Below are 55,266 nucleotides of genomic sequence, written 5' to 3'. Positions count from 1 at the left end.
TTGAATTTTCTTCAAAGAAATGAAATATGTGAATAACTTTTGATTTTGAGAAAAACAAAAGAGATTTCCCTATCTTTGTAGTTAAATCTCCTTCTCTATCTTATGCATCTTCTTGGAATTGAGCATTATATAATTGTTCATAGAAGCCTTTTTTCATAATAAGTTCTTCATGTTTACCTTGTTCAACAATACGCCCATCTTTCACTACGAGTATCAAGTCAGCACTCTTAATTGTTGAAAGACGATGTGCAATGACAAAACTTGTACGCCCTTTCATAACATTATGCATAGCCTCTTGTAACATTTTTTCTAAACGAGTATCTACTGAAGATGTAGCTTCATCTAATATTAAAATCTGAGGATTTTTTAAAATAGCACGTGCAATTGTTAATAGCTGTTTTTCACCCTGAGAAATATTGTTTGCTTCCTCATTAATAATCATGTTATAGCCTTCAGGTTGTGTACGAATGAAATGATGAACATTTGCTTGTTTTGCAGCTTCTATAATTTCATCCTTTCGTGCATTTTGACGACCATAACGCAAGTTATCATAAACTGTTCCATGAAATAACCAGGTATCTTGTAAAACCATTCCAAATAAGGCATGCAAATCTTCACGACGCATATCTTTGATATCAATGCCATCAATGCGGATACTGCCAGATGTTACATCATAAAAACGCATCAATAAACTAATCAAAGTTGTTTTTCCAGAGCCAGTTGGTCCCACAATAGCAACCATCTGTCCACTTTCAATTTCAACATTAAAATCATGAATAACTTCTTTATCACCATATCCAAAATGAACATGGTCAAAACTGACTTGACCTTTTGTCTGTTCAATCACTTGTGGTACTTGTGTTTCTATTTCCTCTTTTTCATTTAAAACTTCAAAGATTCTTTCAATTGCAGCAAACGCAGACTGAATTTGTGAAGATAAGTTACTTACCTGAGAAATAGGATCATTGACCTGCCAAATATAACGAACAAATGCTTGAATCTGTCCAATTTGCATCCCTCCGCCAATAGCATATAAGCATCCCATTAATCCAACTGTCCCAATAATAATATATGTGACAAGAGAAATAGAAGGTGAAATAAGTGATGACATAAACTGAGCCTTAAATGCATTTTGACATAACTCTTCATTAATATCTTTAAATTGTTCAATTGATTTTTGTTGTTTATTAAACAACAAAATTTCATTATATCCTGTATACATTTCAGTAATAGCACCATTCAAATTTCCTAATGCTTTTTGTTGAGCAGTAAAACGTTTTTGTGATCTCTTGACAATAAATCTCGTAATCAATAATGCTAATGGAATAATCATAAGAACAACAAATGTCATTGCCACATTAATACGTGACATCATGAAAATTGCTAGTCCTAGTGATAAAACACCACCAATAATCTGTCTTAATGTCTGTTGTAACGCATTTGAAACAGTATCAACATCATTAGTAATACGACTTAATACATCACCATACTGATGAGTATCAAAATAACTAATTGGTAAATGTCTAATCTTTTCTTGTAATGCATTACGTAAATCATGCATAGCATTTTGAATAGAATTTGTAATTGTAAAAGTAAATATCAATTGTGAAATTGTTTTAATCATATAGAAAATAAACAATGTTACAATAATTTTAATAACAATATCAAATTGAATATGAGCTCCTGGTACTTTATCAGCAATTGCTAAAGCATTTTCCATTAATAAAGAGGTGATTTGTCCTTCTATTGTTGGTGTAATGGCCAAAACAATATTTGTAATAATAATCATTCCTATGGCAATAAAGAAACTCCATTTGTATGGTGAGATAAATGGACCAATCTGAGCAACTGATTTTTTAAAACTTTGCCATTTCTTATTCATAGGCTAACTCCTCCTCACTCAGCTGAGAAGCTGCAATTTCATGATAGATAGGACATGTTTTTAATAAATCATGATGTTTCCCTTTACCAACAACTTGTCCTTCGTGTAAGACAATAATTTGATCAGCATCCATAATCGTAGAAATTCGTTGCGCAACAACCAATACAATAGATTCTTTAGTTTCATCTTTTAATGCCTTTCTTAAACTTGCATCTGTTTTAAAATCCAATGCACTAAAAGAATCATCAAAAATATAAATTTGTGGCTTTTTAATAATCGCTCTGGCTATACTTAAACGTTGACGCTGACCACCAGACACGTTCGTTGCACTTTCTGTAATCACTTCATGAAAGCCTAATGGCTTTTCCATAATAAAATCATACCCTTGTGCAATGCGTGCTGCATGAGCAACCTCTTCATCAGTTGCATCTTCTTTTCCATAACGAATGTTATCAGCAATTGTTCCAGTAAAAAGCATTGCTTTTTGAGGAATAAAGCCTATTTTATCACGCAGTTCTTTCATCGAATAATCTTGTATATTGATTCCATCAACTGTAATCTTTCCACAACTCACATCATAAAAACGTGGAATTAAATTAATTAATGTTGATTTACCTGAACCTGTACTACCAATGAAAGCAATTGTCTCACCCTGCTTTGCTGAAAAAGAAACGTCTTTTAAAACAGCTTCTTCACCATCTGGATATACAAAAGTAACATTATCAAATGACAGCGTATGTTCCTTAGAAATTGGCTGTTTAGTCACCTTTTGATGATCTTGAATGATAATATCAGAATTTAAAACTTCTTGAATACGTTTGGCTGAAACAGCTGCACGTGGATACATAACAAAAACACTACAGAACAATAACATTGAAAACATAGCATGGAATAAATAGTCCTGAAATGCAACTAACTTTCCAACTTGTAAAGTTCCTGCCCCAATCATAGTTGCTGCAATATAAAAGATAAATAAGATTGCTATATTCATAACTAAGAAAAATATCGGATCAGCAGAATTCATTAATTTAAAGATTCTTTTTGTATGACCAGTAAACTCACTGTTTGTATCATTAAATCTTGCTTGTTCATAATGATCATTATTAAAAGCACGTATTACCTTAATTCCAGTTAAATTTTCTCTAGAAATACGATTTAAATGGTCAAGTGAAGATTGCTGTTTTTGCGACATTGGTTCAGACACTTTTGCAACAATAATGACGCCAATAATAATTAATGGTAAAGTTGCAACAATAACCAAAGACAAGTCTAAAGATGTTTTTAATGTCATGAAGAATGACACCGCAATCATAACTGGTGTCAATAAAGCAGTTCTCAAAATCACATTAACAAATAACTGAATTTGGAATGCATCATTATTTGTACGTGTGATTAATGAAGAAATTCCAAATTTATTAAATTCACTTGGTGAAAAATCTTGGACTTTTGTAAAAATATCATTTCGAATATCACGTGTAATTGATGTTGAAATTTTCGCACAACAATACCCGAGTAAGATTGTTCCTAGAACTCCAGCAATTGATATTGCAATGGCAACACCCCACATCATATAAAGATATCCTTTATCTTCAGTGGCAACTCCAATATCAATCATATTAGCTATGATTGTTGGAAGTCCTAATTCAACAAGTGCAAACCCAAAGACAGAAATGACATTGAGAACAAGTAACTTTTTATACTTCAATAAGTATTTTAATATTAATTTCATATTTTCCCTCCTTGCCGTTTTGACTTGATTACTCTATAATAAACTATAAGGTTACCTTATAGTCAATAGGAGAATGAAAAAATGTCAGAAAATCGTGAGAAATACTTTACTACAGGAGAGTTTGCACGTATATGCAATGTTCCTAAACATGTCTTATTTCATTATGATGAAATTGGATTATTTAAACCATCTATTGTAAAAGAGAATCAATATCGTTATTATTCTCATCATCAGTATGATACTTTTACTATTATTACTATTCTTAAAAGTATTGGTATGTCTTTAAATGATATTAAGATTTATCTTGAAACAAGAACACCTCAATTATTGATTGACTTATTAAACGATCAAGAAAAAGTTTTAGATCAAAAAATGAAAGAATTAAAACGAGCTAAAGATTTTATTAAAACAATTCGTTCAACAACTTCACATGCTCTCCAGATTCAAGTCAATGATATTTATCTTCAATACTTTGATGAAGAATATATTCTTTGTAGTGATGATATTCACCACAAAAACAACAAAAGTTTTGAAGCTTATAATGATGAATATGTCCGTTTTTATAATAATCATCTGGATACAATGGACAAAGTAGGAACAATTCTATCAATTGATGAATTGTGTAAACAGAATTATAATACATTTCAGTGTTTATATACCCGTGTGAGAAAAAATAATCATAGAAATATTCGCATTATGAAAGCTGGTTATTACATAGTTGCATATCATCAAGGTGATTATCAAACAATTAGTGAAGCCTATCAAAGAGCACTTTCTTATGCAAGAAAGCATCATATTATTTTAGGAGAAAATGCTTATGAAGAATATGTTTTATCAGATATTGCTGTTCAAGATGAAAATAAATTTATTACCACAATCTATCTAGAAACAAATGAAAAGCATATCGAGTGATATGCTTTTATAATGCTTTGTCTTCAATTTGTTTTAAAATCATGCAAATAAATTCATCTAATGAGACAGTTGTTTGTTTTTGCTCACCATATTGACGATAAGTGACTGTTCTTTCATCTCTTTCCTTATCACCTAATACCAATTGATATGGAATTTTTTTCATTTGTGCCTCTCTAATACGATAACCTAGTTTTTCTTCTCTGTCATCTATTTCAACACGAATACCTTTAGCTTCTAACAATTTAAAAATTTCTTGAGAATAGTCTAAATGATATTCATTTTTCACTGGAATGACTTTGACTTGAGCAGGTGCTAACCATAATGGGAACGCTCCTGCAAAATGTTCTATTAAAATACCAATAAATCTTTCAATAGATCCAAAGATAACTCTATGAACCATAACTGGTCTTACCTTTTCACCATTTTGATCCACATAAGTCAAATCAAATCTTTCAGGTAAATTCATATCTAATTGAATAGTTCCACATTGCCAAACTCTTCCTAAAGAATCCTTAACATGGAAATCCAATTTAGGACCATAGAAAGCTCCATCTCCTGGATTGATCTTATAATCTTTTCCAGCCGCCTGACAGGCTGCTGCTAAAGCTGCTTCACTTTTCTCCCAAATTTCTAATTCTCCAATATATTTTTCTTCTGGTCTCGTAGATAATTCAATATCATATGATAATCCAAGCATTGAATAAACACGATCAATGAAAGCAATCAAACGAACAACTTCACTTTCAATCTGATCAGGAGTCATAAAGATATGTGCATCATCTTGAGTAAAAGTACGAACTCTGAATAAACCATTTAAAGCCCCACTTGCTTCATGTCTATGCACTTGTCCAAGTTCACCCATACGTATTGGTAAATCTTTATATGAATGTAAACCATTTTTATAGACAAGTAAGCTGCCAGGACAGTTCATAGGTTTAATAGCAAATTCACGCTCATCAACTAGTGAAGTATACATATTTTCCTTATAATTATACCAATGTCCTGAAACTTCCCATAATTCCTTAGACATCATAATAGGTGTTTTAATGAATTCATATCCTTCTTTTGTATGTTCATCATACCAGAATTTTTCTAATTCATTTCTAAGCAGCATACCATGTGGTAAGAAAAAAGGCATTCCTGGTGCATACTCACTCATCATAAATAAATCTAATTCTCTACCTAATTTCTTATGATCTCTTTTCTTAGCTTCTTCTAAAAAATCTAAATAAGCTTGTAATTCTTCTGGAGTTGGAAAACAAACACCATAAATTCTTTGCAGAACTTTATTGTCTTTATCACCTTTCCAATAAGCACCTGAATGTTTAAGCAATTTAAAATTTTTACACATTTTAACAGTTTCAACATGTGGCCCTCTACATAAGTCTACAAAATCACCTTGACGATAACATGTAATATGTCCGTCTTCTAAACCAGAAATTAAATCTAATTTGTATGGGTCATCTTTAAACATCTCCATTGCTTCTGCTTTAGAATGCTCCTCACGAATAATACGTTTACCATCTTTACAGATCTTCTTCATTTCTTTTTCAATAGCTGGAATATCTTCATCCTTAATGACTTTGTCTCCTAAATCAATATCATAATAGAATCCTTCACTCACTACTGGACCAACCCAAAATTTAGCATTTGGATATAAATGCTGAATTGCTTGTGCCAAAACATGAGCACACGAATGGTTTAACATATTTAATTGTTCATCATTTTTAAAATCAAAGTTTGCCATTTTCATTTCCTCCTTTTTATTATTAAAAAAGAGATCTCATCGCAAAGGACGAAATCTCGTGGTACCACCTTAATTTATTATCTTTCGATAACCTCTATTGTCTTAACGCGACCCAACGACATTCTCTTTCGAGTGTAGCTCATTAGGGAGTATCTTTATAAAGATTGAGAAACTTTCAGCAACCGTTTCCTCTCTAAACAATACTTATATAAAAACATATCCTAAATCATAGCTTGTAGCATTATTTTACATCAAACTATTATTTTGTCAAGTCATCTGATATTTTTGAGTTTGCTTTTTCATAATATTCTATAATTTCTCCTGCCCCATATATTAATGAAGAAATCAAAAAAGAAATAAAACAAGACCAAAGCATCAATATCATAGATTCAACACCCATCAATTGCCCAGTATTCAAGTAGGACGTATTAATCGCAATACTATATCCCTGACTTATAATATTCCCAAATAGGAAAAGATAAGCACAGACTTTTATAATTTTCGATACTTTATGAAACATATATCTCCTCCTACTTTCACAATATCATAAAAAATATGATATTATTGCTTATTTTCTCATAGTGAAAATCAATAACGATCATTTAACATTTCAAAATATTCCACAATTTTACCAAATCCATAGATAATAAGTGAAAGAACAAAATACAAAATAAGTCCATTCAATAATCCTAAAAGAGTACTCACAATAAATTGTGAACTACATTCTAATTGTATGAATTGATAAATATCTCTATACCCTTGATTAATTAGGTTTCCAAAAAAATAGATATAAGCAAATAACTTTATTTTTTGAGATGTATTATTAAACATATTCTCTCACCTCTATGCTTACAATACCACAAAGATATGAAAAAGTTATGAAGAAATCTCACAAAATAACGTTATTATTTTCACAATAAAATGCATATTTTGTCGAATGTAGTCGATAAACAAAAAAAGGACCAATTGGTCCTTACATTCATTATTTTACTGTAATTAATTGTAAATAACTTGTTGTTCCTTCGATACCTGGAGTTCCACCAGTCACTAAAATTGTTTGACCAGCATCAATTCCATTTTCTTTAGCAATAACTTCTGCTAAATTTAATAAACCTTCAGTTGTATCCATTTGTTTACATGTTACTGGTTTTACACCCCAGTTTAATGCTAATTTTCTTGTTGTTTCTCCATATGGAGTTGCAGCAATAATTGGACATTCTGGTCTATATCTTGACATTTTCTTAGCAGTAAATCCTGATTCAGTAAATGCAATAATAGCAGCAACTTCAAATTTAGTCGCAATTTCAGCTACTGACATACAGATAGCTTCAGATGCATCATCAGTTGCAGTTCTTACAGCTTTTCTATGTAAAGAAGCATAATCTAAAGTAGATTCAGTTTTTAAAGCGATTTTGTTCATAACCATAACAGCTTCTTCTGGATATTTTCCTTGAGCAGATTCTCCAGATAACATAATTGCATCAGTACCATCATAAATAGCATTAGCAACATCGCTAACTTCAGCACGAGTTGGTCTAGGATTTTCTTGCATAGATTCTAACATTTGAGTTGCAGTAATAACAACTTTACCAGCTGCTTTACATTTTGTAATCAATTCTTTTTGGATTAATGGTACGTCTTCAGCAGGAACTTCTACCCCTAAATCTCCACGTGCAACCATGATTCCATCAGCAACCTTCAAAATTTCATCCATATTTTCAACACCTTCGCTATTTTCAATTTTAGCGATGATTTGAATTTCAGGTTTACCATTTTCAACTAATACTTTTTTCACATCTAAAACGTCTTGAGCACGACGTACAAATGATGCAGCAATGAAGTTTACATCTTGTTCACAACCAAATGCAATATCTGCTCTATCTTTTTCAGATAAGTATTCAAAACCTAATTTAATTCCAGGAACATTAATTCCACGTTTGTTTTTCACTTTTCCATCATTTGCACATACACAAACAATGTCAGTACCTTCAACATGGTCAACTAATAATTCAACTTGACCATCATTAACCAAGATAAATCCACCTGGTTTAACATCTTTATATAAATCTTTATAAGTAATAGTAAAACGATCTGCAGTCCCTTCAATATCTTCTACACAGATAGTAGAAACTTGTCCTTTTTTGAAATTTGCAGCACCACCTTCAAAATCACCAGTACGAATTTCAGGTCCTTTTGTATCTAACAAAATAGCACAGTTAGTTCCAAGTTCTGCGTTCACATCACGCATAGTTTGCATTTTTGCTCCATGCTCAGCAAAATCACCATGTGAGAAATTACAACGCATAACATTCATACCAGCTAAAACTAATTTCTTTAACATCTTTGGACTTTCAGATGCAGGCCCAATTGTACAAACAATTTTCGTCTTTTTCATTTTTTCTTTCATACTTTACTTTATCTCCTATACCCTCTTATTTATATTAACGAAGTTTCAATACATCTTCGTAAATACCTTGATTTACAGTTCTCTTATGTCCCAAGACTTCTTCAATTGGCAATCCAACGATTTCGCCTCTCACATCACTCACACAAAGACCACCTTTTCCTTCTTCAAGAAGTTCAACAGCCTTAATACCCATACGACTTGCTAAAACACGATCTCTTGCAGTCGGGCTTCCACCTCTTTGCATATGCCCTAAAACATTTGCACGTGTCTCAAAACCAGTTTCTTCTTCAACACGTTTTGCTAATTCATGAACATCAGTAATGTGTTCAGTAATCACAATTAATGCATGTTTTTTATCAGAAGCTTTTGATCTTTTTAAAGTTTCAATAATTTCTTTTTCATCAAAACCACTTTCACTTGTCACAATCATTTCTGCACCACAAGCAAGACCAGCATGAACAGCCAAATCTCCACATCTTCTTCCCATAACTTCTAGAATTGTACATCTTTGATGAGAACTTGATGTATCTCTTAATTTATCTAATGCATCTACAATTGTATTTAAAGCTGTATCAAATCCAATTGTAAAATCAGTATCAGGAATATCATTATCAATTGTTCCAGGAATTCCAATACAATTAATTCCCATTTCTGTTAATTTCAAAGCGCCATTATAACTACCATCTCCACCAATAACAACCAAAGCTTCCATTCCAACTTTTTTCATTTGCTTAATCGCTTCTTCTCTCACTGCTGGATCTTTAAACTCTGGAAAACGTGCTGACTTTAAGAACGTCCCACCAACATTAATAATATTACGTGTACTATGTCTATCAAATTCAATAAAGTCCCCATCATGTAACCCTTTATATCCTAAACGGACTCCATAAATCTTGATTCCTCTATTTAAGCAAGTTCTTGTCACAGCACGAATGGCTGCGTTCATTCCAGGAGCATCTCCACCTGAAGTTAACACCCCAATACATTTTACCATAATTCTTCTCCTCTCACTTTATAGCATTTTGATTCTATCATAAAATATTGATATATTCTACACTTTTGTTTCCATTCTATATCTTCATTTTGCCCTCGTCAAGCATTATTTCAATGCTTAGCGCTTTCAATTTTGAAATTATCGTATTTGCTCGAATTTCATCACCTTTTTTAATAGTATAGACCTTTTTTAGATCTTTATAACCATACATACTCGTAAAGAATGTTGGTAAGTGATTTAATAAACGATATGATAAAATTGTCAGTAAAATTTCGTCCCTAGACCAAACTGTCACATTCTCTTCACCAATTCCATCCAATAATAAATAATCAACTTTCATTAAACGCTCCATTGCGTATTCAGTATCCCCAGTCGAAAAACTAGCTTTAAGATCAATAAGATAAGTAGGGAAATGAATAAAACCAATCTCTTTTCCTTTCTTGGCTAAAGAATTCATCAAGCCAGCTAATAAAGTTGTTTTACCTGTTCCCATTTCACCATGTAAAAATAAACCTTTATCATTGGGTTCTTGTAAATATTTTAAAATATGACCTAATGTATTTTGACCATTAGGTGATAAGCTATTGGCTTTTTTAACAATCTCTAATGATGTAAGATCTGTTAAAAGAATATCATCATTCACATTTGTTATAACAAACTTTTCTAACAATAATCTTCTTCTTTCTAATGCTTTCCCATATAAACAACTTTCTAATTCTAAAATAACTTCACCGTCTCTATAGACAAGATTTTTTTTCATTCCTTGATTATCTTTACGACAATTTTGTAAAGATTGACACCCTTGGCATAATTGATAATCATCATTATAATCTAAGAATTCAACCCAATAATCATCCATTATAGATGTATTTAAATGATAAGTCTTTAAAAATTCTTGAATATTTTTTTCTTTTGATAAAGCATAAATACTCTCTCTTTTCATTTTTTGAATTTCAGGTTGTTCAAGCATGTCTCCAATCTTTATCATAATTGTCCCTCCTCTAATTTATCTAACAATTCAAATAATTTCTGTGAATTGACTTCTGTGTTCTCTTCAATCACATGTTCAATTTTTAATTCTTCTTCACTTTGACGCTTATCATTCATCAGTTCCTGATATGCCTGCATTGCAGTTTCAATATGATTTCTTGCTAGTGATCCCCCAATTGTTTCACAATAACTTTTTGATAAACGATTATTATTTTTGCCAAGAACATATTCAATAAGCACATTGACAACAGCTGGTTTCAATCCTAACTGAACCATTAAGGTTTCGACAATCTTTAAATCATGAAAAACAGGTTCTTTTCCCCCTTGTTTTTCTTTTAATAATTCATATGGTGTTAAATTATCCAAATACTTCATATGTAAAACTAATGGTGATTGTTGTCCCTCTTGTGTTTGATATTGCAATGGCTGCTTATGGTAGACTTCCTGCAATTTAGAGACACTATCCATTTCAAAATATTTCTTAATATTTAATTTTAAACGGTCATAATCAAGCCCTTGAGAATGCATTGAATCTTTAACCAAACCAGCTAAAGTTAAAGCATCAATAGAATAAACTGTAGCAAGTTGAATCATATATTGAAAATCCTCATCAGTAAGTTTTGATTTATTGATTTGATAATCAGCTAAACTCTTCAATAAAAGTTCCTTATCATAAGCGACTTCTATATTTTGATGAACTGGCTCTTTGAATTCATCTTTTATTTTTAAGATTCTGCCATGTTTTCTATGATGATAGATTTGAAAAACATCTTGAAAACGAACTGTTACTTCTTCATAATCTGATAAATCTTCTACAGATATTCTAAAATACTGAACTGTCTTTTGAAAATCTTCAGGAGAAAGCGATTCTTGTAATAAAGATGATAGAATTTGATTCTTAAAAAATGCTTTTAATGTGAGTGGTGATTGGAGTTGATAGATATATTGTGTTATTTGATTTTCATGCTTAACAAATGTTTTTAATAATCCAATGGCTTCTAATGATTGAAAATGCTTTTCTAAATCTGTAAAACTCATTGAAAGAAAAGATGTTAAACGAGATAAAGAAGATGGCTTTAAAAAACGATTCATGCGTTTACCCTCTATAACTAACATCATATATAATTGTAAAGCATCAGAGCCAATAAGTGGCTGATACAAATAATACAATATATCTGTTTGAACTTCATCTAATGGATAGTGAAGTTCAACTCTGTACAAATCACTCATATATAGTTTCATCTTTTAATACCTTTAAAACCCTTTCTATTTCCTGATACAGTTCCTCATAATAACTTCTATTATCAATCACAAAATCTGCCATATCTTTCTTTTTCTCTATAGATATTTGTTGTCCTATTAAGTGCATTGCTTCTTCTTGCGTTATATGATTTCGCTGCATTAAACGTTTCATCTGTGTTGTTTCATCAACGTATACAACAATAATTTTATCACATAATGCCTCTAAATGAACTTCATATAACAAAGGAATATCTAAGAAAATAAGTTCATCCTGACAAGTACGTATGCCTATCTTCAATTGTTCAATGACATAAGGATGAATAATATTTTCTAATTGTCGTTTCTTATAAGCATTATGAAAAACAATATTGCCTAACTTCTTTCTATCTATAGAGCCCTTTTCATCTAAACAATCAAATAAATTTATAACCTGCTTAAAACACTCTGTACCTTGATCTAATGCATGTCGAGAAATTTCATCAGCATCTAAGACACAATAACCATGTGTCAATAAATAATTTGAAACAGTACTCTTTCCAACTGCAATAGAACCAGTCAACCCAATAACCTTAGTCATAGAAAGACTCCCTTATCTTTTCCATAACATACATACAATCTAAAGAATCCTGCAATGACATCCTTGGACTCTCAATGATTTTTTCTTTGAGACAACGATGCACCTCTTCAATCTCAGTAAAGAAATCATCATAAATATATGACTTTTCAATAACTCTTTGCTGATTATTAATAGTTATAATAGCTTGTTCAGGGCGATAAAAAGGCACAGCTGTCATTGTTCCTTGTGAACCATAAATAATCATGTTTTTTTCCTTGCTTCTATCTATTGCCATTTCTAGTTTTGCTGTCTGTCCACTTTCAAAAACCAATTCAACGACATCGTAAGCATCTACACCATTTTTGTAAATAACCTGAGTTGAGACTTTTTGTAATGGCGATGTTATGTAATCAAGAGTCGTTGCAATATTGTAAGTTCCAACATCGTACAAAACACCTCCTTGTTCTTTATCAAAAAGATAATGTCCTTCTTGATAGTCTACATCAGAACAAAATGATGTTTCAATACGTTGAACTTCACCTATCTCACCAGATGCAACAACTTTCTTCATGTCAGCCACAAGTGGAATAAATCTTGTTTTCATAGCTTCCATAAAAAATGTTTGGTTGGACTTAGCCAATTGACACAAGTCTTCAGTTTGAGTATACGTTAATGTTGCAGGCTTTTCACAAAGAACAGCTTTTTTCTTTAATAAAGCTGCCTTTGCCCATTGATAATGATCATTATGACGAGTTGCTATATAAACAGCATCAATATTTGGGTCTTCTAACAAATCTTCATATGTTGGATATATTAGAATATGAGGATGATTCAAAGAAAACTGTTCTCTTTTTACTGCTGTTAAAGATGCCCCAGCATAAAGATATCCTTCTTGGCTTTTATTTAAACTTTGCATAAATCTTGTAGCAATTTTTCCCATTCCTAATATTCCCCAGCGAATCATGTTAGTACCTCCTTTTTTGACAATGTGGACAATAATATGTTCCTCTTTGATTTAACATTATTTTCTTGATTTCACCTTGGCAACATGGACATATTTTTTGTCCATGTGCCTTGAGTTGAACCTGAAACAATCCATGAATACCATTAGCATCAAAAGAATGAATTGTTGTTCCTCCCTGAGCAATAGCACGGTTTAAAACATCCACAGAAATCTGTTTTAATTCATGAACTCTTTTCTTGGATAAACGAGAAGCTCTTGTGCGTGGATCAATTTTCATTAAAAAGCATATTTCGTTTGCATAAATATTGCCAATTCCACACATAATCGATTGGTCTAAAAGAGCTGTTTTAATTGGTAATGATGTCTTATGCAACAAAGCATAAAGTTCTTCACCACTGATATCAAATGGTTCTTTTCCTAATTTCATTAATGGTAATTGTTCACGATACAAATGACGATCAACAAGTTCTAGTCTTCCAAATTTACGGGTATCTATATAACGCAAATCCTGCCCATCATGAAGATGAAAAACAACGTGTGTATGTTTATCGACAGGCGTTTCTCTTTTGACAATATGATACTTTCCTTCCATTCGCAAATGAGAAACAAAAGCATCTTCATCTAATAAGAAAATCAAATATTTTCCCACACGATCAATGTCTCTAATTGTTTGATGTGTTAAACGCTCTATAAACTCCTGAGTATCTCCATTAATAATCTTATCATAATAAACATCAATGCCTTCTATATTTTCATCTAAAATAAATTGTCTTAATGTTTGTCTTACTGTTTCTACTTCTGGTAATTCTGGCATTTTCTCACCTACTTCAAATCATACCAATTAGAAGCATAAGCCCCATCAACTTTCAATGGAACATCCATTTGGAATGCTTCAACCATTGCTGATTTAATTAATTTCATCATTTCATCTAATTCATCTTTATAAACATCAAAAATCAATTCATCATGGACTTGTAAAATCATTTCTGATTTTAAATGTTTATCTTTCATTAATTGATTCACTTTCATCATAGCAAGTTTTAAGATATCAGCACCACTTCCTTGAATTGGTGAATTCATCGCAAAACGTCTAGCTTGTTCACGAACCATAAAATTCTTATCATTGATTGTTGGAATATATCTTTTACGATTTAAAACTGTTGACACATAACCTGTGTTTTTACAATCTTCAACAATTTGATCCATATAGACTTTGATTTCTGGATATTCTTCAAAATATCTACGAATAAATTCTTTGGCTTCTTTTAAAGAGACACCAATTTGCTGAGATAACTTAAATTCTCCCATCCCATAAATAATTCCAAAATTTACTGCCTTAGCTTGTCTACGCATATTGGCTGTTACTTCTTCATCCTTGACTTTAAAGACCAAAGCTGCTGTATGTGTATGAATATCCTTATCTTGATTAAAAGCTTCTATGAGTGATTGAACTCCTGCCAAATGAGCCAAAATACGCAATTCAATTTGTGAATAATCAAATGTGACTAGATAATCATGGCTTGGTATAAAAGCTTTACGAATCAATTTTCCTTCTTCTTGACGAACTGGAATATTTTGAAGATTTGGTTCTATAGAAGATAATCTTCCTGTTTGAGTTAGAGCTTGATTATAAATTGTATGTATTTTCCCATCTGCAAAAACTTGTTCTTGCAAACCTTTTACATATGTTGAAGATAATTTTGTTAACATACGATATTTTTGAATTAATGGAATAATAGGATGTAATCCTTCAATCTTCTCTAAAATATCTTGAGAAGTTGAATAACCCGTTTTGGTCTTTTTACCATTAGGTAAGCCTAATCGTTCAAATAAAACTTCTCCTAACTGCTTAGGTGATGAAATATTAAATTCTTTGTCTGCTAACATATATATATCTTCTTCAATTTGTTTAATCTGCTGCTCAAAATCCATTTCCATTTCTTTTAAGACATGAATATCGATTTTTGCACCAACATACTCCATATCTGCAAGAATGTAAGTCACTGGCAATTCTAGATTTTGATAAAGATCAAATTGTTCTTCATCTTTCAATCTTTGAATAGCTTCATCTTTTAAATCATATATAGCTTTGGCCTTTGAAACTGTATGCCTTGCTAATAAATCAATTTCAGGAATATGTTTTTTTGCTAATTTCCCAAATACTTCTTCTTCATATTGAACAGAATCATAATCATAATAATCACAAATAGACTTCATTTCATCTTTTAGACTTGGATTTAATATATAAGAAGCTAATTGCAAATCAAAATTCATGCCTTTTATATCAATTCCATTCCATCTCGCAGAAAGAATTTGAGCTTTGATGTTATAACTATATTTGCTATATTTTTCATCTTTTAAATAGTTCAGGAAATCTTGATCATTTAATGCATCTTCAAAAGAGATATAAAATGCTTGCTCTTTATTATACAAAGCATAACCTAATACAATAGATTTATGATAATTTTGATCATAGATTGCACCTAAGATACAACTAGCTTGAGTAATAGAAGGCATCTTCGTTACAACTTCATAATGAAGTTCAGTTTGCTTTGGTGCTTTTGATTCCATAGAAATCTTTTTTAATAATGAATTCATATCATATTTCTGATAAAAATCTTTTAACTTATCAAAATCATAACCAACATAGTGACAATCATCAAGTGTGACATCAAGAGGTATATCTTTTAAGATCGTTGCAATCTGCTTAGACTGAATACCAAGTTCAATATTCTCTCTAATCTTTTCACCCATTTTTCCTTTGATTTCTGAACAATGATCTTTTAAGTTTTCAATAGTTTGATATTCATGTAATAATTTAAGAGCTGTCTTTTCACCAACACCTGGTATTCCTGGAATATTATCAGCACTATCTCCCATTAAACCTAATAAATCTCTCATTTGATCAGGCTGCAATTCATATTTTTCATAAAATGTTTTAGGTGTAATAACGTCATCAGTCTTTGTTTTTGTATTTCTTTTATAAACATGAATATGTTCATCTACCAATTGCATCATATCCTTATCACCAGTCATGATATTCACCTGATAGCCTTGCTTTGATCCCTGAGTCGCAAGTGTACCAATAATATCATCACCTTCATATCCCTCAAGTTCACAATAAGGAATCTGATGAGCATCTAAAAATTCTCTAACAATTTCAAATTGACATTTTAATTCTTCTGGTGTTTCTTTCCTTGTTCCTTTGTATTCTTCTAAAAGATCACTTCTAAAAGTTTTCCCTTTTGCATCAAACGCAACCATAATCCCTTTTGGATTTTTTTTAATAACATTTTCTAAACGATTAGCAAACCCAAAAACTGCATTGGTTGGAATACCATCTTTGTTAACCATCAAATTTCCCATAGCTGCTGTCGCATAATACGAACTAAACAACCAATAATTTCCATCAATCAATACTAATTCTTCCATTTTATTCTATCACTCTTGCCTTATCAACAATAAAAGATAACTTATCTTTCATATCAACTTTTCCATTCATAAGACAAATGTTTCCTTTCTTTAACATCATACCTATACTCTTATATCTCGATGCAAACACAACACCATCGACACTACCTGTTTCATCAAATCCTTCAATAAAACACATTTCATCACCTTTACGATCGGTAATATTTTTAACTCTTTGTAATTGAACAACAATATTCACTGTTTGATTCACATATTCATATAATGAAGAAACATTAATATATGGTGTGTTTAACTTTTCCTTCATCAATTCAATTGGATGCATAGTTAAATAAATACCCAATACTTCTTTTTCTTTTCTCAGTTTTTCATCTTGAAAATCTTTATAAATTGTGAGTACAGGTTTTTCATCAATACCTAACATATTCTTTAAATTCCCATAATCTCTGATTGTATCTAAATTCTTTTTCATTGTATTTCGACTCAACTGAAATTCGTCTAATGCTCCTGCATCAATTAAAGATTCAATCATTTTCTTAGACAATTTCGATTCATCCATACGCATCATAAAATCATAAACATCTTCAAACAGACCATTTTTTCTTTCTTCAACAATAGCTTTATATCCAGCATATCCAACATTTTTAATCGCAAGTAATGAATAACGTATATGACCATTCTCAACCATAAAACGTGCATGTGAATAATTCACTGAAGGTGGCAAGATATCCACATGATATGTTTTACACTCTTGAATACAATGTAACTTTGTTGTCTCACTTGATAATTCATTAGAAAGAATAGAAGCAAAAAAGTATAATGGATAATTTGCTTTTAAATAAGCCAATTGATAAGCAACATAACCATAAGCAACACTATGTGCTTTTCCAAATCCATAATTGGCAAATTTTTCAATTAATTCAAATATTTCTATTGCTTTTTCTTCTCTATAACCTTTATCTATGCACCCAGCAATAAATTCCTCTTTCATTGATTGCATGAGACCAGTTTCTTTTTTTGAAACTGCCTTTCTTAGTATATCAGCTTTTCCTAGTGAAAAACCTGCCATTTTTTGGGCAACTTGCATAATTTGCTCCTGATAAATCATAACTCCATATGTAGATTTCAATATTGGTTCTAATTCCGGTAATGGATAAACAACTTTTTCCTGTAATCCTCTTCGTTTCAGATAGAGAGGTATGTTTTCCATAGGACCAGGACGAAATAATGCAATGGCTGCAACAATATCATCAAAACAATAAGGTTTCATTTTTCTTAGGAGATTTCTCATTCCTTGAGACTCTAATTGAAAAACACCAAAAGTATCAGCACGTGCAATGAGTTCATATGTTTTCTGATCATTCAAAGGCAGCTGATTTAAGAAAACTGTTTCATTTATATCTCGTTTAATATCTTTACAAATATAATCTATCATTGTTAAGTTCTTAAGACCTAAAAAATCCATTTTCAATAATCCAACTTCTTCAATATAATCTTTTGAATATTGTGACATTAAAGTCGCTGTTGGCCCTAATACTAAGGGAATAACCTCTCTTAGGGGTTGTTTGGATAAAATGACACCAGCCGCATGCGTTGAAATATTACGAGGCAAATGCTCAATAACACTTGTTGCTCCTATAATTTTTTTCAACAAAGGGTCTTGATTAATCATAGATTGAAATTGTGCTGAAGTCTTATACATAGTTGTAATTGTCTTCTTATTTTTGGGACCCGTAGGAATCATTTTCGCAATAATTTCTAGTCGAGCTAGAGGAATGCCCATGACCTTTCCCATATCTTTTATAGCAACACGTGGCCCATATGTATTAAACGTAACAATTTGAGCAACATGATCTTGACCATATTTTTCAACAACATAATGTACAACTTCGTCACGACGATCATCTTGAAAATCAATATCTATATCTGGCATGGATACACGTTCAGGATTAAGAAATCGTTCAAAAAGTAAGTCATACTTAATTGGATCAACATTAGTAATTCCTAATACATAGGCAACTAAACTCCCAGCAGCACTTCCTCTCCCAGCACCAACCTGTATCTTATTCACTTTTGCAAAACGCACATAATCCCATACAATTAAAAAGTAATCATCAAATCCCATTTGATGGATTATTTTTAATTCATACTGCAATCTTTTGACATATTGAGATGGAATCTTTTGATTTTGGAATCTTTTCTTCAATCCCATTTGACAAAGCCCTTTTAAATATTCTGATGCTTCTCCATGATGTGGAACTGGAAAAGATGGTAGATGTTTATCTTGTAAAGGGATTGTTGCCTTACAGTTTTGAACAACCTCTCTCGTTTCTGCTAATATTTCAGCATCAAAAAGCATTTTCATTTCATCTTCAGTTTTTAAATATTTCTCCTCTGTTATAGGAACATATTTACTTTCTAAAGTTAATCCTTGATTCGCAGCCTGCATTAAGTCAACTGCTAAAGCATCAGCTTTTTTTAAATATATAACCTCATTGGAACAAAGAATCTTCACACGACAATATTTTGCAAGTGAAATTATTCTTTCGTTTAATGCTTGTTGTAATTTAATATGATGATTTTGAATCATAACATAGTAGTTATCTTGAAAAATGTCTTTAAATGATTTTAAATATTTCACAGCCTCCTCTTCCATTTCCTTTGCAACCAATCTTTCAACGATTCCTTGTGCTGAACCAGAAATAATATACATATGTCCCTTATAAAGAGCCAAAGATTTTAAATCAATACATTTATCTTCATGCAAGTTAATATCACAACAAACCTTCACTAAATCAAAATAACCAATATCATCTTTAGCCAGTAAAATAAATGGATAAATCTCTCCTTCAATCATCACACTTGCTTCCATTCCAAAAATAGGTTTAATCCCATATTTTAAACATTCCTGACTAAATTCTAACGCTCCAAACATATTATTTTTATCTGTTAAAGCCAAGGCTTCTATATGCTTAGCATTTGCATCTTGGATTAAATCTTTAATTAAAATCGTACTATTTTGAAAACTATAAGCACTTAAAACCTGTAAATGTCCAAACATATATGTCGCCTCCTTTATTTCAATATTATAACAAAATTCGCCCTCATAAGATACAGTGAAACGCAAAAAGTATTAACATAATTGCAATATATAAACAAAATATCACATAGATTAACTGCAATAAATAAACAGCTTCAATACTCAAAATCCATAATCTGTAAAAATATAAACCAATCAAATAGAAATGATATTGTAATTGAATAACTCGAAACCATTTTTGATTAACAATAATTACAATACTAAGTAAAACCGCAAACAAATGAAAAGGTATATACCACTTATAACATATCAATTGTAATATCATACACGCAGCACACAACAATTGCATTTTCTTAATTCTTTGTATCATCATAAAAATCACCTATACTATGATATGAAAAAAGATAAGGAAAAATACGATTTTTTATCAAAAGAAAAAGTGAGTAACAATTACTCACATTCTTTTAAAGCTTTTGCCAATTGATCTGGACAAGATGTTGGTTTTGCACCACAACGAATTCCTTCAATACGTTGAATCGCTTCCTCCTTATCCATTCCCTCAATAAGTTTTGCAATCCCCTGTAAATTTCCTGAACACCCACCAACAAATTTAACTCCTGTGACTTTTCCATTCACAACATCAAAATCAATACGTGTTGAACATGTTCCCTTTGTTTTATAAGTATGCATTAAAATTTCCTCCTACTTCAATCGATCTTTTTCAATAACATATAGATGGTCATTATCCTTCAATCCACTAGACATTTTTATTTTTCCATCATCTAATAACCAGATAGCTTCAACACCATCCAATGAATCAATAAGTTTTAGCCCTTCATCATAACTCATTAAGAAAACTGCTGAACTCAAGAAATCAGCCAAACCACTATCAGCAGTAATAATACTTACACTTCTGAAATGAACTGCTGGATATAGTGTATCTGGATCAATCAAATGATGATATCGGACACCATTAACATCTTTATAAAATCTTTGATAATCACCACTCGTAACTATTGACTCACCTTGAACAACCAATACAGCTTCATTATCAGACTCACTATTGCTGTAATTCCCATCTTGAGGTGATTCAATGCCTACACAAAATTTTTCTTGGCAATCATTAAGATAGAAGTCTCCCTCTTTCTTTATTTTTCTTTCTCCATGACTAGCAACATTTCCACCACCACTTAAAAGGAAATTATCAACTCCCATTTTAATAAGAGCTTGTTTAACCAATTCAACCGCATAACCTTTCGCAGTTGCACCAACATCAATAGAAACATTTGCATCATCAATATACACTGTTTGTGCCTGTTTATCAATCTTTATACTGTCAAGACCAGTATGCTGATTAGCCTTCTTTAATTCTGCCTCACTTGGAACAGTACCAACGCCATTATTGCTTTCTGCTTTTTCACGATAATCATGCCAAATATTAATAACGCTTCCAAAAGCGATATTCACTTTCTTAGATATTTTTTCATATCTCTCAATACTTAACTCTAATAAATCTATTAGCGGTTTATCAACTTTTATTGCTTTTTTTCCAGCATTATCATTAATTGTTTTTACATTATTTACACCATCATAAGAATTATATTTATCAAATAATTGATTATAATAATTTAAATCTTTATCAATTAATTCACACTGTTTATCAAAGTCATCCTGATTTGTCGCATATGTAATATAGGTTGTTATTGTATCAAAAGCACCAATAAAGTTTTTTGTATAATACTCATAATTGTCTTTTTGATTCTTACATCCTGTTAATATAAATAAAGAGAACGCAAGAATTACACATATTTTTTTCTTCAATTTCATCACCGTTTCTTATTATACCAATAAATAAAAAAAACTGCGATATATTTTCGCAGTTTTTATATTTTTTATTGTAAAGCAGTTCCAGCTTCAGCAATTGCTTCTAAGAAAGCATCAATTGTAATAGTACATTTAGAAGCTAAATCAGTTCCAGTTTTTGGAGCTTTACCACCATGATAATCTTCAGTTTCAATTTTAGCAACTTCATCTAAAGTTTTACCTTTAATTGCAGCTTCAAATGCTTCAGCTTGTTCAAACCATTCTCCACCATCTTTGATTTTTCCAGCTTTTGCTGAAGTTTCTTTCATATTGTACTTACCTTTTAATTCAGATTTAGTATCAGTAACACCTTTATAAATTTGTGCAACATCAATTTTTGAATAAACAATTTTTCCATCAGCATCAGTAGCAACTAATGCAACAGTTGTATTTAATTGTTTCTTTTCAGCATCATTTGACATAACTTCACCAATACCAATTTTTGCAGCATTAGCTTCTTGAGCGTTAGTTCCAGCCTTAGCAACAGCAGCTAAGAAATCATCAATAGTAATAGTACATTTAGAAGCTAAATCAGTTCCAGTTTTTGGAGCTTTACCACCATGGTAATCTTCAGTTTCAACTTTAGCAACTTCATCCAAAGTTTTACCTTTACAGAATTCTTCGAATGCTTTTGCTTGTTCATCCCATTCTCCACCATCTTTAATTTTTCCAGCTTTAGCAGAAGTTTCTTTCATACCATAATCTGTACCACGTTCTTTTTTTGTTTTTGTAAGTGCTGATTTTTCATCTCCACCTGGTGTAGATTGTGCAACATCAATATCAATATATTGAATTTTACCATCAGCATCTAAACCAATAGCAGCCATAGTTGAATTAACTTGTCCTTCATCATTTATATTACTTACAATTCCTAAACCAACTTTCGCATATTTTGCAGCAGTATTACCTCCAGTAGGTTCATCTTTTTTTCCACATCCAACAAGTGCAGTTGCAACTAATGCTGATGCAGCTAATACTTTTACTAATTTGTTCATAAAATTCTCCTTCCCATATATCTTTTGAACTACATATATTATATATTGAAAGCGTTTATATGGCAAGAGATTTCGTTGATAAAATGCTGTCTTTTCCCCATAAATGTTACATATTTAAAAGATGTTGTGAAATTTTTCACCATTTTATCAATACTTTTCTTATTATGATAATAAAGTAAAATTTTTTTCATAATTAGAAAATAAATATCTGATATTCCCTCACTTAAGAATTCTTTATAGAAACACTCTAATAAGTTTAACTTTATTGTTTTGAAACTGTATAATGTTATTATACAATCAGTTAAACAAAGGAGGGATTTTATGAATCTCATAGATGCTATAAAAACAGTAAGACTTTTCCCTAAAGAAGAAGCTCTCATTCCATTAGAGACAAGATGGGGGAAGAATTTAGATGATCAACACGTTCTTGAAGAATATCCAAGACCACAAATGATAAGAAACAATTACATCAATCTTAATGGATATTGGGATTATGCTATAACGCCTGATAAGAGTATTCCCCCTCAATATCAAGGCAAGATATTGGTTCCATTTTCACCAGAAGCAAGTTTATCCAAAGTTAATAAACAACTTCAGCCAAACGAATATCTTTGGTACCAAAGAACACTGCCTATTTGCAAACATCGTCATAAATGCTGCTTATTACATTTTGGTGCTGTAGATCAAACAGCCTCTATCTATATTAATCAAAAAAAGGTTTTCCATCATGTTGGTGGATATCTTCCTTTCACTATTGATATTACACGATTTTTAAATGAGAATTCAAACATCTTAACAGTGCGTGTTCAAGATGTTTCCGAGACATCATATCAATCTATTGGTAAACAAAGACTCAAAAGAGGTGGAATGTATTATACAGCACAAAGTGGTATCTGGCAAACTGTATGGTTAGAGTGGGTAAGCGAGACATATATTCAAGATGTCAAAATAACACCAGATTATGACCATAATCAAATTGAAGTGAAAGTATTCCTCAATCAACCAACTCAAGAACTTATTCATTTTCAGATTAATGATGAAAATATAGTATCTATATCATCTGACCAAAACATTATTACTCAATATTTAAAAATTGATCACAAAATATCCTGGACACCTGATTCTCCTTACCTCTATAATCTTCACGTTTCCATAGTCAATGACCATGTGAAATGTTATTTTGCAATGCGTTTATATACCATCGAAAAAGACAAAGAAAATATACCTAGAATTTGTCTCAATCACCAGCCAATATTTATGAATGGTGTTCTTGACCAAGGTTATTGGCCTGATGGTCTCTATACTGCCCCTAGTGATGAAGCTCTTATTTATGATATTCAAACAATGAAAGATCTTGGTTTTAATACGATTCGCAAACATATCAAAATAGAACCTTCCCGTTGGTATTATCATTGTGATCGTCTTGGAATGATTGTTTGGCAAGATATGGTTAATGGTGGAGAGAAATATCATACTTGGTTTATCACTTGGATGCCATCTTTAATCAGCTGGACAAAAAAACATATCTCAGACAAACACAATTATCTTCTTGGTAGAAAGAATGCCATTGGAAAAGAAGAATGGATTCAAGAATGTGAACGAACCATTCAGCATCTTTCTCATTTTCCTTGCATCAGTACATGGGTGATTTTTAATGAAGGATGGGGACAATTTGAAACTGTCAAATTAACCAAATACATACATAAATTAGATCCATCAAGATTCATTGATTCAGCAAGTGGTTGGTTTGATCAAAAATGTGGTGATTTTAGAAGTGAACATCATTATTTTGATGAACCAAAAATAATTCCAGATTCCCGAGCATTTATATTATCTGAATACGGAGGATATGTTTATCAAGTCCCTCATCACATAAGTATTAAAAAGAGTTATGGTTATAAAACTTTTCTCAATCAAGAAGAATTGACTCTTGGGTATCAAAAACTATTTAAAGAAACTGTTGAACCACTTATTCAAAAAGGACTCTGTGGAGCAATTTATACACAAGTCAGTGATATTGAGGAAGAAGTCAATGGCTTACTCACCTATGATCGTGAAGTCTGTAAACTTATAAAACAAAAGTAAAAGAGAATCTCACGATTCTCTTTCATGTTTATCAACATCTTCAACACTTACAAACATACAAATAGTTCCCAATACTGAGATAATAGCTCCAATCATGAGAACTTTAGAAACACCTAAAGCATCCAATAGAACGCCACCTGCCAAACTTGCAAAGACTCCAGCGAGTGTCATTGCTCCTGTAACAAGTGCTTGTCCTTTATTCATATCATGCTTTTCAACAAGTTGACTGACATAATACACAGAGGCTGGAATGAAAACAGCATATGCTAACATTTGCATAACTTGAGCAACATAAATCATGAACATGTTCATAGCAAAATACGTAACAATATGTTTAACACTGAAGAAAATAGCAGAAATCAACATCATTTGACGACAACCTAATTTCTTTTGAAACTTTGTAAATAAAGCCATTGTAGGAAGTTCTAAAACTGCTGCCAAAAAAATAGCATTTCCCATATCAGCACTATTTCCACCAATATGATTAACCACTTGAATAAAGAAGTTATTAATCACTGAATGATCAAAAAATAATAAGACTGTAGCAACCAATAATAACATAAATGTTTTATATTTCTTCATAAATTGTCCCATAGACAATTGATCATGAACTTCTTCTTTTTCTTCATGAATAACTTCATCTTTATGTCCTGGTAGATAAAATGTATATACAAACAGTAATGCACAAAGAGATAATCCAACATAAAAGAATGGTAATAATTCAGGACTAAAAATAGCTACTATATTTCCTAAAATCAATGACATGACTGCATACGCAACAGAACCAATTCCTCTTGCTAATCCAAAATTAATATGGATTCCATTTTTCTCAAAAGCAAATGTCAATGAATTAATAAATGGCTGCATTGTTAACATTAATGTAAAAACCGTAATTGTTAAAACAACCATGACAATTGATGCTCCTGATAAAAAACTTAAAATAAGTGATAACCCAATAATAACAACCAAAATACAAGAAATAAGCATCCTTAATGATAAACGGCTTGTTTTGTCCATATATGATGCAACTGCTGGCTGTCCAAATACCGCTAATATATTGGAAATAGACAAAACAATACCAATTGTAGTATTATCAAATCCTTTATCCAATAAAAATACAGATGCATAACCAATCATGGCGCAACAAATCATCCAATAGAAGCCATGAATACATGCATAACGAATATCTAAAGATTTACTTTCCATTCTTTTCCCTCCCACAAAGTATCAATCATTTATATAAATGAAGATATATTTTTAAATGCTCTTTCATCAACATTTGACGAATGTTTACATAAACAGTATATCACTGTTTATGATTTTAAACATATAAAATTTCATAAATTGAAAAAGAAAGAGATCATATAATGACCTCTTAAAATCTATTTTCATTTTCAGCAATACACTTTTCAATACATTCTTGTACATAATGAGCAATCTCAGTGCTATTCATATCTTTATATTCATCATAGAAGATAGGTTTCAAATAATGTATTTGTGCATCTACTGGCGCAATTGTATTATTGTCAAAAACCTTATAACAATCAATTAAAGCAACTGGAACAATTGGTTTTTTAGCATCAATAACTGTTTTAAACGTTCCACCTTTAAACTCTAGCATCTGATTTTGTTGACGACATCTTGTCCCTTCAGGAAAAATAACATAATTTCGTCCTTCGCTCATTTCTTGCGTTGCCTTTTTTATAACTTTCATAGAAGCTCTTAAGTTTTCTCTATCCATAGCTTCAAACTGTAACATCTTTAAAACATTCCCTAAAACAAACACGCTCATTAATTCCTTTTTCACAATGGCTTTAAATGGCTTATCATGTGTTTCAAAAAGAATTAATGCATCAAACAACCCTTGATGATTAGGAGCAATTAAGTATCCTTGTTCAGCTGGTAAATTTTCTTGACCAAAACTATGAATTCTTACTCTTGATTTAGAGTTGATTTTACGAATCATTTTTTGTCCAAAATCAAAACGCTCTTCAAAAGTTGTCTCATCAATATGTTTATTATAAGAACGAATCTTTAATAACCATCCTGGAATACGATATAATAATCTTATAATTAAAAATAGTATTCTTTTCATTTGTGACCTCTTCGATAAACTTGAAGATTAAATGTTTCATAAGGAATCGTTTCCTGTAATTCAAAACCGTATTCATCAAAATCAGGGAAATAGGTTTCTCCAACATGTGCTCCAGGAATTCTTGAAATCAACAATTGATCTGCAAGGGGTAAAGATTGCTTATAAATAGATGCTCCTCCAGAGATAAATAAATCTTCATTCTTATCTTTATACTCTTGAATAACATCTGTTAAAGATGTTCTCACTTCTACTCGTTCATCATCAAATGGTTCAAAAGAAACAACAATTGTTTTTCTATTTGGAAGTGGTCTTCCAATAGCCATATATGTTGTATATCCCATTAAAATGGTTTTATTGATTGTTGTTGCTTTAAAATGCTTTAAATCCTCACTGTTATTCCAAGGCATACCATTAGATGATTCTTTTTTCCCAATTAATTGATTATCATCCATTGCTACAATAATACTAATCATTATACACTCACCTTCCCTACAAGTTTTCCATAACTCTGATAATTTTCAATCTTAATATCATCAATTGTAAAATCAAAAATTGATTTGACATCTTTATTTAATACCAACTGACATAATGAAAGTGGCTCTCTTGACATCTGTTCTTTAACAACATCAAAGTGATCTTTATAAATATGAGCATCACCAATCGTATGTATAAATTCCTTAGCTTCATAACCACAGACTTGTGCTAACATTGCAGTAAACAATGCATAAGAAGCAATATTAAATGGAACACCCAAAAATGTATCAGCACTTCTTTGATACAATTGACATGAAAGATATTTTTGATCATTTGATACATAGAACTGTAAGAAAGAATGACAAGGCGGTAAAGCCATCTCATCAACCTCTGCAGGATTCCATGCACAAATAATATGTCTTCTTGAATAAGGATTATTCTTTAATGAATCAACTAATTTTGAAACTTGATCAATTCCTTCATTATTAAAATTACGCCATTGTCTTCCATAAACTGGACCTAATTCACCATATTTGATAACAAACGGATCATCTGCTGATAATTCTTTTATCTTTTCTACAAATTCTTCTAATGTCTCACCATGAAAATCTTCTGATTTTTTAAATATTTCATATGGCCATTCATTCCAAATACGTACATTTCTATCTACCAAATACTTAATATTGGTATCCCCTTTAATAAACCATAATAATTCTTCAGCGATAGGTCTTAAAAACATTTTCTTTGTTGTTAAAAGAGGAAATCCTTCTCTTAAATCATATCTTGTCTGATATCCAAAAACACTTCGAGTTCCTGTTCCTGTACGATCATCTCTATCTTCACCATTTTCAAGTATATGTTTACACAATTCTAAATATTGTTTCATCATTTTCACCTCTAAAGGCTATTATATAGGATAATCTTACAAAAGTCATTATATTGAAAAGAAAAAAGAGTATTTCTACTCTTCATGATGACTACATTGAATTCTGTATCTTTCCATCATTTCCTTAAAAATCTCGCCATTTGTTGGTGGTGTATAAGTAATTGCATTAGCCCCAGCTTGAATGACTTCTTTAATTGTCTCGACGCTTGGACCTCCAGTTGCTATGATTGGAAAGTCTTTATCAATAGCTCTTAAGGCCTTAATAATTGCAACCGTATTTTTACCACCTGATACATTGATAATACTTGCTCCAGAATTCAGCATCCTTTCTTCCAACGCTTCGTCTAAAGAAACAATCGTTAAAACAATAGGAATATCGATAATCTGAGCCAACTCTTGTACAAACCTCGTCTTTGTTGGAGCATTCAAAACAACTGCTGAAGCACCATTTAATTCAGCATCCAACGCAATATTATTCACCCGTGGACCAGCAGTTGTCCCACCACCAACTCCAGCGAACACTGGCTTTTGAGCAACTTCAATAATTGATTTAGTAATTTGTAATGTTGGAGTGAAAGGATAAACCGCAATAACAGCATCTGCATTACAATTGGCAATAACTGCAACATCAGTTGAAAAGACTAATGATTTAATTCTTTTGCCATTAACATTAATTCCAGAAACATCATAAATGCATTCTGGCACTTTGACAATATGTCTTAGTTTTGATTGAATAACTGGCATTTGTTTTGCCACACACACCACCTCTTTCTTTGTTTGATATTATAATTCATTTTTATGAATGAATTGTTAAGAAATGATAAAGAGCACCTAATAAATTTGCATCATTGTGGTATTGACAAGTCAATACAACGGGTCTAATTTTTGCATGTTTAAAACGATGGAAAATAACATCTAATCTTTGATTCACTTCATCTAACAAATCATCTCTAACACTGATTCCTCCACCAATAATAATCTTTTGAGGATCATATGCATACTGTAAGTTATAAATGCCATTTGCCAAGACATAATAATACTTATCTACAGCTTTCTCATAATCACTATCTTCATGATAATGATCAAAAATGTCTCTACCATCAAGTGAAGCCACATCTACTCCTTTGGCTTTTGCAACTGCTCGAACAACTGCAACCGTTGACCCTACATCAGACCACGTTTTCATTTCTTTTGTTTCAAAATTGAAATCTGCAATCATATATCCAAATTCTCCACCATGTAAATGCTGTCCTTTATGAATACGTTTATTTTTAACAACTGCTCCACCAATACCTGTTCCACTAACAATAAAGCAGCAATCATTAACATCACTGGCAGCACCTTTCCAGACCTCAGCCAAAGCAGCACAATTGGCATCATTTTCCATTTCCACACGTACTTGTAAACGTTTTTCTAACTCTTCTTTTATATTTGGACCATGAATATAATCTAATGCACTTGATCCTCCAATAATACCTGTTTCACTATCAACTGCACCAGGCAAACTGAGAGCCAATCCTTTTACACCCTCATATTCATGAAATGTATCTTCTATGATTTGATAAAAAGCGTCTAATGTTTTTGGCGTCTTCTTTGAATCTGATTCCAAAATTTCTCCTTCTTCAGTTAATAAACCAATCTTTAATGCTGTACCACCTACATCTATTGCCAAATAATTCTCCATGTTTTTCACCTCACATTCATTATAAAGAAAAACTTCGCAGAAAAAAAGAGAATATGAACATTTTTTATTTCTCTTCTCTATGAATCCAATATCTTTGTTTTATTTGCCCATTTCATGTGACTTGATTTTCTAGAATTCCATCATTATTTATAATCGTTTTAGTAGAACCATTGTTGTCTTAATCACATTAACCAATACATCATGTAGATTCACAATTCAACACATTTTCTACAATCCTCTAATGAATTGTTTCTTTTTTGCCGTTATTCCGATTATTTTTTAACTATTTATCAAAAAAATCAGTAAACTGTAGGCTAGCAGTTCCATCCATACTATCTCCCGCCTCCATAAACTCCTGTTTATATGCAAGAAATTATTGTTGATAACTTTTTTTATTGTTACTCATTTGAGTCTCATAAAATTTTTTTCCTTTTCAATAAGATTACAAAATCCGACACAAAAAGTCCATAACTTTATGGTATGATATAAGCAGATGGTAAAGACCTCATATTTATCATCTACAATTCAATCCTTTTCCTCTATATCAAAGGAACATAGGTGCAAGAACCTCATCTTGCACCTATTTGTTTTCTTTGATTATTTTTATGATCTTTTCAACAACATCTTCCAACGAAGATGTATTTTGAATATGACAGTTACAGACATCAAGATATCTTTGATGTCTTTCTTTATATAACTGATAAAGTTTATCAGGTCCATCTTTTAGTAAAGGTCGTGCTGCTATTTCAACATCACTTAAAATCAACTCTACTGGACGATCAATATAAATAATAATCCCATTTCTTTGTAAAGCTTCTATATTCTTTGGATTCTTAATAACGCCACCACCAGTAGATATAATATAATTTTCTAATAATCCTACTTCTTGACAACAGATTGTTTCTCTTTCTCTAAAATAATCTTCAGAAATATCAAACATTTCAGGAATTGTCATATCATATTTATCAACCAAATATTCATCAATATCAATAAGAGGTCTTGAAAGTTCTTTTGAAAGAAGATTTGAGATTGTCGTTTTTCCACAACCCATCATTCCAATTAAAACAATATTTTCCATATATTCTCCTACTTTTTAGCATAGTTGCCAAGCACTCTTAAAGTAATTGTATGAGTTTTCATATCTTCCAATGCTAAAATAATATTTTGATTTTCTAAATTTCCTTCAAAATCCACATAGAAATAATATTCCCAAGGTGTTGCCTTTAAAGGTCTTGATTCAATTCTTAACATATTAATATGATGGTCATTAATCACTTTCATAACTTGATAAAGCGATCCCACTTCATGTTTTAAAGTAAAAACAATACTCACATGCGATACATCTTTTGATGTTTCTAAATGCTTTCCAAAGATAATAAAACGTGTTGAATTCGTTTTGAGATTCTGAATATTCTCTTGTAATATTTCTAAACCATAGAGTTGGGCAGCTTTGTCAGAAGCAATTGCAGCTTTGGTTGGATCTTTTTCATTAGCAACATATTGAGCAGCTAAAGATGTATTTGCATACTCTCTTTGTTTCATCCAAGCGTGCTCAGATAAAAACTGGCGACTTTGTAGTAATCCTTGAGGATGTGAATAGACTTCTCTTAAATCTTCAAGAGAACTTCCTGGTAAACCTAATAAATGTTGGGATATAGAAAGACTCTGTTCTCCAACAATAAAGAAACCATAATCTCTAATTGCATCATAATTATCATTAATTGCACCGGTTGATGAATTTTCTAATGGGACAACCCCATAATCAATTTCATCATTTTTAAGCGCTTCAAATACTTCATCAAAATGCTCATAGTTTTTTCTTTTTGTTTCACTACCAAAATAAGCATCAAGTGCACTTTCAGAAAAAGAGCCTGTCACTCCTGGATACCCAACAACAATATTTTCATAACGTGCAGGAATCAGTTGATAGATATTTTGAGGTGGAATAAATGAAGCTTGATAAGATTTTGAAATATTCATCATATCCTGAATAAATGTTTTTGCATAATCCTTTAAGTCATCATTATGAATACGCTTCGTATTTTTTTCAATCACTTGTAATTCTCGATGTGATTGAAAGATTTCCATATTATGTGCTAATTTATACGTAATCACATCTTTAGCAACATTCATTCTTTTTTCAAATAAAGCAATCATCTGCTGATCAATTTCATCAATTTCCTTGCGACATGTTTCTAAATCTTTCATATATCTTTCATCATATCCAAAATCCCTAATGCTGCCATTGATTCAACGACAACAACCGCTCTAGGAACAATACATGGATCATGCCTTCCTATAATTTCTAATTCTGTATTTTCTTTTGTTTTAATATTCACTGTTTGTTGAACTTGAGAAATTGATGGTGTTGGCTTTATCCCAACTCTAAAGATAATTGGCATCCCATTACTGATTCCGCCTGTAATACCTCCATTATGATTGGTTTTTGTTTTCACTTTCTCATCATCATAATAATAACAATCATTCGCTTCATGTCCATACAACTCTGTGATTTTTTCACCTAATCCAAAACTTACACTTTTTACTGCTGGTATACTAAATAGCAAAGGTGATAAATGTGACTCAATTGAATCAAAGAACGGATTACCAATTCCTGCAGGGACATTTAAAATAGCACATTCTATCATTCCCCCAACTGAATCACAATTTATTCTAGCCTCTTCTATCGTTGCCTGCATTTTTTCAAAAACATGAGAATTTAAGGTTGGATATTGTTGTTGTAACATATTCTCAATATCCTGTGAAGAAATATCAACACCAAAAGAATCATCATAAACATCTTTAATACTTTGAATATGTGCCCCAATCACAATTCCTTTTTGTTTTAATATTTGTTTTGCAACACTACCTGCAAAAACAATCGGTGCTGTTATTCTTCCTGAAAAATGTCCACCACCTCTGACATCATTAAATCCTTTATACTTAATATAAGCTGGATAATCACTATGTCCTGGACGCATACATTCTTGCAGTAAGGAATAATCTTTTGAATGCTGGTCACTATTATAAATCATTGCACATAGAGGTGCTCCTGTTGTGACGTCCCCCATGAGTCCACTCATAATTTGGACTTCATCTTTTTCTTTTCTTGGTGTAGACATGATATTTAGACCTGGTGCACGACGTTTCATCTGACGTCGAATATCAACCATATCTAATTGAATACCCGCAGGTAAATTTCCTATCACAATTCCTATAGCCTGCCCATGGCTTTCACCAAAAATAGATAATTCTATATTAGTCCCCCATGAAGAACTCATCATACACACCTCCTAACATTTCAAAATGTTCCCAAAAACTAGGATAAGATTTTTCAACACAATCTTTATTATCAATAACAACTTGATGATGACAAACTGTTGAAGCTATCGCTTCCATCATTGCCATACGATGGTCATTATATGAAGAAACTTTCCCACCTTGAAGTGTTTTCACACCTTCAATAATCATCGCATTTTCTTCTTCCTTTGCTATACCACCTAACTGATTAATAACTTCTACAGTTGCTGATAAACGGTCACATTCTTTAATGCGTAAACGTCCAATATTTTCAATATGTGTCACACCTTCACTCAGTGCACATGCTAAGGCAATAACAGGAATAATGTCAGGACATTGTGAACCATCAATTGTTGTTGCAGTCAAAATACCAGGATATATTTGATATCCATCATTTTTAGCTATTAATTGGCATCCCATTCTTTCTAAGATATCAATAGCCTCTTTATCTCCCTGATGTGTTGATAAATTCAACCCTTCTAATACAACATCATTACCTAAAGCTCCCGCCACAAGATAAAATGCTGCCTGAGAAAAATCAGCTTCTACATAATAATCACATGGTTGATATATTTGTCCTCCATGAATGATAAATTCTTGATAATTTTTATTTTCAATATGCACTCCATATTGTTCTAACATCTGCAATGTTAAATCAATATAACCTTTAGATTCTAAAGGTGATGTTATCATTATTTTTGAATTACCATCCAACAATGGTAAGGCAAATAACAAACCACTAATAAATTGAGAAGACACATCACCTGGAATTTCAAATTCACCTGCTTTTAATCGTCCTTTAATATATAAATCCAAGACATCCTCTTGATATAAATAACCAATATTTTGTTGATCAAATATTTTATAGTATACATCTAATGGTCGTTTGCCTAAACGTCCTTGCCCTGTAAAATGAACATTGGCTTCACAAACAATGGAAATAGGAACCATAAACCTTAATGTCGATCCTGATTCATGACAATCAATATCACACATATTTCTCATAAAAGTCGTTGTTCCATCAATTTCTAAATAATCATCATATTGAAAAATCATTGTTCCTAATGCCTTCATAGCTGAAATTGTTGCTTCAATATCCTTTGAATATTCAATATGACGAATAATGCTTTTTCCTCTCGCAAGTGATGCACAGATAATGGCACGATGAGCCATGCTTTTAGAAGGAGGGACATTCACTTTTCCTTTTAATTTTTTTGGTGTTATTGTCATTGCCATTTTAAACCTCCTCAACTTCATCAATAAATGTCAAATCACTTGGATAAATATATGATTGTCCTATAGCATGTAATAAAACATAAGATAATTTTTTATAAATATTCTTTTTATCTACTGCCATAGCTTGTTTTAAATCAGATGTTTTCAAATGCGAAACAGTTGGTAATTGATAAATCTTTAAAACATCACAGATTTGATCAGCAGTTCCTACTTTTGTCAGACCTTTTGCTTCAGCAATGCGTGTTAATTGTACCATTCCAATACTAATTGCCTCACCATGAGAATACTTTTCATAATGGTAGTATTGTTCAATAGCATGTCCTAAAGTATGACCAAAATTTAATGCTAATCGATCGTTAAAATCAAATAAATCTTTTTCCACAACATCTCTTTTTAAATCAACACAACGATAGATAATCTCATCAATATCCTGATACAATTCATCAAATGATGTATAACAAGCGAGTTGCTGAAATAAGTCTGCATCAAAGATACATCCATATTTAATCACTTCACCCATTCCATCACTAATAAATCTTTTCTCTAATGTTTTTAATGTCAATGGATCAATTAAAACAAGACTTGGATGTTTAAAAGCTCCAACTAAATTTTTACCTGCTGGCAAATCAACTGCAACTTTTCCCCCAACACTTGAATCAACTTGTGCTAATAGTGAAGTTGGGATTTGAACAAACTTCACTCCACGCAAGAATGTACTTGCGACAAAGCCTGCCAAATCTCCAATAACACCGCCACCTAAGGCAATAATTAAATCAGTACGTGTCAATTGAAATGAAAGCAATTCATTATAAAGTTCAGGCAAAATATCAAATCTTTTTGACTGTTCTCCATGAGGAACAACAATGTGCCCAACTTCATATTCTTTTTTTAACTGTGTTTCTATCTTTTCGCCATAATATGAAAACACTTGATTATCAGAAATAATCATAATCTTATTTCCTTGAAATATAGGTTTGATATAACCCAAAACCTCATCTAACAATCCTTGTTGTATATAAATAGGATAACTGTCTTTACCTAAATTCACTTTCATTTCCATAGTCTCACTCCTAAACTTCTTTACCTACTATTTTACCAATTTCTTTGATTTGTTCAATCAATTGTGTATACTTTTCTGGTTTTAATGATTGTGGTCCATCACACAAGGCTGTCTCTGGACTATTATGCACTTCTATCATTAATCCATCACATCCTGCTGCCACTGCTGCTTTTGCCATAGGTTCCACTAGCCACCATTTTCCTCCTGCATGTGATGGATCTATGATGATTGGTAAATGTGTTAACTTCTTAATCACTGGTATCGCTTGTAAATCCAATGTGTTTCTTGTATATGTCTCAAATGTTCTCACTCCTCTTTCACATAGGATGACATTTGGATTCCCACTTGCCATGATATATTCTGCACTCATGACCCATTCTTCAAATGTTGCACTTAACCCTCTTTTTAACAAGATTGGTTTTGTACATCTTCTTCCAACTTCTTTTAACAGGTCAAAGTTCTGCATGTTTCTTGCTCCTATTTGAACAAGATCTACTTTTGCATTGAATTCATCTATATACTCTGCACTCATTAATTCTGAAACAATCGGTAATCCTGTCACTTCTTTTGCTGCAACAAGGATATCCAAGCCTTCTGTTCCCATTCCCTGGAATGCATATGGTGATGTTCTTGGCTTGAATGCACCACCTCTTAGCATATTGGCTCCTGCTGCTTTTGCTGCCTTAGCAATCTCAATGACTTGTTCTTTTGATTCAACTGAACAAGGTCCAGCAATTAATGCCAAGTGGTCTCCTCCCACTTTGACACCACTCACATCAATAATAGAGTCATCTGGATGGAATGCTCGATTCGCTAACTTATAAGGTTCACTCACATGCATAACTCTTTCTACAACTGATGAAACTTCGATTTGTTTAGGATCCACTTTTGTTGTATCTCCAATAACACCACAAATTGTTACATCCTCCCCCACGACAATATGTGTTGTTAATCCTTTTGCTTCAACAACAGAAGCAACCTTTCTAACATCCTCTTCACTTGTTTTTGGTTTGAATACAATAATCATTTTCTTTTTCTCCTTTTCTTTTTATCCCCTACTGTATAAATAAAAAATCCCTCATCCATAAGGACGAGAGATACATCTTTCGTGTTACCACCTTAGTTTGCTTATCTATTACTAAATAAACCTTATCAAGTACGCCTAACCTTTAGGTTCATACTCTCATGCTATAACGGGCATTCCCGGACTAAGCCTACTTTGTTCAGCCGTCTACTCCAAGATGAATTCAATTACATTCCCTCACTCTTTTTCACCAACCAAGAGTTCTCTACGCAAGTTCAATAATCTACTCTTTCTTTTCACTGTATTTATATCAGTAGTTTTGTTGTTAGTATTTTATGCGATATCTCCTCATTTGTCAATGGCTTTTACCTAAAATATAAATATTTTATATATTTTTCCATATATTCGAAAAATGAATTATGATTTTCCATGATTTCAATCATAACATTGATAATAAATATGAGAAAGTATAGTTTTCTTAAATAATGGATTTTGTTTAAAGACTTCCATTTTCATTTGATAACAAACAAGTTCAAATAATCTATCATAACTTATTGATGGATAATCATTAATCATCCTTTGAACACATTCATCAATGGATTCAATCAGATGAATAGCATCTCTGATTTTTTCTTTTCCCATTTCCTGTTGATAAACAACATCCCATGCCGGACAATAATAATCTATAGATTGAATATTTAATAACGTATTTAAAGTTTTTAGGGTTTGATAAACATGAGTATAAATAGGAATATCTCCAACAACAGGAATAGCATCACCAGTAAATAAAATTTGATAATTGAATAAAAAAGAAAGGGACCCATGAGAATGACCAGGTGTCAATATAATCTTCATTGATAAATAGTCTTCCAACATTATTTCTGTTTCTCTTTCAATAGCCATATCAACATGAACTGAATTTTGTAAAAGATGATAAAAACGAGGAATTGGTCTATCTGCAAACTGTTTATCAACATTTTCAAACCACTCTTTTTCAAGATAACTTGCATATATAGGACAACCACTTCTCTTTTGTAATGCATAGGCACTTCCCATATGATCAGGATGAGCATGTGTCAAAAAGATACCATGAATATCTTCTATCTGATAACCCAATTGATGAAGATAATCTTCAATGAGCTTTTCTGAACCATGAATACCTGTATCTATTAAGTAACAATATTTTCCAGTTAAAATATAAACATAAACATATCTCTCTATTTCAGGTGTTACATAAAAATAAATCTTCAGCTGATAAACCCCATTACATATCTTCATCTTCCATCCCTCCAATAATCAGAGCATGACTTTCTACACTTTGTTCACGCTTAGAACTGATTTCTAAATATTCACTAGAATGGAAACATTTCTCTAGTGTTTCCTTGTTAGGAAAACGAATGAGAATCATTCTATCTGGTTTCCATGCACAACTTAATGAAATCAAATTCTCACTTCGTATCAGATATTTACCACCATAACTTTCAACAATAGGTTTAACATCATGTATATACTCATCATATAATACTCTTTTTTGTTGATCTGAACAAAAAACTTGAACCAAAAAATAACAACTCATTTTTCTCCTCCTTATACGCAAGTAAACACTTGCATTCTTATCAAAAAAGAAATGACACAAAAGTGTCATACCTTTTGAATTCCTTTAACAAAAACCTTAATACTATTTTGAATATATTCATCTGAACTCAGAGTTGTGAGACGCTCTCCAAAAGATCCTTTAAAAAATACAAATCCAAAATTTATAGATAGAAAACTAATCGCTAATGATTCAATGTCTTGTTGAATCACTTTATCTAATTTCTGCATTTCTTCAAAATATTGCATAAGAATATCTTTAAAAACCTGTGGTACCTTCATAATCCCTTCAACAGTATCTTGATATAATTCTGGACTTCTGAGTCCAATAGAAACTTTTACAAATTGAGGGGTAACTTTTTGCATATAAACTGATGAGAAATGCAGAAGATCCCTATAAAGATCCCCTGTTATTGGATAGAAATCATCTGATGAAAGATGAGGATGCCAATTTTCTTGCATAGCACTTAAAACAATCTCTTTTTTACTTCCAAACTTTCTAAATAATGTACTCTCATTAACATGTGCATATTCAGCAATTTCTTTTGTTGTCATTGAAGCATATCCTTTTTCCATCACAAGATGCATTGTTGCATCAATAATCTTTTGCCTCGTTTTATCCATACGCCCTCCTTTGCAAGTATTCACTTGCATATATTATGATACATTTGTGAGAATATGTCAAGATATAGAAAAGGTGCTGATCTATGAAATCAACACCTTTATTCCTATTTATAAGATTTTTGCAAGATATTTAAAACATCATTATCACTTACTTCAATAGGATCAGAGTCAAAGAGTCCTCCCATTGTTTCTCTTGCACTTTGTACAAATCGAGGTAAATCATCATAAGTCATACCATAGTCACTCATCTTGATACCGTCAACACCACAATGTGCCTGTAAATTAACAAGGGCATATACAAAATCTTGTGGTTTTTTTGCATCTTTATTTCCCAATGCTTTAGCCATATCAATTATACGTTGGTCACAGGCATGTTTCTCTATAAGCATTGTATAATATTCTTTACTAATGCTAATAAGAGCAGCACCATGTTCAAAGTTTGGAACATAGCCACTCATAGCATGAGCAATACTATGTTCAGAAATACATCCAGAAATAGATTCTACCATTCCTGCCAAGGTATTTGCTAAAGCAACATCTTCTCTTGCCTTTATGTTCTTCCCATCTTTAACAACAATTTCTAAACTTTTGCCAATCAATTCAATGGATTTAAGTGCATACATATCACTGATGGGATTATGAGCTTTATTAAGATATCCTTCACAACTATGAAACAGTGCATCAAAACCTTGATAAGCAGTTAATAGTGATGGCACAGTTAACATAAGTTCAGGGTCAACAATAGAAAGAAATGGGAATGTTTTATCATAACCTGAACCAATCTTTTCACCTGTCTCTTCTTTTGTTGTGACAGTCCATGGATCTGCCTCAGTACCTGTTCCTGCAGTTGTTGTAATAGCAACAATTGGCAGTGGGTCATGAACAACTTCTTTCCCTAGACCAGTTCCACCATGGACATAATCCCAATAGTCTCCATCATTTGTTGCCATAATAGCAATTGCTTTGGCTGCATCTATAGCACTTCCACCTCCTAATCCAATAATAAAATTGACATGCTCATCTTTAGCAAGTCGTCCACCTTCATTAACATGACTCTTGATTGGATTTGGCAGAATTTTATCAAAAAGAAGATATTCAATATTTTGTTTTTCTAACTGTTCAATGACTCGATCAAGATAACCATATTTTTTAACTGATTGTCCATGAGTTGTGACAATCATTGCCTTCTTGCCAGGTAATTCTTGGTCTCCTAACTGTTGAAGTGAGCCAGTCCCAAATAATATACGGGTTGGAATATAATATTTAAAATTCATCATGTAACCTCCTTTTTATATTTTTATCATTATATACTTTTGCCTTCTTTTTGACAATCAATATAATGTTAATTTTTGCTATAACTTTCCCTCCAAATATATATTCAACTTAATATTTTATTTAATCTTTTTTACTCATCATAAAATCCTCCCTATGGTATTTCATTCTACCATTGGAAGGATAATTTATACAAAATATTTTATAATCTCTTTTTTCTAAACTTCTTTACCTACTATTTTACCAATTTCTTTGATTTGTTCAATCAATTGTGTATACTTTTCTGGTTTTAATGATTGTGGTCCATCACACAAGGCTGTCTCTGGACTATTATGCACTTCTATCATTAATCCATCACATCCTGCTGCCACTGCTGCTTTTGCCATAGGTTCCACTAGCCACCATTTTCCTCCTGCATGTGATGGATCTATGATGATTGGTAAATGTGTTAACTTCTTAATCACTGGTATCGCTTGTAAATCCAATGTGTTTCTTGTATATGTCTCAAATGTTCTCACTCCTCTTTCACATAGGATGACATTTGGATTCCCACTTGCCATGATATATTCTGCACTCATGACCCATTCTTCAAATGTTGCACTTAACCCTCTTTTTAACAAGATTGGTTTTGTACATCTTCTTCCAACTTCTTTTAACAGGTCAAAGTTCTGCATGTTTCTTGCTCCTATTTGAACAAGATCTACTTTTGCATTGAATTCATCTATATACTCTGCACTCATTAATTCTGAAACAATCGGTAATCCTGTCACTTCTTTTGCTGCAACAAGGATATCCAAGCCTTCTGTTCCCATTCCCTGGAATGCATATGGTGATGTTCTTGGCTTGAATGCACCACCTCTTAGCATATTGGCTCCTGCTGCTTTTGCTGCCTTAGCAATCTCAATGACTTGTTCTTTTGATTCAACTGAACAAGGTCCAGCAATTAATGCCAAGTGGTCTCCTCCCACTTTGACACCACTCACATCAATAATAGAGTCATCTGGATGGAATGCTCGATTCGCTAACTTATAAGGTTCACTCACATGCATAACTCTTTCTACAGCTTCATCAACTTCAATTTGTTTTGAATCAACTTTTGTAACATCTCCAACAAGACCTACAATTGTTGTTTCTTCCCCTTGTGAAACATGGGCAGTTAACCCAAATTTCTCTACCTTATTCACAACTCTCTTTAAATCTTCATCACTTACTTTTTGTTTCAATACAATAATCATTTTCTTTCCTCCTCTTATATACAAAAAATCTCTCATCCACATAAGGACGAGAGAGATCATCGCGTTACCACCTTAATTTGTTACTATCTCACAATAGCAACCTCTTCGAGTACCAACATACTCTAACACGATAACGGGTGTATCCGAACCAGCCTACTTTATTCAACCGTCTACTCCAAGATGTATTCAATATTAACGCAATATTCTTTTTCACCAACCAAGAATTCTCTACAATTGTTTATAACATTTACTCTTTCTTTTCTTTGTATTTAATCATATTTTATAGAATTATATGCATAAAGTCAAGAAAATAGACCTTCAAATTTGAAGGTCTATTCATCTTTAACTTTAATAATCTCATTGTTCATTACAGATTGAAGATATTGTTTAGCCTGATCAATTGATGTCTGATCTGGAATAGTTATAAACATTCCTAACGGATTCACCTTAGTCACGTCACCAACAGTTGCTAAAGTTTTTGTTCTTTGAGATCCATCACCATCTAAATGATAAGATTGAACATCCCAAGAAGCCATATCATCAATTTGCATATTGATTAATGATTTTACTTCTTTTGCTTCCATATTTGTTTCAAAACTGTCAGATAAAGATTCAAAAACACCATCCATCTTTGTGATAATACTTGCTGAAGTACATTTCTTCAAAATGGCTTTTAACATGAGCATTTGATTTTTTCCACGAATGGTATCACCTTCAACAAATGCTTTTCTTTCTCTGACAAAAGACAGAGCTTGTTTGGCATTAAAATGATTCTCACCAGGTTTAATTGTATATTTACCTTTCTTTGTGACAAAAACACCATCATCTCTACCAATGACTTGATACTTAGGAACTTTGACATCAATTCCACCCAATGCATCAACAACATTCATAAATGATGTAAAGTTAAATTTAGCATAATAGTTAAACTTAATTCCCATAAAATTTTCTATTGTTTGAATTGTACATTGCATACCACCTTTGGCACTATGTGTTAACTTATCTTTACCACTCACACCATCCATACCAATAATATCAACAAAATAATCTCTAGGAATACTCGTTAATAAAACTTGCTTCGTTGTGGGATTGATAGTTGCAATCATATTCACATCTGATAAAGCAAATGTTCCAATTGGTCCTTCTTTATCAGTTCCACTAATAAGGATATGGAAAGGTTCTTTTGTCACTTTAGCACTGTTTGCAGATACACTAGGAATCTTTAATTCTATTTTTTTCACAGTTCTTATTTTTTCATTAAAACCTTTCTCTATATCATCTAAGGATTCTAAGTCTACTGCTTTAATAATAATTGCTTCAACACTTTTTTGATTTAATGAATTGATTAATTGCTCATACGAAGAAGCAGCAGTCACATCAATATCACCAATCTCATCTTCAATAGCTGCTTCTGTCTTATTAATATTCACAGCATCTATAGTATTAGCACCAAATGGTTTACCTTTTAAATCATTTAATGATTGATATGGGGAATCTTTAAGAACAGCAACATGCATTTCAATTGTCTGATCTCCTCCACCAGTAATAGCAGCTAAGAAATCAGAACCCTTCATTGCATACAAAGAACCAACAACTAATAAAACTGCTAAAATAACATTTACAAACTTTAATAAAGTCACTTTTATAGAATGTTGATTATGTTTATCTTTTTCACCACGATAAAGTAAAAAAGCGCCCAAAAAAATCATAACCACTAATGGTATATAGTATTTTAATGGTAGAACCTGTAATTCAAACATTACAAAACTAAAAAAGATAGCTGCGATTATTGTTAAGATAAATAGCAATCTTCTTGATATTATTTTTTTCATAACTAACCTCTTTTCTACACATTCGACAACACTATTATTATACACACTCATCTTATAAATACAAATATATTTTCAAGAAGACAAAGATTTTTGTATATTTAGTATTCATCAAACATGAGTATTATAAACTAAAGTTATGAATTTTGTGTGAAAAAATAGACATCCCTAAGAATGTCTATTTTGGTAAGAATACTAGGAAAACAACAAAACAAAGAACCAATATCCAAACAATTGGTTTGACTTCTTTTGCTTTACCTACACCAATCATTGCTAAAGCATATGTAATAAATCCAATAGCAATTCCATCAGAAATAGAATATGCCAAAATCATGAAAATAACTGTCATAAATCCACTGGCTGCAAAAACAAAGTTATCCCAGTCAATTCCTTTGAGTTGTTGTGCCATTAATATCCCTACAACTACCAATGCTGGTGCAGTCACTGCATTTGTAACGCAAGAGAGTAATGGTGAGAAAAACACTGATAAAAGAAACAGAATTCCAGTTGTGATAGCAGTTAAACCCGTTCTTCCTCCTACTTCAACACCAGAAGTAGATTCTACAAATGATGTCACAGTAGAAGTTCCCATTGTTGCTCCAAAAACTGTTCCAATTGAATCTGCTAACAATGCCTTATCAACATTTTCCAACTCACCATTTTCATCAATTAAATTAGCACGATTTGTAACTGCAACTAACGTTCCAGCTGTATCAAAGAAATCTACAAATAATAGTGAGAAAATCGCAACAATGCAACTTGGATGTGATAGTAATTCTTCCATTCCAGAAGCAAATGCTCCAATTAAACTAAAATCAAAGTCAACAGATACAACACCTGTTGGCAATTGTGGCATCCCCTTGATACCACACAACCCAGCCACAATACCAGCAACTGCAGTGATTAATAAACCATAGAAAACAGCAGCAGGAACTTTTTTAGCTAATAAAATAATTGTAACTAAGATACCAAAAACTGCTAATATAACCGCTGGATCTTTTAAATTTCCCAATGCAACAGCTGTTGCTTCACTTGGTATGATAATACCTGCATTCTTTAATCCAATAAATGCAATAAAGAAACCAATACCTGCACCAATTGCTAATTTTAACTGAGCAGGAATGGCATTAATAATCATCTTTCTTAGTCCAGTAATAGAAATAACTAAGAAAATAATACCTGATACAAAGACACAAGCCAATGCACCTTGATAGCTTAATCCCATACCAAAACAAATTGTGTATGTGAATAAAGCATTTACTCCCATTCCAGCAGATAATGCAACTGGATAGTTAGCAAGTAATCCCATAATGATTGTAGCAACAGCACTACTAATAGCAGTTGCTAAAAATACACCCTGTATACTCATACCTGTCTCACCTAACATTTGTGGGTTTACAGCTAGGATATACGCCATTGCTAAGAAAGTCGTTACACCCGCCAAAACTTCAGTTTTAACAGTTGTTCCTTTTTCTTTTAATTTAAAGATTTTTTCTAACATTTCAACCTTCCTCTCCTTATTCAAAAAACATTAAAATTGTACCCTTTTTTCACTTTTTTGACAAGAAAAATAGCAACATAACTCATATTTATTGATAATTATTATCATTCTTTTCCATAATTTTACTTAATATTCAATTCATTGACCTACCCTTTATTTATGTTTCATATTTATTGACCAACTTATAATATATCTAAAATCAGAAAAATTCCAGATAAGTCTGGAATTATTCATCATATTTTTTATATTCAACTTCTTTCTTATCAAAGTCAATAAAGATTTGATAAGCCTTATTTTTCTCATCTGTATCCCAAATTTCAACAAAAGATGGTTTCACTTCAACCAAAATTTCAGTATCTTCATGACTATAAGCATTATAACTTCCCCATAAATACTTTTGATAAAGTTTCTCAAATTTACGTTCAGGTTCTTCAGTTACTAAACCTTTTATAGTCGCAACACCCTCAACTTGAATACCACTAAAACATAAAGCAACACGTGGATTTTCATACAACTGTTTTGTTTTTCTAAAATTCTTATCAGTTTTAAAATAAATCGCATCGTCATAAATTAAACAACTTACATTTCTGACCATCACATGATTATCAACGCTTGATGCTAATGCCATAATTTTTGATGGTGCCAATTTTTCAAATAAAAATTCTACAGCTTCTTTAAATTCCATATCTCTTTTCCTCCTATATTAAGCCTTGAATAGCTAATACAACACAAATGATTGAAATTGTAATAAACAAACCAATAATAATGAGTCCTGAACTTTTTGCATGTTGTCCCTGTCCTTCCACCAAATGTGTCTTTCTAAGAATTGTTACAACACTCTTATATAGTAATAAAGTGATTCCAGCATTCAAACTGGCTTTTAGTATATTAAACAAAACAATTCCTGGTAACCACATAGAAACGACTGCCTCTCGTGGCATATTATAATAAATGGGTGTAATAATATAATTCCATATTGTCATACAAACTGTCATAACCACAATTCCACTCACTAGACCTATAATAGCACCTTTTTTACTTCGATTCTTCTTATAAATTGTTGATGCGACGCAGGCAAACGCACAAGTGGAAATAATATTCATCATGACATCAATAATTGTGCCTCCTTTAAAAACAATTTCAAGAACAGCACAAATAGAACTCATGAGAAATGCCGCAAAAGGTCCATAAATAAAACCACCAATAACAATCACTATATCCTTTGGATCATAGGTAAGCCAAGGTACTGCTGGAACAAGTGGGAAAAAAGCTAATAAACTCAAAATCATTGCTAAAGCTGATAAAATTCCCAATGTTGTCATTTCTTTTACATTCATGTTTTTCATAATCTGTCTCCTTCTTTCTCTAAAAAAAATAACCTATACAAAAAATGTCTAGGCGTGCACAGAAAATGTCTTTTCTCATCCGGACTTTACCGTCGGTTCTGGAATCACACCAGATCAACCACTTATTGTGGGTCATGGACTTTTACCATCGGTAGGGAATTACACCCTGCCACAAAGACTCTATTCAATTTTGAAAGATGGGTCAATGATTCACATCATCTGCATATATAATCATATACCTTTTTTCTTTATTTGTAAATTGATATAATAGAAGAAATAAAAAAAGAAGGGAGTAAATTCTGTTATGAAACAATATCATAATATACAACCAGTTTATAACAAAGATTCTTATCTTTTAATTTTAGGTTCTTTTCCATCAGTCAAGTCACGTGAGGGGCAATTCTTTTATCATCATCCTCAAAATCGTTTTTGGAAAATATTTGAACAGTTATTCGATCTAAAACTTCAAACAATTGAGGATAAGAAAGCATTTTTATTAAAACACCATATTGCTGTATGGGATGTTATTGCGAGTTGTGATATTGTTGGTTCAAGTGATAGTTCTATTGAAAATGTTCTGGTTAACGATATCAATTCTTTAATCGAAGAAACTTCTATTGAAACGATATATACGAATGGTAAAAAAGCACATCAGTTATACCAAAAATATATTTTTCCAGTCACACAAAAGGAAGATATTTGTTTACCATCAACATCTCCAGCCAATGCCACTTATTCGCTTGAAAAATTAATCGAATCATGGAGACTATTGTTGAACCATGATTTATCTTAAGTTCATAAAAGGATGTTAGTATGCCTAGGGAGGTTATATCATGAATTCAAAATTGAAAGAAAAGAAACCTTATTATTTGATTATTTCTAGAAAGATAATCTTTTGGTTAGTTGTCTTGATGCTAGGAATTGCAATATTTTTATTATTTACACGTCAGGATGCCAATAAAGGTCGTTTAATTTTTACAATGGTTCAGTTATTGGGAATGTTATTGGTTTTAAGAATACCTCAATTTATTAAAGATAAATATCATTTTCAAATACCAAATCTTCTTGACTTTATCTTAATTTCTTTTGCTTTTAGTGGTTTTATTTTAGGTGATGTTTTTAACTTCTATGGAAAAATACCTTACTGGGATTCTATCCTTCATGCCTTTTCAGGAGTAGTTATTGCATATGTTGGATTTATTGTTATTGAATATCTAGATAAAGAATATACAATACCGCTCTCTATATCTCCTTTATTTATGAGTTTAACTGTTGTTAGTGTTGCACTAGCAATTGGAGCTGTTTGGGAAATTGGAGAATATACTGTTGATGACATTTTTCATACAAATAACCAACAATATATGAAATCTACACGATCAACACTTTATGATAAAGATGATGTTCCTCTCGTTGGGCATGAGGCTCTTGCTGACACAATGAAAGATTTAATGCTAGATTTGGGTGGTGCAGTTGTAGTTGCAACAATTGAATATAAAAAAATTGAAAGAAAACAGAAGAAAGCAAAAGAAAAAGGCACAGTTTAAATAACTGTGTCTTCATCATTTCTAGGCATTGGTCTTGGCGGTCTTGGCCCTGGTCCCGGTGGGAATGGTGGCCTTGGTCCTGGTCCCGGTGGAAACGGTGGCCTTGGTCCTGGTCCCGGTGGAAACGGTGGCCTTGGTCCTGGTCCTGGTGGGAATGGTGGCCTTGGTCCTGGTCCCGGTGGAAACGGTGGCCTTGGCGGAAATGGTGGAAATAACCACCACCAAAACCAATATGGCACAACGAACCCTTGTCTTGTCATATTAGGGTCATAATCATAATACTCATCTTCACGGTATGGTTCCATGATGTTCACCTCAAAATAACATATGCAAATAAAAAGAGACTGTCTAGGCAGTCTCAATAATTTCTAGAATATCTTCCAGATTCTTTTTTCCAAAAACAACTCTCTGTCCATCAATAACCATACATGGCACACTCATAATATTATATTGTTCTTTATAGTGAGGATGATGGGCTAAATCGTAAATATCTGTTTGAACTTGATGATTCTCTAAAGCTATTCGCTGTGAGGCTTGTACAACGTCAGGACACATTGTACAAGAAAGAGAAATAAAGACTTGAAAATGATGTGATTGAAGATCATGTATTTTTTTAAGAATATCATTTTCCAAAACTTGCCCTTCACTTCCAGCATTATATACAGCTAAAACAAAAGAATTGAATTCATGGCCACCTGGAACACAATGATAGTTGACCCCAAGTGGATTTTTTTGATGATTATAAAGCATAATATGTGGAGATTCATCAGCATTATCATTCCACTCACCATGAATACGTTCATGAAGAGAAGAGAATTCTTCTATAAAGCTTTTTAACTCTTGAGAGAATGAATCAGATGATCCAACACCAACAAGATAAATATCTTTTGTTAATTTATTAAATATTGGCTGTAATTGTGTACGGATATCTTCATTAATAAAGTGCTGATTATGAGTTTCAATATGTTCTATTTTTTCTTGTTTTTGAACCTCTTTTGTAACAATATGATGCTGCGATTTGACTTGAGGGATATATTTTTCTAATGATGTTGCAGCAATCGCACCATCACTCACAGCAGTTACAACTTGTCTTAATTCTTTTTCGCAGATATCACCAGCACCATAAACACCATCAAGATTTGTCTTTTGATATTTATCAGTTATCAAATATCCACCATCATTTAATGCTAATTGATTTTTAAATAAGTCGTTTGCAGGAACATATCCAGCAAAAACGAAGATTCCAAAACGTTGATTATTTTTTGCATCATAACGCCAAGTTGTCTGCTCTTTATTATCTCTAAAAACAGCATATTCCAAAACACCTTGACCACCTGCTTCAATAATCTCAGTTTCAAAGATAATTTTAATTTTTGGATGTGATCTAACTTCATCTGCAATCGTCTTTGCACATGTAAAATCTTCTTCACGGACAATCATTGTCACTTCTGTTGCATATTGTGTTAAGAAAATAGCCTCTTCACATGCAGCAAAGCCACCACCTATCACAAATAACTCACAACCTTCAAAGAATTCACCATCACATGTTGCACAATAGGCAATACCTCGTCCTTGAAATTCTTTTTCACCTTTGAATCCAAGTTTTCTTGGATTTGCCCCTGTTGCCAAAACAACTCCAATTGCCTGAAAGTTACCCTGGTCAGTCATAATTGTTTTGATATTTCCATCCATATTCAAACTTTTGACATGCGCAATTTTAAACTCAGCTCCAAATTTCTGCGCTTGTTTACGCATTGTTTCTGTCAAGGAACTTCCTGATGCTTCTAAAACTCCTGGATAATTGACCACTTCAGATGTGATTGTAATCTGACCACCAATTTTTTCTTGTTCTATAACAAGAACACTATATTTTGCTCTTGCAAGATAAATTGCTGAAGAAAGTCCCGCAGGACCCCCTCCAACAATAATAGCATCATAAACTTGATTCATTAAAGAACTCCAACTAAATCTAATGATGGTTTCAATGTTTCTTCTCCAGGTTTCCATTTTGCTGGACAAACTTCATCTCCATGCTCATGAACAAACTGTGAAGCTTGAACACGTCTTAATAACTCATCTGCATTACGTCCAACATTTCCTGCAATCACTTCATAAGCAACAATTTTACCTTCAGGATTAACAATAAATGTTCCTCTTTCAGCCAATCCATCAGCTTCAATATACACTTCAAAATCTTTTGCTAAAGTTGCAGTTGGATCTGCTAACATAGTATATTGAATTTTTTGAATTGTTTTTGATGTATCATGCCAAGCTTTGTGTACAAAGTGAGTATCACATGATACTGAATAAATTTCACAGTCAATGTTTTTGAACTCTTCATATTTGTTTGCTAAATCCTCTAATTCAGTAGGACATACAAATGTAAAGTCTGCAGGATAAAAGAAGAATACACTCCATTTTCCTAAAACATCTTCTTTACTTACTTCTTTAAATTCACCATTTACAAATGATTGAACTTTAAACTCATTGATTTCTTTTCCGATTAATGACATATAATTTCTACCTCCGTTTATATTTTTTACATATTCAGCATTTTTATTCATAATAAATAAAACGCACAGTTAGCATTAACTAACTGTGCATATATTATCATGCATTTTATTTAAAATCAAATCATATGCTTTTCTTTTATTTACTTCTTTTCTAAAGTAAATCCTTTCCCACCAACTTCATCAACATGAGATACAATCATAAAAGCTAAAGGATCAATTTGATTCACCTTTTCTTTGATATCTGGTAATTTTCGATATGGTAATATTGATAAAACAAGTTTAGAATTTTCTTCAGTATAACCTTTTTCACTCGCTAATAAAGTCACACCAGCATCATGATCATGTAAAATCATATCTTTAATATCTTCATAATAATCACTTATAACAACAAGTTGCATTAAACTTGTTCCAGCAGTTAATGTTTTATTTAACATAATGGTTGTCATCATAACTGTCACAATACCATAAATAACATGTGTTGTATCATTGAATGAGAATTGAAATAACAAAATTGTTAAGTCTGTGATATTTAAAACAATATGCACAGGTGCACCAAATTTTCTATGAAGAAGAATGGCTAAAATATCTACTCCACCTGTTGAAGCATTTGCTTTTAAGACCAAGCCTACACCAATTCCGATTAAACATCCTGCGATAATAGAAGCTAGTAATGGATCATTTAAATAATGATGAAAAACTGGTTGACTCTCAAAAAATTCTAATAGGAATGGAAACAAAAATGTAGAAACAAGTGTTGTCATTGCAAATACTTTTCCTAAAAATAAGAAACCTAATACAAATAGGCAAACATTAAGAATTCCCACACTAAGAGAAATACTCAAACCAAAATAATGATTAAAAATAATACCTATCCCTGAAACACCACCAGCAATAATATTATTCTCTAATAACAATGTACTCAATGCGAAAGCAATCAAAATATTTCCCACAACAATATAAACAATATGTAATAATTTTTGTTTCATACGCCTCACCTCGTGCAAGACTTTATCATATCTCCTTTTATTAGATTGTAACCTATGTTACAATTAAATAAGAAAGTGGTGATTTTATGAAAATTAAAGAAGAATTATTTCATTATTTTGAAAAAGCTGGTACAAAAATAAAATATTCACCTCAGGAAATCATATATATGCAAGAAGATGATGCGAAGAATCTCTATTTAATTACTAAAGGAAGAGTCCGAATATATGTCATGAATCCTACTGGTGAAGAAGTTACTTTAGAGATCATAGATAAAGGAAGAATCTTTGGAGAGTCATCTTTTTTACAAAATTCATTGCGCCCAACAACTGCTGATGCTATTACAAATGTTGAACTCATTTCTTGTCATCTAGATGATTTATATCCTTATCTTAATGAATCTAAAGAATTAACCATTTCTCTTTTACAATTGATGTCGCAAACTTGTGATCATCTCTCTCTTCTCATAAAAAAAGCCTATACATATGATCGATATGAAAAAGTGGCATCTTTCCTGCTTGAACAAACTGTGCATGATAATCCAAATAAAGATATTATAAATAACACTCTCCCTTATACCCATGAAGAAATCGCTTCACTTGTTGGATTATCTCGTGTAACTGTAACAAAAGTTCTTAATGAATTTGTAAAAAAGAAATATATTATAATTAATTACAAAAAAATACATGTTATTAATAAAAAAGCATTATCTCAACTTCTTCAAAAGAGATGATGCTTATTTCTTCAATAAACTTAATATATAATCTTTAATATCTTCAGCAGTTTTAAATGAATTCGATTCTTTAAATAAATATTGATACAATTCATGCCATTGCTTGACTGAATATTCATTAGCCTCAATCTTTTCAATAGCAGTTATGATATCAAATACATCATTTCGCTCAATCATAGAACGTAAATCAGAAATATACTGGCATTTGGGTATTTTAAGTACTATATCTTCGAAAATATCTTTTGTAACCATCATAAATGATTTGCCTCCCTTACATAGCAGTTCGAAAATGTAGACAATTACGAACTATCATTTTGGATATGATTTCACCTCTTATACACTGATATTTTACACTTTTTTCCATATAAACACAAGTTTTTTAATGTCTACATTGATGTATTCAATTGTCTAATTTTACGAACTATTTTTCTTATAAAAGATAAAATAAAGAAATCATCATCATGATGATCTCTTTTAATGATTCTCTAAACATAAATTAATATAATCCTTGACTGGAACTGGCTTAGAAAAATAATATCCTTGTGCATATTGAGCATGTATCTTTTGCAAGAATGCAACTTGCTCCTTTGTCTCTACACCTTCAACAATAAGAGAGAGGTCTAAAGTATAAGACAGATCAACAATAGCTTCAATTATTGCATAACTACGCTTCATATCATCTTTTAAACTAAGAAAGCCCATATCTAATTTGATAATATCCACAGGTGCATCTTTAAGCATGCTAAGTGATGAATAGCCACTTCCAAAATCATCCATTAAAATAACAAATCCTAATTGTTGCAATTCTTCTATAACAGAATAAATAACTTCTGTATCTTTAGAGTAAACAGATTCTGTAATTTCTAAATGAAGATCTTGTGGTTGTAGTTCATATTTATGAACAAGATCAAGTAATAAAAGCGGGAGATGATTTCGATAAAAATTTAATCTTGAAATATTAATAGATATTGGTAATAAACAATGCATGTTTTTTAATTCTCTTAATAACTGGCATGTTTTCTCCCAAACAAAATCATCTAATTGTGTAATTAAGCCATTTTTTTCTAAAACTGGAATAAATACTGAAGGACTAATCAGTCCATGCTTTGGATGTAGCCATCTTACCAAAGCTTCTCCACCTATAATCATATTATTTTCAATATCATATTTAGGCTGAACATAAATAAGAATATCTTCTTGAAGAATAGCAGTTTGTATTTCATCCATAATCATTTGTTCCTGCAAGATGATTTGACGCTGTTCTTCATTATAAACTTCTGCTTGATTAATATATCTGTTTTTAATACTTTTTGCAGCCATAGCAGCTCTATCTGCCATAATATGTACAGATAAACTTTTATCTTCAATAAAATATATTCCAAATCGTAAAGCACTGTTAAAATCTAAAGGATAGTCTTTTAAGATATCTATTTTTTTATTCTTTTTGTATTCAGATTGTGTAGTTAATATTAAAAAGTGATCAGTTGTTAATCGACATACCAACGTGTGAGAATGATTATTCATGTAATCTTTTAAATACTTTCCTATATAAGCTAATAATCTATCACCCTCTTCAATTCCATATAAATCATTAATAACTTGAAAACGATTAATATTCATATATATTAAACAGAAATCTTCTTCATTTTGATTTAGAATTTCTCTTGCCTTCTCATAAAATGTTGACTGATTATATATCCCAGTTAAACGATCGAGTTCCGCTTTTTCTCTTAAAATTTCTGTTTCACGTTTTTGCATAAAAAGTTCAGTACGTTTTTTGATAGACTGCCCTATAATAACAAGAATAATAATAATTACTAAAGCAACGAAAGTTATTGAGGTTCTATTTTGGTAAATAGTATCAAGTAATGAATATTCATATTTTAAACCAACTGTATATGTTTGAACAATTCTTTCAATCTCTTTATTAGACAAACTATCTATCGTTTTATCAATAATATTCATCAAGACTGGATTATTATCTAATTGACCAACAAAACATAATTGAATAGGCTCCAATAAAATATTATAAATATCTAAAGTATCTTCAAAACCCAGTTTTTGGATATAATATTTGACTGAATAAGCATCTCCAATAGTCATATTTGCTTGCCCTGAATATACTGCTTTCAAACAAGCATTCATATTTTCACAATAAAGGACTTTTGCATCCGGGTATTTTGAATAAACCTGTGATTCATAGCCAGTATGATTCTTTGTTAATGCAATTGTATATTGATTATCAAATACTTCATTTTTTCTCGCAATCATAACTTGATTCACATCTAAAAAAGATTTGGATATATGGTACTGAGACTTCATATGAAAAGAATACTCATCCTTTGTCACACCCATAAATAAAGCATCTTTATTTTGCAATTGTTCTATAAAGGTTGCTTTATTTTTTTCTTTTTCTAAATAATAATTTGGTTTAAAAGATAATCCAGATTTTTCTGACATTTTTTCTAAAAGTTCAATAAAAATTCCCTTACGCTGTTGATCATCATCATAAGAAAATGGATAGAGTTCATCTTCAATACCAACTGGAATAGACTGCACATTCTTAATATACTCCACTTCATTTCTTGTGAAAAGAGGTTGTGTTGAATACGCACTTGTACTGTAAAATTCTTCATATAGATATGCATTAAAATAAGGATTGCGATTATAAATTTGACTCAATGCATCATTTAAAGGCTCCATAATATCCTGACGATTTTTAGCAGTTATAAAATAATAAGGTTCAGCATTAAACTTATCAATAACTTTCACATTTTCATGTAGAGCCAAACCTCCAACAACAACCATATCAACATCCTTATTATATAAAGCATTTAAGACATCTGTCTCTGTTGTATAATATTGGGATTTATATTCGATACTATGCTCTTTTGCATATTTCTCCCAAACACCATTTTGATAACTGCTACTTAAAAAACCAATCTTGCAGTGATTCATAGCTTCATAATCCTGATAATAAATATTCTCATCTTCACGTGTATATACAATAGTATACTCATCACCAATAGAATACTGTGAATAATCATAATATTGTGTTCTTTCATCAGTATATTGAGCTGTGCATAATAAATCAATTTCACCAGTTTTTAGTTTTTCTAAACAATTATCCCATGAATCTAAAACAAATTCATAATCCCAATTGGTATATTGAGAAACTTCTTCCAAATATTTAGCACCATAACCAACATATTGTCCAGATGATGATTTTTCTAAAAAGCCTGGATAATCAATATATCCAACTTTAATTGTATGATTTGCAGAGGTCGGCTGTAATAAAGAAAAAAGACTTATGCCAAAAGTTATGATTATAATAAAAACAAATAATTTATTCATCCCCCGTTGCTTCATAAGTCCCCTCCATTATTCATATTCGTTACCATTATATCATTTTTTTCGACACTCTCAACAGAAACATCAGAAAAGAAAGACAACTATATTAAAGTCAAGTAGTAAATTGTGAAAAAGTATGAAATATAA

General features: G+C 31.6%; 50 protein-coding genes, 1 riboswitch and 3 other annotated features. Of the genes, 5 read left to right on the top strand and 45 right to left on the bottom strand.

The window, feature by feature from the left end:
- Nucleotides 1-100: 100 nt before the first annotated feature.
- Nucleotides 101-1,882, bottom strand: coding sequence for an ABC transporter ATP-binding protein (locus AC5M21_RS10725; protein WP_008788251.1), 1,782 nt, complete (start codon nucleotides 1,880-1,882; stop codon nucleotides 101-103).
- A complete protein-coding gene (locus AC5M21_RS10720) occupies nucleotides 1,875-3,611 on the bottom strand; it encodes an ABC transporter ATP-binding protein (RefSeq protein ID WP_008788250.1) in 1,737 nt (578 codons plus the stop codon). The genes AC5M21_RS10725 and AC5M21_RS10720 overlap by 8 nt, the downstream gene beginning before the upstream one ends.
- 81 nt (nucleotides 3,612-3,692) lie before the next feature.
- Between AC5M21_RS10720 and AC5M21_RS10715 the strand changes: the two genes are divergently transcribed.
- Nucleotides 3,693-4,523 (top strand): MerR family transcriptional regulator, encoded by an 831-nt coding sequence (locus AC5M21_RS10715; RefSeq protein ID WP_008788249.1) that lies wholly within the window; start codon nucleotides 3,693-3,695, stop codon nucleotides 4,521-4,523.
- A gap of 7 nt (nucleotides 4,524-4,530) precedes the next feature.
- Here the strand turns inward: AC5M21_RS10715 and thrS are convergent, their stop codons facing one another.
- The 16 genes from thrS to AC5M21_RS10635 form a co-directional block, all read right to left on the bottom strand.
- A complete protein-coding gene (thrS, locus tag AC5M21_RS10710) occupies nucleotides 4,531-6,270 on the bottom strand; it encodes a threonine--tRNA ligase (protein ID WP_017144149.1) in 1,740 nt (579 codons plus the stop codon).
- Between the two features lie 41 nt (nucleotides 6,271-6,311).
- Nucleotides 6,312-6,509: a binding site (T-box leader), on the bottom strand.
- Between the two features lie 20 nt (nucleotides 6,510-6,529).
- Complete coding sequence (locus AC5M21_RS10705; RefSeq protein ID WP_008788247.1) at nucleotides 6,530-6,790, bottom strand: hypothetical protein; 261 nt, start codon at nucleotides 6,788-6,790, stop codon at nucleotides 6,530-6,532.
- A gap of 68 nt (nucleotides 6,791-6,858) precedes the next feature.
- Nucleotides 6,859-7,101, bottom strand: coding sequence for a hypothetical protein (locus tag AC5M21_RS10700; RefSeq protein WP_008788246.1), 243 nt, complete (start codon nucleotides 7,099-7,101; stop codon nucleotides 6,859-6,861).
- Between the two features lie 151 nt (nucleotides 7,102-7,252).
- A complete protein-coding gene (gene pyk / locus AC5M21_RS10695) occupies nucleotides 7,253-8,677 on the bottom strand; it encodes a pyruvate kinase (protein WP_008788245.1) in 1,425 nt (474 codons plus the stop codon).
- Between the two features lie 34 nt (nucleotides 8,678-8,711).
- Nucleotides 8,712-9,671, bottom strand: a complete 960-nt coding sequence (gene pfkA / locus AC5M21_RS10690; protein ID WP_008788244.1) for a 6-phosphofructokinase — start codon at nucleotides 9,669-9,671, stop codon at nucleotides 8,712-8,714.
- Nucleotides 9,672-9,747: 76 nt separating this feature from the next.
- Complete coding sequence (locus AC5M21_RS10685; RefSeq protein WP_008788243.1) at nucleotides 9,748-10,659, bottom strand: ATP-binding protein; 912 nt, start codon at nucleotides 10,657-10,659, stop codon at nucleotides 9,748-9,750.
- Complete coding sequence (locus tag AC5M21_RS10680) at nucleotides 10,656-11,903, bottom strand: DnaD domain protein (protein ID WP_017144148.1); 1,248 nt, start codon at nucleotides 11,901-11,903, stop codon at nucleotides 10,656-10,658. Before AC5M21_RS10680 ends, AC5M21_RS10685 begins: the two co-directional genes overlap by 4 nt.
- Nucleotides 11,884-12,480 carry a dephospho-CoA kinase gene (gene coaE / locus AC5M21_RS10675; protein WP_008788241.1) on the bottom strand — a complete coding sequence of 199 codons (597 nt, stop codon included), beginning with the start codon at nucleotides 12,478-12,480 and terminating at the stop codon, nucleotides 11,884-11,886. Before coaE ends, AC5M21_RS10680 begins: the two co-directional genes overlap by 20 nt.
- Nucleotides 12,473-13,423, bottom strand: a complete 951-nt coding sequence (locus AC5M21_RS10670) for a Gfo/Idh/MocA family protein (RefSeq protein WP_008788240.1) — start codon at nucleotides 13,421-13,423, stop codon at nucleotides 12,473-12,475. The genes coaE and AC5M21_RS10670 overlap by 8 nt, the downstream gene beginning before the upstream one ends.
- Nucleotide 13,424: 1 nt before the next feature.
- A complete protein-coding gene (gene mutM, locus AC5M21_RS10665; protein WP_008788239.1) occupies nucleotides 13,425-14,237 on the bottom strand; it encodes a DNA-formamidopyrimidine glycosylase in 813 nt (270 codons plus the stop codon).
- A gap of 8 nt (nucleotides 14,238-14,245) precedes the next feature.
- Nucleotides 14,246-16,855: a DNA polymerase I gene (gene polA / locus AC5M21_RS10660; protein WP_008788238.1), complete on the bottom strand. Its 2,610-nt coding sequence runs from the start codon at nucleotides 16,853-16,855 to the stop codon at nucleotides 14,246-14,248.
- A gap of 1 nt (nucleotide 16,856) precedes the next feature.
- Nucleotides 16,857-19,913, bottom strand: a complete 3,057-nt coding sequence (dnaE, locus tag AC5M21_RS10655) for a DNA polymerase III subunit alpha (protein ID WP_008788237.1) — start codon at nucleotides 19,911-19,913, stop codon at nucleotides 16,857-16,859.
- Nucleotides 19,914-19,956: 43 nt separating this feature from the next.
- Nucleotides 19,957-20,265, bottom strand: coding sequence for a hypothetical protein (locus AC5M21_RS10650; protein ID WP_008788236.1), 309 nt, complete (start codon nucleotides 20,263-20,265; stop codon nucleotides 19,957-19,959).
- A gap of 77 nt (nucleotides 20,266-20,342) precedes the next feature.
- Nucleotides 20,343-20,582 (bottom strand): TIGR03905 family TSCPD domain-containing protein, encoded by a 240-nt coding sequence (locus tag AC5M21_RS10645; protein ID WP_008788235.1) that lies wholly within the window; start codon nucleotides 20,580-20,582, stop codon nucleotides 20,343-20,345.
- 12 nt (nucleotides 20,583-20,594) lie between these two features.
- Complete coding sequence (locus tag AC5M21_RS10640; RefSeq protein ID WP_008788234.1) at nucleotides 20,595-21,719, bottom strand: FAD:protein FMN transferase; 1,125 nt, start codon at nucleotides 21,717-21,719, stop codon at nucleotides 20,595-20,597.
- A gap of 65 nt (nucleotides 21,720-21,784) precedes the next feature.
- On the bottom strand, nucleotides 21,785-22,750 hold the full coding sequence (locus AC5M21_RS10635; RefSeq protein WP_008788233.1) for a hypothetical protein: 966 nt from the start codon (nucleotides 22,748-22,750) through the stop codon (nucleotides 21,785-21,787).
- 321 nt (nucleotides 22,751-23,071) lie between these two features.
- On the opposite strand from AC5M21_RS10635, the gene AC5M21_RS10630 reads away from it, so the two are divergent.
- Entirely contained in the window at nucleotides 23,072-24,835 is a 1,764-nt protein-coding gene (locus AC5M21_RS10630) for a glycoside hydrolase family 2 protein (RefSeq protein WP_008788232.1), read from the top strand.
- Nucleotides 24,836-24,844: 9 nt separating this feature from the next.
- Here AC5M21_RS10630 and AC5M21_RS10625 read toward each other — a convergent pair whose 3' ends face one another.
- The 21 genes from AC5M21_RS10625 to AC5M21_RS10525 form a co-directional block, all read right to left on the bottom strand.
- Nucleotides 24,845-26,041 carry an MFS transporter gene (locus AC5M21_RS10625; protein WP_008788231.1) on the bottom strand — a complete coding sequence of 399 codons (1,197 nt, stop codon included), beginning with the start codon at nucleotides 26,039-26,041 and terminating at the stop codon, nucleotides 24,845-24,847.
- 169 nt (nucleotides 26,042-26,210) lie between these two features.
- Nucleotides 26,211-26,930 carry a lysophospholipid acyltransferase family protein gene (locus tag AC5M21_RS10620; protein ID WP_008788230.1) on the bottom strand — a complete coding sequence of 240 codons (720 nt, stop codon included), beginning with the start codon at nucleotides 26,928-26,930 and terminating at the stop codon, nucleotides 26,211-26,213.
- Nucleotides 26,927-27,403 carry a dihydrofolate reductase gene (locus AC5M21_RS10615; protein WP_008788229.1) on the bottom strand — a complete coding sequence of 159 codons (477 nt, stop codon included), beginning with the start codon at nucleotides 27,401-27,403 and terminating at the stop codon, nucleotides 26,927-26,929. The genes AC5M21_RS10620 and AC5M21_RS10615 overlap by 4 nt, the downstream gene beginning before the upstream one ends.
- Nucleotides 27,403-28,290 carry a thymidylate synthase gene (thyA, locus tag AC5M21_RS10610; protein WP_008788228.1) on the bottom strand — a complete coding sequence of 296 codons (888 nt, stop codon included), beginning with the start codon at nucleotides 28,288-28,290 and terminating at the stop codon, nucleotides 27,403-27,405. The genes AC5M21_RS10615 and thyA overlap by 1 nt, the downstream gene beginning before the upstream one ends.
- A 75-nt stretch (nucleotides 28,291-28,365) precedes the next feature.
- Nucleotides 28,366-29,046, bottom strand: coding sequence for a beta/alpha barrel domain-containing protein (locus AC5M21_RS10605; RefSeq protein ID WP_008788227.1), 681 nt, complete (start codon nucleotides 29,044-29,046; stop codon nucleotides 28,366-28,368).
- Nucleotides 29,047-29,086: 40 nt separating this feature from the next.
- Nucleotides 29,087-29,974, bottom strand: a complete 888-nt coding sequence (locus AC5M21_RS10600; RefSeq protein WP_008788226.1) for an ROK family protein — start codon at nucleotides 29,972-29,974, stop codon at nucleotides 29,087-29,089.
- 580 nt (nucleotides 29,975-30,554) lie between these two features.
- Entirely contained in the window at nucleotides 30,555-31,052 is a 498-nt protein-coding gene (locus AC5M21_RS10595) for a shikimate kinase (protein ID WP_008788225.1), read from the bottom strand.
- An 8-nt stretch (nucleotides 31,053-31,060) separates the two neighbouring features.
- Nucleotides 31,061-32,182 carry a prephenate dehydratase gene (pheA, locus tag AC5M21_RS10590; RefSeq protein ID WP_008788224.1) on the bottom strand — a complete coding sequence of 374 codons (1,122 nt, stop codon included), beginning with the start codon at nucleotides 32,180-32,182 and terminating at the stop codon, nucleotides 31,061-31,063.
- Complete coding sequence (aroC, locus tag AC5M21_RS10585) at nucleotides 32,179-33,255, bottom strand: chorismate synthase (protein WP_008788223.1); 1,077 nt, start codon at nucleotides 33,253-33,255, stop codon at nucleotides 32,179-32,181. Before aroC ends, pheA begins: the two co-directional genes overlap by 4 nt.
- On the bottom strand, nucleotides 33,233-34,510 hold the full coding sequence (gene aroA / locus AC5M21_RS10580; protein WP_008788222.1) for a 3-phosphoshikimate 1-carboxyvinyltransferase: 1,278 nt from the start codon (nucleotides 34,508-34,510) through the stop codon (nucleotides 33,233-33,235). The genes aroC and aroA overlap by 23 nt, the downstream gene beginning before the upstream one ends.
- 1 nt (nucleotide 34,511) lies before the next feature.
- A complete protein-coding gene (gene aroB / locus AC5M21_RS10575) occupies nucleotides 34,512-35,570 on the bottom strand; it encodes a 3-dehydroquinate synthase (protein ID WP_008788221.1) in 1,059 nt (352 codons plus the stop codon).
- A 10-nt stretch (nucleotides 35,571-35,580) separates the two neighbouring features.
- Complete coding sequence (gene aroF / locus AC5M21_RS10570) at nucleotides 35,581-36,597, bottom strand: 3-deoxy-7-phosphoheptulonate synthase (RefSeq protein WP_017144146.1); 1,017 nt, start codon at nucleotides 36,595-36,597, stop codon at nucleotides 35,581-35,583.
- 56 nt (nucleotides 36,598-36,653) lie between these two features.
- Nucleotides 36,654-36,903 (bottom strand) — a binding site (T-box leader).
- Nucleotides 36,904-37,029: 126 nt separating this feature from the next.
- Entirely contained in the window at nucleotides 37,030-37,872 is an 843-nt protein-coding gene (locus tag AC5M21_RS10565) for an MBL fold metallo-hydrolase (protein ID WP_008788218.1), read from the bottom strand.
- Complete coding sequence (locus tag AC5M21_RS10560) at nucleotides 37,859-38,170, bottom strand: DUF1330 domain-containing protein (protein WP_008788217.1); 312 nt, start codon at nucleotides 38,168-38,170, stop codon at nucleotides 37,859-37,861. The genes AC5M21_RS10565 and AC5M21_RS10560 overlap by 14 nt, the downstream gene beginning before the upstream one ends.
- Nucleotides 38,171-38,235: 65 nt before the next feature.
- Nucleotides 38,236-38,811 (bottom strand): TetR/AcrR family transcriptional regulator, encoded by a 576-nt coding sequence (locus AC5M21_RS10555; RefSeq protein ID WP_008788216.1) that lies wholly within the window; start codon nucleotides 38,809-38,811, stop codon nucleotides 38,236-38,238.
- A 104-nt stretch (nucleotides 38,812-38,915) separates the two neighbouring features.
- Nucleotides 38,916-40,085, bottom strand: a complete 1,170-nt coding sequence (locus AC5M21_RS10550; RefSeq protein ID WP_017144145.1) for an iron-containing alcohol dehydrogenase — start codon at nucleotides 40,083-40,085, stop codon at nucleotides 38,916-38,918.
- Between the two features lie 216 nt (nucleotides 40,086-40,301).
- Nucleotides 40,302-41,318 (bottom strand): 3-deoxy-7-phosphoheptulonate synthase, encoded by a 1,017-nt coding sequence (aroF, locus tag AC5M21_RS10545; protein WP_017144144.1) that lies wholly within the window; start codon nucleotides 41,316-41,318, stop codon nucleotides 40,302-40,304.
- A gap of 39 nt (nucleotides 41,319-41,357) precedes the next feature.
- Nucleotides 41,358-41,591 (bottom strand) — a binding site (T-box leader).
- 59 nt (nucleotides 41,592-41,650) lie between these two features.
- Entirely contained in the window at nucleotides 41,651-43,150 is a 1,500-nt protein-coding gene (locus AC5M21_RS10540) for an LCP family protein (RefSeq protein WP_008788212.1), read from the bottom strand.
- Nucleotides 43,151-43,325: 175 nt separating this feature from the next.
- On the bottom strand, nucleotides 43,326-44,648 hold the full coding sequence (locus AC5M21_RS10535) for an NCS2 family permease (RefSeq protein ID WP_008788211.1): 1,323 nt from the start codon (nucleotides 44,646-44,648) through the stop codon (nucleotides 43,326-43,328).
- A 226-nt stretch (nucleotides 44,649-44,874) separates the two neighbouring features.
- Nucleotides 44,875-45,333: a pyridoxamine 5'-phosphate oxidase family protein gene (locus tag AC5M21_RS10530; RefSeq protein WP_008788210.1), complete on the bottom strand. Its 459-nt coding sequence runs from the start codon at nucleotides 45,331-45,333 to the stop codon at nucleotides 44,875-44,877.
- Between the two features lie 13 nt (nucleotides 45,334-45,346).
- Nucleotides 45,347-45,994 carry an ECF transporter S component gene (locus AC5M21_RS10525; RefSeq protein WP_008788209.1) on the bottom strand — a complete coding sequence of 216 codons (648 nt, stop codon included), beginning with the start codon at nucleotides 45,992-45,994 and terminating at the stop codon, nucleotides 45,347-45,349.
- 63 nt (nucleotides 45,995-46,057) lie between these two features.
- Nucleotides 46,058-46,177, bottom strand: a riboswitch (FMN riboswitch).
- A gap of 121 nt (nucleotides 46,178-46,298) precedes the next feature.
- Between AC5M21_RS10525 and AC5M21_RS10520 the strand changes: the two genes are divergently transcribed.
- Both AC5M21_RS10520 and AC5M21_RS10515 read left to right on the top strand, forming a co-directional pair.
- On the top strand, nucleotides 46,299-46,787 hold the full coding sequence (locus tag AC5M21_RS10520; RefSeq protein ID WP_008788208.1) for a DNA-deoxyinosine glycosylase: 489 nt from the start codon (nucleotides 46,299-46,301) through the stop codon (nucleotides 46,785-46,787).
- Nucleotides 46,788-46,827: 40 nt separating this feature from the next.
- Complete coding sequence (locus AC5M21_RS10515; RefSeq protein ID WP_008788207.1) at nucleotides 46,828-47,538, top strand: DUF2238 domain-containing protein; 711 nt, start codon at nucleotides 46,828-46,830, stop codon at nucleotides 47,536-47,538.
- On the opposite strand, the gene AC5M21_RS10510 is transcribed toward AC5M21_RS10515, so the two are convergent.
- The 4 genes from AC5M21_RS10510 to AC5M21_RS10495 all read right to left on the bottom strand — a co-directional run bounded on the left by AC5M21_RS10510 (nucleotide 47,535) and on the right by AC5M21_RS10495 (nucleotide 51,037).
- Nucleotides 47,535-47,843, bottom strand: a complete 309-nt coding sequence (locus AC5M21_RS10510) for a hypothetical protein (protein WP_008788206.1) — start codon at nucleotides 47,841-47,843, stop codon at nucleotides 47,535-47,537. The two genes, AC5M21_RS10515 and AC5M21_RS10510, sit on opposite strands and share 4 nt — an antisense overlap.
- A 43-nt stretch (nucleotides 47,844-47,886) precedes the next feature.
- Nucleotides 47,887-49,488 carry an FAD-dependent oxidoreductase gene (locus AC5M21_RS10505; RefSeq protein WP_017144143.1) on the bottom strand — a complete coding sequence of 534 codons (1,602 nt, stop codon included), beginning with the start codon at nucleotides 49,486-49,488 and terminating at the stop codon, nucleotides 47,887-47,889.
- Nucleotides 49,488-50,051 (bottom strand): alkyl hydroperoxide reductase subunit C, encoded by a 564-nt coding sequence (gene ahpC / locus AC5M21_RS10500; protein WP_008788204.1) that lies wholly within the window; start codon nucleotides 50,049-50,051, stop codon nucleotides 49,488-49,490. The genes AC5M21_RS10505 and ahpC overlap by 1 nt, the downstream gene beginning before the upstream one ends.
- Before the next feature lie 140 nt (nucleotides 50,052-50,191).
- Nucleotides 50,192-51,037 carry a YitT family protein gene (locus AC5M21_RS10495; RefSeq protein WP_017144142.1) on the bottom strand — a complete coding sequence of 282 codons (846 nt, stop codon included), beginning with the start codon at nucleotides 51,035-51,037 and terminating at the stop codon, nucleotides 50,192-50,194.
- Nucleotides 51,038-51,123: 86 nt separating this feature from the next.
- Between AC5M21_RS10495 and AC5M21_RS10490 the strand changes: the two genes are divergently transcribed.
- Complete coding sequence (locus tag AC5M21_RS10490; RefSeq protein ID WP_008788202.1) at nucleotides 51,124-51,768, top strand: Crp/Fnr family transcriptional regulator; 645 nt, start codon at nucleotides 51,124-51,126, stop codon at nucleotides 51,766-51,768.
- A gap of 3 nt (nucleotides 51,769-51,771) precedes the next feature.
- On the opposite strand, the gene AC5M21_RS10485 is transcribed toward AC5M21_RS10490, so the two are convergent.
- Together AC5M21_RS10485 and AC5M21_RS10480 are read right to left on the bottom strand one after the other, a co-directional pair.
- A complete protein-coding gene (locus AC5M21_RS10485) occupies nucleotides 51,772-52,023 on the bottom strand; it encodes a hypothetical protein (RefSeq protein WP_008788201.1) in 252 nt (83 codons plus the stop codon).
- Nucleotides 52,024-52,242: 219 nt separating this feature from the next.
- Entirely contained in the window at nucleotides 52,243-55,137 is a 2,895-nt protein-coding gene (locus AC5M21_RS10480) for an EAL domain-containing protein (RefSeq protein ID WP_017144141.1), read from the bottom strand.
- Nucleotides 55,138-55,266 lie beyond the last annotated feature (129 nt).

It is taken from the genome of Coprobacillus sp. (assembly GCF_984815275.1).
The sequence above is the reverse complement of the archived record's forward strand: the minus strand, read 5'-3'. Positions and strand labels throughout refer to the sequence as shown.

Bases quoted from the DNA above. Each gene is read 5' to 3' on its own strand.
- AC5M21_RS10620 (WP_008788230.1), bottom strand. From the start codon at position 26,930: ATGAAAAGAATACTATTTTTAATTATAAGATTATTATATCGTATTCCA.
- thyA (WP_008788228.1), bottom strand. From the start codon at position 28,290: ATGAAACAATATTTAGAATTGTGTAAACATATACTTGAAAATGGTGAA.
- pfkA (WP_008788244.1), bottom strand. From the start codon at position 9,671: ATGGTAAAATGTATTGGGGTGTTAACTTCAGGTGGAGATGCTCCTGGA.
- mutM (WP_008788239.1), bottom strand. From the start codon at position 14,237: ATGCCAGAATTACCAGAAGTAGAAACAGTAAGACAAACATTAAGACAA.
- AC5M21_RS10520 (WP_008788208.1), top strand. From the start codon at position 46,299: ATGAAACAATATCATAATATACAACCAGTTTATAACAAAGATTCTTAT.
- AC5M21_RS10600 (WP_008788226.1), bottom strand. From the start codon at position 29,974: ATGGAGAATTATTTGGCAATAGATGTAGGTGGTACAGCATTAAAGATT.
- AC5M21_RS10490 (WP_008788202.1), top strand. From the start codon at position 51,124: ATGAAAATTAAAGAAGAATTATTTCATTATTTTGAAAAAGCTGGTACA.
- thrS (WP_017144149.1), bottom strand. From the start codon at position 6,270: ATGGCAAACTTTGATTTTAAAAATGATGAACAATTAAATATGTTAAAC.
- AC5M21_RS10535 (WP_008788211.1), bottom strand. From the start codon at position 44,648: ATGTTAGAAAAAATCTTTAAATTAAAAGAAAAAGGAACAACTGTTAAA.
- AC5M21_RS10540 (WP_008788212.1), bottom strand. From the start codon at position 43,150: ATGAAAAAAATAATATCAAGAAGATTGCTATTTATCTTAACAATAATC.
- AC5M21_RS10615 (WP_008788229.1), bottom strand. From the start codon at position 27,403: ATGATTAGTATTATTGTAGCAATGGATGATAATCAATTAATTGGGAAA.
- aroF (WP_017144144.1), bottom strand. From the start codon at position 41,318: ATGATTATTGTATTGAAACAAAAAGTAAGTGATGAAGATTTAAAGAGA.
- AC5M21_RS10555 (WP_008788216.1), bottom strand. From the start codon at position 38,811: ATGGATAAAACGAGGCAAAAGATTATTGATGCAACAATGCATCTTGTG.
- AC5M21_RS10650 (WP_008788236.1), bottom strand. From the start codon at position 20,265: ATGATGATACAAAGAATTAAGAAAATGCAATTGTTGTGTGCTGCGTGT.
- AC5M21_RS10630 (WP_008788232.1), top strand. From the start codon at position 23,072: ATGAATCTCATAGATGCTATAAAAACAGTAAGACTTTTCCCTAAAGAA.
- AC5M21_RS10705 (WP_008788247.1), bottom strand. From the start codon at position 6,790: ATGTTTCATAAAGTATCGAAAATTATAAAAGTCTGTGCTTATCTTTTC.
- AC5M21_RS10530 (WP_008788210.1), bottom strand. From the start codon at position 45,333: ATGGAATTTAAAGAAGCTGTAGAATTTTTATTTGAAAAATTGGCACCA.
- AC5M21_RS10510 (WP_008788206.1), bottom strand. From the start codon at position 47,843: ATGGAACCATACCGTGAAGATGAGTATTATGATTATGACCCTAATATG.
- AC5M21_RS10550 (WP_017144145.1), bottom strand. From the start codon at position 40,085: ATGAATTTTAAATATTATATTCCAACCCGTATATTATTTGGGACTGGC.
- AC5M21_RS10560 (WP_008788217.1), bottom strand. From the start codon at position 38,170: ATGAGTTGTTATTTTTTGGTTCAAGTTTTTTGTTCAGATCAACAAAAA.
- AC5M21_RS10495 (WP_017144142.1), bottom strand. From the start codon at position 51,037: ATGAAACAAAAATTATTACATATTGTTTATATTGTTGTGGGAAATATT.
- AC5M21_RS10515 (WP_008788207.1), top strand. From the start codon at position 46,828: ATGAATTCAAAATTGAAAGAAAAGAAACCTTATTATTTGATTATTTCT.
- pheA (WP_008788224.1), bottom strand. From the start codon at position 32,182: ATGAAAGATTTAGAAACATGTCGCAAGGAAATTGATGAAATTGATCAG.
- AC5M21_RS10645 (WP_008788235.1), bottom strand. From the start codon at position 20,582: ATGCATACTTATAAAACAAAGGGAACATGTTCAACACGTATTGATTTT.
- AC5M21_RS10635 (WP_008788233.1), bottom strand. From the start codon at position 22,750: ATGAACAAATTAGTAAAAGTATTAGCTGCATCAGCATTAGTTGCAACT.
- AC5M21_RS10720 (WP_008788250.1), bottom strand. From the start codon at position 3,611: ATGAAATTAATATTAAAATACTTATTGAAGTATAAAAAGTTACTTGTT.
- AC5M21_RS10700 (WP_008788246.1), bottom strand. From the start codon at position 7,101: ATGTTTAATAATACATCTCAAAAAATAAAGTTATTTGCTTATATCTAT.
- coaE (WP_008788241.1), bottom strand. From the start codon at position 12,480: ATGACTAAGGTTATTGGGTTGACTGGTTCTATTGCAGTTGGAAAGAGT.
- AC5M21_RS10525 (WP_008788209.1), bottom strand. From the start codon at position 45,994: ATGAAAAACATGAATGTAAAAGAAATGACAACATTGGGAATTTTATCA.
- AC5M21_RS10725 (WP_008788251.1), bottom strand. From the start codon at position 1,882: ATGAATAAGAAATGGCAAAGTTTTAAAAAATCAGTTGCTCAGATTGGT.
- AC5M21_RS10595 (WP_008788225.1), bottom strand. From the start codon at position 31,052: ATGGAAAATATTGTTTTAATTGGAATGATGGGTTGTGGAAAAACGACA.
- AC5M21_RS10565 (WP_008788218.1), bottom strand. From the start codon at position 37,872: ATGAAGATATGTAATGGGGTTTATCAGCTGAAGATTTATTTTTATGTA.
- AC5M21_RS10640 (WP_008788234.1), bottom strand. From the start codon at position 21,719: ATGAAATTGAAGAAAAAAATATGTGTAATTCTTGCGTTCTCTTTATTT.
- AC5M21_RS10670 (WP_008788240.1), bottom strand. From the start codon at position 13,423: ATGATTCGCTGGGGAATATTAGGAATGGGAAAAATTGCTACAAGATTT.
- AC5M21_RS10685 (WP_008788243.1), bottom strand. From the start codon at position 10,659: ATGATAAAGATTGGAGACATGCTTGAACAACCTGAAATTCAAAAAATG.
- AC5M21_RS10485 (WP_008788201.1), bottom strand. From the start codon at position 52,023: ATGATGGTTACAAAAGATATTTTCGAAGATATAGTACTTAAAATACCC.
- aroC (WP_008788223.1), bottom strand. From the start codon at position 33,255: ATGAGTTCTTCATGGGGGACTAATATAGAATTATCTATTTTTGGTGAA.
- AC5M21_RS10715 (WP_008788249.1), top strand. From the start codon at position 3,693: ATGTCAGAAAATCGTGAGAAATACTTTACTACAGGAGAGTTTGCACGT.
- dnaE (WP_008788237.1), bottom strand. From the start codon at position 19,913: ATGTTTGGACATTTACAGGTTTTAAGTGCTTATAGTTTTCAAAATAGT.
- ahpC (WP_008788204.1), bottom strand. From the start codon at position 50,051: ATGTCATTAATCGGAAAAGAAATCAATGAGTTTAAAGTTCAATCATTT.
- AC5M21_RS10505 (WP_017144143.1), bottom strand. From the start codon at position 49,488: ATGAATCAAGTTTATGATGCTATTATTGTTGGAGGGGGTCCTGCGGGA.
- aroB (WP_008788221.1), bottom strand. From the start codon at position 35,570: ATGGAAATGAAAGTGAATTTAGGTAAAGACAGTTATCCTATTTATATA.
- aroF (WP_017144146.1), bottom strand. From the start codon at position 36,597: ATGATTATTGTATTCAAACCAAAAACAAGTGAAGAGGATGTTAGAAAG.
- pyk (WP_008788245.1), bottom strand. From the start codon at position 8,677: ATGAAAGAAAAAATGAAAAAGACGAAAATTGTTTGTACAATTGGGCCT.
- AC5M21_RS10625 (WP_008788231.1), bottom strand. From the start codon at position 26,041: ATGGAAAGTAAATCTTTAGATATTCGTTATGCATGTATTCATGGCTTC.
- AC5M21_RS10680 (WP_017144148.1), bottom strand. From the start codon at position 11,903: ATGAAACTATATATGAGTGATTTGTACAGAGTTGAACTTCACTATCCA.
- AC5M21_RS10480 (WP_017144141.1), bottom strand. From the start codon at position 55,137: ATGAAGCAACGGGGGATGAATAAATTATTTGTTTTTATTATAATCATA.
- aroA (WP_008788222.1), bottom strand. From the start codon at position 34,510: ATGGCAATGACAATAACACCAAAAAAATTAAAAGGAAAAGTGAATGTC.
- polA (WP_008788238.1), bottom strand. From the start codon at position 16,855: ATGGAAGAATTAGTATTGATTGATGGAAATTATTGGTTGTTTAGTTCG.